The organism is Haladaptatus ordinarius, from assembly GCF_054177595.1.
Map to the genome: position 1 here is coordinate 1 of NZ_JBPEHH010000025.1, position 55295 is coordinate 55295.

Below are 55295 nucleotides of genomic sequence, written 5' to 3' on the forward strand. Positions count from 1 at the left end.
TGGTAGGTTCACCAGGTGCGTATCCGGACAGCGGATGAATCAGGTTCCTGATTCACCCGCTTCACTCAGGACTACGTATCAGCTGCTGGACTCCTGAGCCAGAGTGGACAACTAGCGAAAGTGGACGGAGACGTTCTCAGTGCCGCCCGAGAGGTTCGCTTGCTTTACGAAGCCACCGAGACCGGAAACGTCGAGTGCGAGTACGAACTGGTCGTCTTCCGCAATCGCCCCGTCCTCCGTCTCCGAGGCAGTCTTCAGCAGGTCGGCCGACGATTCGAACGCAGAAACGTCCGTGCTGTCCGGCAGAACGAGCGTCTTCGCGTCACCTGTCTCGCGTTCTTTCACCGTGAACGACCCGACGTCCTGCCTGATGCCATCGACCGTGACGTTCATATCGTACACGCCGCGCTGGAGCGGTCCGGTTTCAGCGAGGATTTTGGCGTCGGGTTTCCCTCGCATACCGCCTTCGACCCGCGTGACGGCACTCTCGTTGTCGTTGGCTCGATAGGTGTTGATAGCGAGCGTCGTTTTCCCTTTGGAGACGTTCACCTGCACCCAAAAGCCGTCCGCCGGTGACCCGACGTTCACCGTCGCCGCTTTGGATGCGTGGACGGTGACTTCGATAACGTCGCCGCGTTCGTCACTCACGGTCGTGTCTACGAAACTGGCTTGCTTCGCGTCCACGACACCGGACGTGGCGGACGACCCGACGAGGACGACCAGCCACGCCGAGGAAGTCGTGTCAGATTTCATCGATAGACACCTCTTCGATAAAATCGAAGACGATTTTTCTCAGACTCGCTTTTCCGACGTACGTGGGCGTCGATAGCCGATGGAGGTAGTGTCGTAATGTTTGGATACTAGATATGTTATGAACCGACTGTAATAAATCCGCCCGTTAAATACCGCGTGTGATAATCAGGTTTCGTGACGTCGGCGGTCGTCGGAATGGTGGTCTACAACCTGCGGAAGAAGAGACAGTAGTGGAATCAGCGGTCGTCCTGCAGTCGTTCGTAGGCGCGGTTGACCCGCTTGAACGATTCTTCGTTCCCGTTTTCTCGGTCGGGATGGACGCTCTTTACCTTCTTTCGGTACGCTTGCCGAACCGCGTCGTCGTCCGCATCCGGTGTGAGACCGAGGATTCTGTACGCCTCGACTTTGCTCGGGCCGGACGACCCGGCGACGGTCGCCCGCGTGCGTGCGCGGTCGTACGTTCGTCGGCGCGACCGACCGCCCTGTCGTGTCCGCTGGCGTGTGCGAGCGCGCGTCGCGCCCGACTCGAATCCGCGCCCGGCGTTTCGGTACGCGTCGCGTTCGACTTTCTTGGCGAGGCGGCCGGTGGCGTGGTACCAGAGAATGGCCGTCGTGATACCGAACGGTATCGCGAAGACGAGGAGAAACAGGTTGTACACGATGCCGAGGGTCCCCAGCGAAACCGTGATTCCGGCGAAGACGGCTGCGACACCGAGCAAGAGACGCGACCTGTGCACGGGTGCGCTACGTGGGGACGGGTGTTAAGCCTCTCGCCGCCCCCAGACTGATACCGCCTGGTCCCCAACGAGTAACTATGAGCGTCAGTGGCCTGTGTCAAATCTGCGAGGCGGCCGAAGCGACACACGACTGCAATCGCTGTGGCGCGCTCGTCTGTACCGAACACTGGAACCGGGAGAACGACCTCTGTGTCGAGTGTACGGCGGAAATCGGGGGAGGCGGCGGTCAGAAACGGAGTCCGAAGGGTCCGGGCAGCGAAGACATCACCCCACCCGACACCGACGACCGCACACACCAGCTCTGACGACACCGACCCGGCCGAGAGAGACGGAGACGAGCGACGTGACTCACCGATACCGGTTCAACTGTCTCTTGAGTCGCTTCGCCGCCTGCCCCGCCACCTTGTCGAAGTTCTTGCCCGCGTCTTCGCCCGCGAAAATGATACCCCGCGAGGAGTTGACCAACCCTGCCCCGTCCGCGAGAGCGTAGGTCGCCGCCGCCTCGGCGTCACCGCCCTGCGCACCGACGCCGGGGACGAGAAACGGGAGGTTCGGCACACGCTCGCGAATTTCCTCCAGTTCGTCCGGCGTCGTCGCCCCGACCACGAGCCCGACGTTTTCGTTCCCGTTCCAGAGGTCGGCGAGTGACGCCACCCACTCGTAAAGCGTCTCGCCGGACGCCAGTTCGAGGTCTTGAATGTCCGTTCCACCGGGGTTCGAGGTTCGACAAAGGACGAACACGCCCTTGTCTTCCCGCGAGAGAAACGGGTCGAGCGAGTCACGGCCCATGTAGGGATTGACGGTTATGGCGTCTGCCGTATCGAGCAGTTCAGAGTACTGTCGGGCGGTGTTACCGATGTCGGCCCGTTTCGCATCGAGTAACACCGGTACGTCTTTCCCGTGCGCGTACGCGATGGTTTCTTCGAGTGCGGCCCACCCGTCCGAGTCCTCGTAGAAGGCGACGTTCGGTTTGAAGGCCGCCGCGTGTTCGTGTGTCGCATCGATGATTCGGCGGTTGAACGCCCAGCGCGGTAGGTCGTACTCGTGGAGATGGTCCGGGATTCGGTCGATATCTGCGTCGAGCCCGACGGAGACGATGCTGTCGGTTGCCGCGATGCGGTCTGCGAGCCGGTCGAAGAAGTTCATAGTCCGAGATGTTCGTGGTGGGTCATGGTTGTATCGAACTGATAAAGAGTGTTCGCCCCCAAGGGAGTATCAATGCCCGTGACCGCTGTGGGTTTCGACCTCGACGCTACGCTCGCCGTGACCGACCGCCCACGGGACGCATTGCTCGCGGACGCCGTGAACGCGGTAGACGCACCCTCGCTCACCCGCGACGACTACCTCGACGCCCACAGTCGCCACCTCGCCAGCGAGACGCGACGCCCCATCTTCGACGACCTGCTTCCGGAGAAGAGCGACACCGCTCCCGACGAACTCACGGACGCCTACAGAACGGTGATTCTGGACGCACTCTCGCCGCTCGGTGGCGTCCCTGACATGCTCGATACGCTCCGCGATGCGTATCGCGTCGGCTTGCTCACGAACGGGCCGGTGGTCGCCCAGCGCGGGAAACTCGCCCAGCTCGGGTGGGAGACACACTTCGACACGACCATCGTCACTGGGGAACTCGACGCCGGAAAACCCGACGAACACGCGTTCGAAGTGCTCTGTGCCGAACTCGACGCACCACGGTGCGAGACGGTGTACGTCGGTGACGACCCGAAGATGGACGTTCGGGGCGCGAAAGACGCCGGGATGACCGCCGTGCAGGTGCTGTTTCCCGACGGACCGGAACCGGAACCGAGGGCAGACGCCTACGTTCACCGGGACGAACTCGTCGAGAAACTACCGGCGTTGCTCTCCGCGCTCTAACGAACCGCCGCAATCAGGGTGTCGACGGCGCGTTTGACCTCCGCACCGCTCTCGACGAAGACGAGGACGCGAGGGGGTTCGACCGCCTTCGGACGCACGCGCAAGCCGGCTTCGCGTGCCGTCTGTTCCGCCGATTCGATTCCATCGACGAGTTCGATACGGACGCGGTCGGGGTGGACGAACACGCTCGCGACGACCGTGTCGTCCTGCTGGATTTCGTAGGCCAACGCGCCGTCGTCGATCGGTTCTACGTCCCGGTCTGCGTTCACGATGGCGAGCGAATCGAGCGGTGGGTCCTCGCGGCCATCGACTTCCGACGAGAGAATTTGTGCGATTCGAACACCGTCGGTGATTCTATCCTCGACCATACGTCGCGTTGACGGAGCGAGACTTTACGCTTTGAGGTCCGTGAGCGCCTCCTCGGCCTCCGCGCTCACGTCGATTCCCTTGCGACGAGCGTAGACGATTGCCGCCGCTTCGACGGTGACGGCGGCGTTCTGCTGGAGTTCGTTGATTTCGGCGACGGCGGTCTGTTTCGTCGTTCCGCTGGAGACGACCTTGTCGAGCACCTTCTCGAACGTCGATTGTTCCTGCAAGAGCCGTTCGTCCGGAACGAACTCCTCGGGGATCTCGACGGTCGTCGGGTCGAACTGCACGACGAGTTCGTCGCCCTCGTGTTCGAGTAGTCCTTGACTGCTCGCGACGTCCACGAGTCGTTTCGCCTGGTCGGGCGAAAACCAGTCCCGGTCGAGCGACAACGCGACGACGAACTCGCTCTCTCGCATTCGTTCACGGCCGTTCTGCTGGAACGGTGCGGCGACGGTGGTCCGCAAACTCATCGTCCGGCGGAACAAAACGTGACGGCCTAAATCTGTCGATGTCGGACCGCGAATCGAGTCATTGAAGTATTTCGTGACCGATCCTCTCGATATGAAAGACCAGGGACGCTCCACGCGAAAGCGAACCGGTGGGCGACTGAAGCCCCTCCACAAGAAGAAAAAGCACGAACTCGGCCGTGAGCCGACCGAAACGCAGGTCGGCGAACCCAGGTTCCGGACCATCGACGCTCGCGGACGCAACACCAAGGTTCGCGCGCTCACGACCGACGTCGCCAACGTGACCACCGACGGCGAGACGGTCAACGCGACGATTCAGAACGTGGCAGAGAACGGCGCGAACCCGAACTACGCCCGACGGAACATCATCACGAAGGGTGCGATCATCACCACGAACGAAGGCAAAGCGCGCGTGACCTCCCGCCCCGGTCAGACCGGTCAGGTTAACGCAGTGTTGGTCGACGACGAGTAATCGAATCTCGGTCTTCTTCGATTCGCAGTTTTCGAGAGCGACGGCGTCGTTCGAATCGGAACTACAAAGGAGCGTTCAGGGTCGCGGTGCGGCCTTCTGTAGCGCCGTCTCCGCGATGTTACCGCCGTAGTCGGCACACCGCGACAGCGAGTCTACGACTAGGCCGAGCAGTTGTGCCTGCTGTGGGTCCTGTTCGCGGAGGAGTTTGTCGATGGAGCGGGTGTGTTCGTCGATGGAGAGAATCGACTGACGGGCCTCGTTCGCCAGTTCCGTCGCGTCGTCGCTCTCGTCCATGAAGAGGGCGTCCATCGCCTTGTCGATGACAGCCGTCGCGTCGTCGTGCAGTTCCTCGAGACCCTCGATGACCTCGTCGGGAACCGTCGACAACTGGAGCGTGAGCTGTCCGATTTTGGCGGCGTGGTCGGCGATGCGTTCCAGTTGGCGAGCACTGGAATGGTAGTCGAAACACAGTTCGCGCGACATCCCGAGTTCCTCGGACGCCTTGGCCGTGCGGAGCGTCGCCCGGAAGATGCGCGAGACGACGAACCAGAGGCGGTCTACGTCCTCGTCGCGTTCGATGACGTCCTGAGCGATGTCGTCGTCGTTCTCCGCGAGGGCGGTGATGGCGTCGTCCAGCATCGAGAGGGCGATGAGTCGCATGCGCGTGACGGCGTTATGAATCGACAGTTCAGAGGAGTCGAGGAGGTCCTGAATCACGACCTTGTTGCCCGTCTCCTCTAACACTTCGAGACCGACGAGACTCTGGGTCGCCTCGCTGATGGTGCGGCGTTGCTCGGTCGTGATTCGTCCCGCTTCGAGTTGGATGATGTCGAAGCCACTCACGTACATCGTAAACACCGCTCGTCGCAACTCTTCGTCCCGGAGGTTCGTGATGTCGAGCGACCCTTCGAGTCTGTCCCGGTCGTCTTTCGGAGCCAGCAACAGCGAGTCCGATTCGGGATAAAATTCGACGACGCTCCCCGCCTCGATACCGTTCTCCGTCGCCCACGACTTCGGAAGCGAAACGGTGTACGTCGAGCCACCAGTGACCTGGACTTTACGCGTCTCCATAGTTCACGTTGGGGGTAGCGACACCATAAATCCAACCATATCTATATACAAGTTCGAAATTGACGATAGGGACCTCAATAGTATAGCTCTACTTCGCCACAGTCTCCTTCGAACAAGAATTCCAACCATTAGATATGGAAATTATAAAAACGCTGCGGAGAAGATCCCCCCAAAATTCGGGTTCTATAGTGGTGAAAAGGCACGCTCCCGGAGAGAGCGATCTATCGAACGACGGTGCTACCTGTAGAACAATAGCATACAGAGAAATATATAGAAATAATAGCAACATATTATTACGCGCTGTTCTTGGCATTCAGTGATGTCAGGTAAGTCGTCAGACCCAGTTTCGCGCCGCAAGTTCATCGTCGGGGCCGGGGCGTCCGGTGCAATCGCACTCGCCGGCTGTACGAAGAATCCGGCGGCCGGTGATTCGGAAGACGACAACGGCGGACTGAGCGGTTCGATCAGCATCTCCGGCAGTTCGACGGTGTTCCCACTGGCGCAGGCAATGCGAGAAGAATTCCTGAAAGAACATTCTAACGTGAGTATCGACGTAAGTTCGACCGGAAGTGGTGGCGGTTTCGCGAACCACTTCTGTCCGGGGAAGACGGAGTTCAACAACGCTTCCCGGCCCATTAAGAAAGAGGAAGTCTCGCAGTGTAAAAAGAACGACATCAAGCCGGTCGAACTCAAAGTAGCGACGGACGCATTGACGGTCATCGTCAACCAGAAAAACGACTTCGTCGACTGCATGACCGTCGACGAGCTCAAACAGATCTGGCAGGGCGGAAACAACAAAGTGCAAAAGTGGAGCGACGTGAACTCCGACTGGCCGGACGAGAAGATCCAGCTCTACGGCCCCACCGAGGCGTCCGGTACCCTCGACTACATGCACGAGGCAGTCGTCGGCGAGGACAACGAACACCGGATGGATCACCAGGCGAGCGAGAACGACCAAAGTATCATCACCGGTGTCAAGAAAAGCAAGTACGCGCTCGGATATCTCGGGTTTTCGTACTACAGCGAAGCTAAAGATCAGGTGAAAGCACTCGGCATCGACAACGGAGATGGCTGTGTCAAACCCTCGCTCGAAACCGCGAAATCGGGTAAATACAAACCGCTCGCACGACCGCTGTTCACCTACCCGAAACAGTCGGCACTCGGTGAAGACCAGGTCGCCGCGTTCGCAAAGTTCTGGATCGAACACGCGACGAGTAAAGAGATCGTGGCAGACAGCGTCGGATACGTCCCACTCGACGACACCGAAAAGAAAGAGCAGATGAACACCCTCGAAAAAGCCATCGAGAAGGCGAACGGAAACTGAACATCCGAGTCGATAAGCGAAGCGCTTTTTCGAGCACAACCGGAGGATACGAACAATGAGTACTGATCGGATAACACAAAGCCTCACAAGACGAACAGGGAATTCGTCGCGGGAGTTGCTAGCGCGTCTCTTCTTCTTTACCTGCGCACTCCTGTCGATAATTACAACCGTCGGTATCGTTCTTTTGCTGGTTAACGAATCGATGAGATTCTTCAGCATAACTGCAGGATTATTAGGTGTTAGTGGAGAAACGACATCGATTCTCGGGTTTTTCACCGGGACGACGTGGCGACCCAGTAATGGTCAGTTCGGCGTCTTGGCACCTTTGACGGGGACTCTTATGGTGACTATCGGCTCTGCGATCATCGCACTACCGCTCGGCGTCGCAACGGCACTCTATCTGAGTGAATATGCGAGTAACCAAACACGGTCGGTTCTGAAGCCAGCACTCGAAATCCTCGCGGGAGTTCCGACCGTCGTCTACGGTTTCTTCGCACTCATCTACATCACACCGTTGCTGGAGCCGATCTTCCACGTAAAGTTCTTCAACATGATGTCTGCGAGCATCGTCGTCGGGATAATGATCATCCCCATGGTCGCCTCCATCAGCGAGGACGCGATGAGCGCAGTTCCTGACGATCTTCGGCAGGCCGGATATGGGATGGGTGCCACGAAACTCGACGTATCCATCGGGATCGTCATTCCCGCAGCTATCTCCGGTATCTTTTCTTCGTTCATCCTCGCACTGTCACGGGCCATCGGCGAGACGATGGCGGTGACCATCGCGGCAGGGAGCGTCTCGTTCTTCCGAAATCCGCTCAACCCGTTCGAGTACACCAATCCGAACATGCCCATGACAGCGGCGATCGTAAACTCGCTCACTGGTGACTTTGCCGGTGGTGGAATCGCGTATCGAAGTGCATTTGCTGTCGGACTAACCCTGTTCATCATTACGCTCGTGATGAACGTCGTCAGCGACCTCGTTGCGGAACACTACCGGGAGGAGTACTGAAATGGCAACAGAGACAGACGGATACGAGACGACAGAACGGTTCGCACAGGTCAGCCGAACTGGGGGAGCGATATTCAAGTACGCACTACTCGCGGCGACGCTCACCGGAATCGTCGCACTTGGTGTGTTGTTGGTTTACGTGACGAACGACGCCATCCAGCCGTTGACTGCCGACCCCGGTTGGTATCTCGTCTTCTTCGTCACCTTCATCGTCCCGACCGCCGCCGTCGGATGGTATCTGAATCGGGAAGATGGAGCCTCCCTCTCGACAGGGATAACCGCACTCGGGATACCACTCGTCGGGTCGGTGTTCGCGGCCGGGATATCGACCATATTCATCGACGTTGTGTATCCACTCCTATGGTTCGCATATTTCGTCGCGTTCGTCGTTCCTGCCGTCCTCGCTATCGGATTGAGCCGAAGTGATTTCGAGATACCGTTTCTGGCATGGCTGGGTCTTACGGCACTCGCATTCGCCGCGTCGTTCGTGCTCATTCCATACGGTATCCTTCGACTGCTCTACATCCCGACGAACGGCATGTCGATGGCACTCACATTCGGTTCGGTGGCGGCACTGGCCGCGAGAAGGTACGTCGATAAACGATGGGAGGGAGAGCGAACCGGTGATATCGCGGCAGGTATCGTCCTTCTCGCAACCATGCTCTCGTCACCGGTCGGTGGGTTCCTCGGGATCGGTTCCGTCCCTGCACCACTTCTCATGACCATGGCAGGCGTCCCGATCGGTCTGTACGCCGCTGAGACGGTTTCTCACCGACCCGAAAGTCGTATCGGGCTTGCCCTGCCCGCCGTCATCATCGTCGGTGCGCTCGTTGGGGCGTTGCTCGTCGATGTACTCGGGTTCGCTGGGCCACAATCGTGGCTCGATTGGGCATTCGTCACTGGGAACAGTTCGAGGAACGCCGCAGATGCAGGTCTGTATCCCGCAATCGTCGGTTCGGTGCTGTTGATGTTCGTCGTCGCCCTCGTTTCGTTTCCACTCGGCGTCGGTGCCGCGGTCTACCTCGAAGAGTACGCACCCAACAATCGACTGACGAGGATCATCAAAATCAACGTCTCGAATCTGGCAGGGGTTCCGAGCGTCGTGTATGGACTGCTTGCGGCAGGCGTCTTCGTCACGTACCTCGGCCCCGGTATTCCGGTGCTTCCACCGGCTATCGCGGAACCGCTCGGCCTGTCACCGATATACGTGGCCGGAAACTTGTTCGGTAGGGGTACGATCGTGGTAGGAGGACTGGCGCTCTCGCTACTCATCTTACCCATCATCATCATCTCGTCGCAGGAAGCGATTCGAGCGGTGCCGGACGACATGCGGCAAGCGTCGTACGGGATGGGTGCGACCCAATGGCAGACGGTGAAGAACGTCGTTCTACCCCGTGCATTCCCCGGCATCCTTACCGGAACGATTCTCGGATTGGGACGTGCAGTCGGCGAGACCGCACCGCTCATCATGATCGGCGCGGCGAACATCGCTGGCGTCCCTCGCACGTTCGATTCAGTCGTCGCTGCGATGCCGATGCAAATCTACGTCTGGGCGGGAACGTTCGCAACACCCGAGTTCTTCGATCGGGTCGTTCCGGCGGGCGTCATCGTCCTCCTCATCGCTATGTTGGCGATGAACTCCGTCGCCATCGCACTACGCAACAAGTTTCAGAGAGAGGGATAAACAATGAGTCAAGAGAACATGCCCACGAACGAGGAAGCGAGTGAGAGACAGCAGGCCGAATCGTCAGGCTCGATGGGCGACGAGATGCTCATCGAAACCGAAGTGGACTCCAGTGGAGTGCGGCGTGCGGATACGCCCCCGCTCATCGAGTCGAAAGACATCAGCGTGTGGTACGACGAGGACCAGGCGTTGCGTGGAATCGACATGGAGATTCCCGAAAAGCGTGTCACCGCGATGATCGGTCCCTCCGGCTGTGGTAAATCCACGTTCCTCCGGTGTATCAACCGGATGAACGACCTCATCGACTCGGCGCGCGTCGAAGGCGAACTCACCCTTCGGGGGAAGAACGTCTACGACGCCGACGTCGACCCCGTGGCGCTTCGGCGGCGCGTCGGGATGGTGTTCCAGAAACCCAACCCCTTCCCGAAGAGCATCTACGACAACGTCGCTTACGGGCTGAACATCCAGGACAAAGACGGCGACTACGACCAGATAGTCGAGGAGTCTCTGAAGCGCGCCGCGCTGTGGGACGAAGTGAAAGACAGACTCGACGAGTCCGGGCTCGAACTCTCGGGCGGGCAACAACAGCGCCTCTGTATCGCCCGGGCCATCGCGCCCGACCCGGAGGTTCTCCTGATGGACGAACCGGCGAGCGCGCTCGACCCCGTCGCGACCTCACAGATCGAAGACCTCATCGCCGAACTCGCCGAGGATTACACGGTCGTCATCGTCACCCACAACATGCAGCAGGCGGCCCGCATCAGCGACAAGACCGCCGTCTTCCTGACCGGCGGGGAACTCGTGGAGTTCGACGACACGCAGAAAATCTTCGAGAACCCTGAGAACGAACGCGTCGAAGATTACATCACCGGGAAGTTTGGGTAAGGCTCACGTTGGACGAACAGGGGAGTTCGGACAAGATTCATATCAAAGATACCCGAATCACAAATTATGGCACGAAAAAGTTATCAACAGCAGTTGACAGAGCTCCAAGAGAACGTCCTCTACATGAGCGAGGTGGTGATGGAGCGGCTCCGTCTCGGCCTCAACGCACTGGAGCAAAAAGACCGCGAACTCGCCCGAGAGGTCATCGAAGGCGACTACGAGGTGAACGAGCTCTATCTCGAACTCGAACAGGACTGTATCGACCTGCTCGCACTCCAGCAACCGGTCGCGAGCGACCTCCGGATGATCGCCGCGTCGTTCAAGATCATCACCGACCTCGAACGCATCGCCGACCTCGCAGTGAACCTCGGCGAGTACACCCTCTCCGCCGACCGCGACATGTTCCCCGAGGTCGACATCCAGGAACTCGGCAACGTCACTCTCGAGATGCTGGAGGCGACGATGGACGCCTACTCCGAAGACGACACGGAGGCCTGTTACGTCGTCGCCGACCGCGACGACGACTTAGACCAGCTCTGTGAGCGCGCGAGTCAACTCGTCGTCCGCGACCTCATCGAGACAGAACTGGAGGACGCCGAGAACACCGACGAGGAGATCGAACGCTTGCTCCAGGACGTGTCGCGTCTCCTGCTCACCATCCGCGACTTAGAGCGAATCGGCGACCACGCCGTCAACATCGCCGCGCGCACCTTCTACATGGTCGAAAACGACGACGAACTCATATACTAGCACCTTTTTCTGCGGTCGGGTGCCGAGACGAACGCCACGTGGCGTTCGTCTCGGCCTTCCTCCCTGAAAAATCTGCACCAAAAGCCTTCGTCACCCCACTCAGTCACGTCGGACGACTCGTGTTATTCGTCGTCCTCGTTCCTTCGAGGGTTCCTCGGCCCGGAAGATCGAAGATTTTCCGGTGAATGGGCTAGCCCCTGGCGGTTGTGTCACCGGCAGATTTCTGGCGGCTGATTGGCCTGCTGATTTTCATGATTGAGTCATCATTTGACAAACGAACCTCGAACTATTGGCACAAGAATATTCAGCGAACGACGTGAGCGATAGGTCGGTTAACTAACCACCGGAAATTTGCCGGTGACACAACCGCTAGAAATCACCGTAAATCACCGCGAACGAGGAGCGTAGCGACGAGAGAGCGGGCCGACGACTGAATGGGGCACGGATGACTCGCAGCGCGAGTCATCCGTGTGAAATGAAGGAGGAGTGCTTTTGATGAACCTTTTACAGGGAGACGGCCACTCCCTGCGCCGACGTGGCGCGGGGTGTGGCTCTCGACCGTCGTAAAAGGTTCTATTGGAAACCGATACGCCCGCCGGTCTGGCGCTGGGGTGCGGACGAACCGCCCTTGAAGTCCTGTTCCATCTGCTCGTAGTAGTCGAGCAGGTCTTCCGTGATGGTAGCACGAACGCTCTCCATCGCCTGACGGAAGTGGCGCATCTCGACTTCGTCGGCGTCGTCGTCCTCGCGAAGCGCCTCGATTGCGGCCTCCCGCGCGATGGATTCGAGGTCGCTGCCGACGTAACCGTCGGTCATCTCCGCGAGTTCGCGCAGGCTGACGTCGGGTGCCAGCGGCGTGTCGTCGGTGTGAATCTTGAGAATCTGCTCGCGGCCTTCGTCGTCGGGCTGGCCGATCATCACGAGACGGTCGAACCGCCCGGAGCGGATGAGCGCCGGGTCGATCATGTCGGGGCGGTTGGTCGCGCCGATGACCATCACGTCGCCCTTGTCTTCGAGGCCGTCGAGTTCCGTGAGCAACTGGTTCACCACGCGCTCGGAGACGTTGCTGCCGACCTCCTGACTGCGGCCGGGGGCGAGGCTGTCGAGTTCGTCGAAGAAGATGACGGTCGGGCTGACCTGCCGCGCCTTGCGGAACGTCTGTCTGATGGCCTTCTCTGACTCGCCGACCCACTTCGACAGCAGTTGCGGCCCGCGCACGCTGATGAAGTTGGCGTTCGTCTCGTTGGCGACGGCTTTCGCCATCAGCGTCTTTCCGGTGCCGGGCGGCCCGTAGAGCAGGACGCCCGACGGTGGGTCGATGCCCATCCGTTCGAACTTCTCAGGCGAAGAGAGCGGCCACTCGATGCTCTCTTTGACCTGACTCTTGGCGTCGTCGAGTCCGCCCACGTCGTCCCATGACACCTTGGGCAGTTCGACCAGCACCTCGCGCATCGCGGAGGGTTCGACCTCATTGAGTGCGCCACGGAAGTCCTCCCGTTTGACGATCATTCGGTCGATGAGCGACGGCGGAATGGACTCTTCGTCCAGGTCGATTTCCGGCAGGTAGCGCCGGAGCGCCTTCATCGCGGCCTCCTTCGTCAGGCTCTCGATGTCGGCTCCGACGAAGCCGTGGGTGTCGTTCGACAGGCCGGGGAGGTTCACGTCGTCGGAAAGCGGCATCCCGCGCGTGTGAATCTGGAGGATTTCAGTGCGGCCTTCCTCGTCCGGCACGCCGATCTCGATCTCACGGTCGAAGCGACCCGGTCGCCGAAGTGCGGGGTCGACCGAGTCGACGCGGTTGGTCGCCGCGATGACGATGACCTGGCCGCGCGCTTCGAGGCCGTCCATCATCGTCAGTAGCTGGGCGACGACGCGGCGTTCGACCTCGCCGGTCACGTCCTCGCGCTTCGGCGCGATGGAGTCGAGTTCGTCGATGAAGATGATAGAAGGAGCCTCCTCGGCGGCGTCCTCGAATATCTCCCGGAGCTGTTGTTCGGACTCGCCGTAGTACTTCGAGATAATCTCGGGGCCCGCGATGGAGAAGAAACTCGCGCTGGTTTCGTTGGCGACGGCTTTCGCCAGCAGGGTCTTCCCGGTGCCCGGCGGTCCGTGGAGGAGCACACCCTGCGGTGGCTCGATGCCGAGCTTCTGGAATATCTGCGGGTGTTTCATCGGGAGTTCGACCATCTCCCGCACGCGCTGGATTTCGTTCTGGAGGCCGCCGATGTCCTCGTAGGTGATGCCACCGCCGGTCTTCTCGAAGCCCGAAATCGGCTCCTCACGCAGTTCGACTTCGGTGTCTTCCGTGATGAGACAGACACCTTGCGGGTCGGTTTCGACGGCGATGAGCGGAATGGCCTGTCCGGGCGAGCGCATGAACGGGTGGTTCGTACTCGACATGACGGGCACGATGTCGCGCTCGACGACCGGGCGTTTCAGAATCTGGCGTTTGACCATTCCGGCGGCGTCGCTTCCGAACTGGACGCTCGCCTCTTCCGGCGGCGCGAGCACCAGTTTGTCGGCTTTCTCGGCCTCCGCCTTGCGGATTTCGACGCGTTCGCCGATACCGACGTCGGCGTTCTGGCGAGTGAAGCCGTCGATACGGACTGTGTCGGTGTTCCAGTCCTGCCGGTCGGCACGCCAGACCTTGGCTGCCGTCGTATCGCTTCCTTCGATCTCGATGATATCTCCGGGACTCAGCTTCAGATGTAAGAGGGTATCCGGGTCGAGACGGGCGATGCCGCGTCCCGAGTCGTTCGGATACGCTTTCGCCACCTCCAGTTGCACTTCGTTCATGATTATTAGTTGCGGGGGATGATTGTGGGTGATTGTTCGCGCGGCATAAGTCCTTTGTTAGCGGGACTCTCGGCACGCTCGTCGCCGATAGCTCGGACTTGCTCGCGTGCGATTGGTAGCCACTACGGGATGGCAGTACAAAGGGATAGTGGTGCCGACACGACCGATGGGGTTTTCGGCCTCCGAAACGGCCTGGGACGTATGAAGACACTTGCGTTCGACGGCCGAATGGGGGCCAGCGGCGACATGATTCTCGGAGCCTTGCTCGACGCCGGGTCGAACCCCGATTCACTCACACCAGTCGAAGATGCGCTGGACGTGGAGTATTCTGTCGAGAAGACCGTCAAAAACGGTATCGGGGCGACACGAGTCCGAGTGCTCTCGACCCACGAAGCGAGGGCGGACGACCACGACGACCACGAACACGACCATCACGACCATCACGACCACGAACACGAACACAGCCATACACACGAACACGCGGAAGGTGCAGGTCCGGCACGAACCTACCGGGAGGTCGTCGACCTCCTCGAATCGATGGGCCTCGATAGCGCCGTCGAAACGAACGCCAAAGCCGTCTTCCGGATTCTCGGCGAAGCCGAGGCGAGCGTCCACGACACCGACCTCGATTCGACGCACTTCCACGAAGTCGGCGCGGACGACGCCATCGCGGACGTGGTCGGCGCGGCGCTCCTGTTCGCCGACCTCGACCCGGAACGGGTGGTGACGACGCCCCTCGCCACCGGCGGCGGCGAAGTCGAGATGAGTCACGGGACGTACCCGATTCCTGCCCCCGCGGTGGTCGAAATCGCGGCGCGGGCAGACTGGTCGCTCTCGGGTGGTCCGGTCGAGGCGGAACTGCTCACGCCGACGGGGGCCGCCATTCTCGCCCACTTCGCCGATGGCGTCTCGACGCTTCCGACGCTGAACGTCGAGGCGTCCGGATACGGGGCGGGCGGATACGACTTCCCGGAGCATCCGAACGTCCTTCGGGTACTCGCCGGTGAGACGGCGGGCGAACTCGTCCGCGACGACGTCACCGTCCTCGAAACGAATCTGGACGACGCACCACCGGAGGTCCTCGGTGGGCTTCAGGCGACCCTCACGGACGCGGGCGCACGGGACGTATCAGTTCTCCCGACGACGATGAAGAAATCGCGTCCGGGCCACCTCGTGAAAGTTGTCGTCAAACCCGAGGATGCCGAGCGAGTCGCCCGAAAAATCGCCGAGGAGACGGGGACGCTCGGCGTTCGTGAAACCGGCGCGAGCCACCGATGGATTGCCCACCGGGAGTTCGAGACGGTGACACTGGAAGTCGACGACGGAACCGAGCAGACGAAGTTCGACGTGACCGTGAAGCTAGCGAGTGACGAATCCGGGTCAGTGTTCGACGTGAGCGCCGAGTTCGACGACGCGATGGCGGTTGCACGGGAGACAGGGCTCGCGGTGCGCGAGGTGATGCGGCGAGCGGAGGCAGCGGTTCACGAAAACATGTAAAAATCGATAGGTCGTAGTCGTCACATGGTTGTCGTTCGCGTCCAGTGTCCGTACGAGGGGTGTGACGGCATGGGAGAGTTCGAAACCGACCCCGGAAGCGAGGTCGTCGTCCGCGAGAAAGGACACGTCACCCTCGACAAGTTCCAGAAGGTCGGCAAGCAACTGCTCTCGGGCACCATCGTCAAAGAAGAGCATCTCCAGTGTCCGAACGACGAGACACACCAGTTCACGGTACTCGTGGAACTCTGAGTTGTCTCCGTCCGTCGCGGTCGGTCTGTTCCAGACCGTCTCTTCCGGTCGGTCGTGTTTCGAATCTCACTCCTCGCGGTGCTCGTTGAGTGCCTCTTCGATGGTCAACTCGCCCGCCGCGACCCGGCGTGCGAGTTCTTCGTCGATTTCGCGGTTGTCTTGCGAGCGTTCGCGCGACCGCCGTTTGATGACGCCCAGTTCTCCCTCCGTCGGTTCGATAGCACGTTCTTCGACGATTTCGCCCTCCAACCGTGCGATATTGACCGCCGCGAGCACGTCGCCCATGCCGCGCGCGCCAGTGCCGAGATACGGAGTCGTCCCGGTTTCGTCGACCAGTTCGACCTGGACGTCTTCGAGTTCGCGAACGAGTTGCGCACCTTGCAAGCGCGCGCCGTCGCCGATACGAACCACGGGGTCGATGGCGTCCGCGACCTCCTCTCGAACGACCTCGGGAGCGTCGGCGAGCGGGACGTGAAACGCCGCCGTCACCACGTCACCCGAGAGAACCGCGATACCGGGACGGATGCCTGGGTCGACCCCGACGACGGTTCTACCCGCCTCGTCTCGCAACAGGGCCAGTGCCCTCTCGACCGCTTTACGGGGACGGTCGGGGTCGGCGACGACCACCGGGAGGTCGGTATCGACGGCGTCGGTCTCGGCTCGAATACAGATTCGTGCTCCGTCGGGGAGGTCCTCGCCCGGTTCGACCGTCGTGAATCGGACGCCTCTCTCGCGCAGTTCGTTCACCACGTCGTGGTACACTTCGAAGTCCGCTGTCGCAACGACGACTGTCACTGACTGGTCTTCGCAGGGACGGAACAAAGTCGCCACGGTCAAAGCGAATCCGGAACCTTTTGCGTGAGAAGGGTCCATAGTCGGGTGTGACCGACGCCGAGAAACTGAGGACCGGGTGCCCGTCCGTAGACGAATTGCTCGGAGGCGGACTGGAGCGTGGAACCGTGACACAGGTGTACGGACCGCCCGCCGCAGGGAAGACGAACGTGGCGCTGGGGGCCGCCATCGAAACCGCGCGGAACGGCGGAACCGTCGTCTACATCGACACCGAGGGATTGTCTCTCGAACGCTTCGAACAGATAGCCGAAGAGCGCACCGACGACGTGGACGAAGTCGCCTCTCGAATCGTCATCAAGGAAGCCCTCGATTTCGAAGAACAGGAGCAGGCAGTAAGAGACGCGACGGAGTTCGCAGGACGGGCCGACCTCGTCGTTCTCGACAGCGCGACCGGGTTCTACCGCCTCGAACGGAGCGAAGACGAGAAGGGTGGTGAGGCACTCCGCAAGGTCGCGAGCCAGGTCACTCACTTGCTCTCGCTGGCGCGAAAACACGACCTCGCCGTGCTCCTGACAAATCAGGTGTACACCGACCCCGATTCCGACGGGACGCGACCCCTCGGTGGCCACACCCTCGAACACTGGACCGGCGTCGTCCTCCGAGTCGACCGTTTCCGCGGCGGAAATCGGCGCGCCACGCTCGAAAAACATCGGTCGAAACCCGCCGGCGGACGCGCACAGTTCCGCATCACCGACGCCGGTCTGGAGAGCACGGACGAGACGGTTTGAAGACGAGATATATTTGAGGACGAGACGAGATATTAACGACTAGAGAAGCGAGATGACGAAGAAACGAACGCGCGTCGTAACCGAAACGGACGCTTACAGTTCGTTGAGTTTTCGGAGCAGTTGGCCTTCGTACTCGCGGTCACTCTGAAGACCTTTTAGTTCGAGAACGTTGCGCTCTAACGTGTCGCGGGCGACGTTGAATGCCTGCTCTGCGCCGTACCCCTCGCCGGTACCGGCGACCTGTCCGCGGTTGGTGCGGAGACGAATCTTACACTGGATGAGCGGCGTCCCACGAAGCTTCTCCTTGTGCTCGTGGAATCGAACGTGAGCGTGGCGCACCTGCATCTCCTGGTACTTGTTGATAATCTCTTCGATGCTCTGGCGGATGTTCTGCCGGGTGATGGTATCGAGGAGATTGATGTTCGTAATCTGGACGTCCATGTGATCTTCCTCGGTGAACGTGAGCGCCCGGAGGACGTCCGTCTTGGTGAGGATTCCACCGACAACGCGGTCGTCGTCGGGTGTGACGACGAGTCCGGCGTAGTCCTTTTCGAACATCAGTTCGACCGCTTCGCGAACGGTCGCATCGAGCGAGATGGTCTCGACGGGACTGTTCATCACGTCGTAGACGGGCAGGTCGAGCATCCGGTTGCTGTCGCCGGTGCGCTCGCCTGTGGTCGGTTTGTCCATGTTGCGGGTGACGAAGTCCACGATGTCGTGGGTCGTGACCATGCCCGTGAGATACCCCTCGTCGTTCACGACGGGGAGACGCGAGATGCTGTGCTCGCGCATGTTGTTGATCACCCGACCGAGCGTCGCGTCCTCCGGTATCGTGATGGGATTTTCCGTGTAGATTTGCTCGACGGTGAGCGCGTCGAGGTTCTCGATGACGCCCTCGAGAATCATGTCCTCGTCGATGATTCCCCAGACGTTGTCCCCCTCAAAGATGGGTGCGACCTTGGTCCCACCTTCGACGAGGGCACGGGCGACCTCACGAACTCCGTCGTTCCAGTTGACCTTCGGAGCGGGTTTCGTGAGGGTCGCTACCTTCGTCTGGTCTTCGATGTGCGACTGGAGGAGTTGCTTTTGCGTGATGACGCCGTCGTACTCTCCTGCTTCGGTCACGACAATGCCTTTCGGGTTCTCTTCTTCGAATATCGAGCGTGCCTTCCCGAGTCGCTCCTCTGCTTCGATTTCGAAGTAGTCTGTGGTCGCAATGTCAGAGATATCCATCGTCGTCTTGAATATCGCACTCGGTGGTCTTGAACTTTGTCGCATGGCCCGCATTTCTGCGGGATTTTTGCGCTCGCAATCCGTACCTATCGGACGTGGTACCAGATATCGGCGCAGTCTTCGGCCAGTACACGTACCTCGCCAGTGAAATCGCCTTCGGCGCAGTCGCGCTCTGGTTGCTCGTTCGGGCAGACGCTCTCGTCCGGGCTGGAAAGACGATTCTCGTCCTGTACCCACTCGCTTACGTCTGGGACTGGTACACGCTCACCATCGGCGTGTTCTCGATTCCGCTTCGAACGGGCGTCGAACTCGCCGGGATTCCTCTCGAAGAACACGTCTTCATGTTCGTCGTGCCGGGACTCGTGCTCGGGGTGCACGAGAACCTGTCGAGCTGCCGAGAAAAAGGGCGCGAAACGACGAGTAATCGGTGATTACCACCAGATAGCGGAATGGTATGAAAGAACTGTCGACTTCCGTAACCAGTCGTTTACCTCCGGTAAATGGTGAATAACAAAGGCTAAACCCGGTAATGTTTGAATCCATGCTGGGTTACGAGCAAGGGGTGGCGTAGTAATGAGCACAATCGGTGACTCCTCTGGCACCGGGAGTAGCGATACCGATGATCAACCGAGTGAGTCAGACTCTACCGTCGCTGAACACGTTTCAGATATCCTCGAATCAAACAGGTCACAGGAGCAACGGGCAACGCCCCTCTCACGTGACATGGTTTTCGACGTGCTAAAGAATCAACGTCGTCGGTACGCGCTACACTATCTGAAACAGGCCGAAGAATCCGTCCAGTTGAGCGACCTTGCCGAGCAAGTCGCCGCGTGGGAAAACGACATCACCGTTGACGCAATCTCGGCTGCCGAGCGAAAACGAGTCTACACCGCGCTCTACCAATCCCACCTCCCGAAACTCGACGATGCAGGAATCGTAGATTACAACCAAAATCGAGGTATCGTCGAACTGGCGGCCGCTGCCGAACAGCTAGACCCGTATCTCGAAACGAACACCAGAGACGATATCTCGTGGTGCATGTGGTACCTCGGACTCGCCGCTACCGGCTTCGTGGTCCTCACCGCGGCGTGGCTGGAAGTCCCACCACTCGCCGGAGTCTCCGACATCGGCCTCGCCTTACTCGTGGTCCTCGCGTTCACAATCGTCGCCATCGCACACACGTACGATGCGCGACGCCCCTCCACGACCGGTGAGCACGCACCGGAGATTCTGGACGAGTAGTCTTACACACCCTACTTTTCGAACGCACGTCGGGACTGAAACAGCGTAGACGAGCAGCCGACGCTGCCTCGGTACCCCGACCAGCAGCGACGATTCGAGAGGTGACCAACGACGAATTACCGTCGAATCCACGCTGGAGAACTGGGTTACGATCTCGTTGGTAGCGGTTCCGGCGTCGTTTGTGGAGAACAGCGTCCGTTATGACGATACCTGAACCACGTTATCGACGGTCGTGGGGACGATTATACCGGTGTAGCCTGTGGTGGCCCGCTTCGTCCGCGAGTACGAACCGAACCGCAACGCGACACCAGCCAACCCGGTGACGGAGGTAAGAGACCGACGTGTCACTCACATGACTAACAGATGTTACCTGAAGTAGGATTTCAGCTATATTCTAATTGTGTTTAGTTCACAGGTATTATAGTCGAGCGGATGCGAACGAAACCATGGCGAAAATAGTCAAGGACGACGACGCTCGCTATCCTGGCCGCCGAAAGGGACTGCTCGGAATCCCCCCCTTCCTCGTCGGCTACCTCCTCACGTACGTCTGGACGAGTGGCCGGACCACCGCTGCACTCTCGGCTATCGAACTCGACGGACAATACAAGGGCTTCACACTCTCACAGTATCTGGCGAACAGCGACGTCACCGTTCCGACGTGGAAGAGCGTCGGGTGACTGTTCTACAACGCTCACTTCGTCGCGCTGGACGTTCCACGTTCGGACGGCCCACAGAACGTGATTCGAGCGGCGGGTGGCGATCTCGTCCTGCTCTTTCTCGTCCCACCGGTCGTGCTCGCGCTGGCGACCCGCGGCTCCTACGGCCGGAACGTCTGGTACTCGGGATACGCCGGTGCCCTGATATTCCTCGGTTACTTACCACTCGCCGTCGCCGGGACGCTGTTGCTCAGGACCTCTTTCCAGATATCGGCTCAACCCGTGTTCCTGGCCGGTATCGTGATTGTCGGAGTCATCTATCCCATCGTGTTCGGAGCCATCGGCGGAGGACTGGCCCACGAAGTTCACAAGTGGCGCGTGCGACAGCGAGCGGAGGTCGGTGGCAAGGCCGGGCACTGAAGACCGGAATTTCACTCCCGGCTCGAATCTTCCAAAGGAGATTTTTCGCGGAAAAGTTGACTCACTTCGCTCGTCGGAAGGTATCGCGGGAAAGTATGGGTTTGGGCAGATTTGAACTGCCGGCCTCCTCCATGTCAAGGAGGTGTCATAACCAACTAGACCACAAACCCAGTCGGCGCCGTTCGAACGCATTCTCTCGTTGGCCGCATGGGTAATTGAAGGTTTCGAAATCCCACGCCGTATCTGGGTTTCTCTCCCAACCCAGTGGACGACAGTTTTAAGTTGATGTACGGAATTGTACATCACAACACGATACAGTACATTGGTGTTCCAAAATGCAAGATTACATCGAACTCGTCACGGAGGGACACGACCTCACACTTACACAGGCACGGGAGGCGGCGAGCGCCGTCTTCGAAGGCGCGACCGAGGCCCAGATCGGCGCGCTCCTCTCCGGACTGCGTGCGAAAGGTGAAACGGAAACGGAAATCGCGGGGTTCGCCCAGGGGATGCGAGATGCCGCGCGGACGATTTCCCCCGACCGAACGCCGCTCGTCGACACCTGCGGGACCGGCGGTGACGACTACGACACCATCAACGTCTCCACGACCTCCGCCATCGTCGCCAGCGGCGCGGGCGTCCCGGTCGCGAAACACGGCAACTACTCCGTCTCGTCGTCCTCCGGGAGTGCCGACGTGCTCGAAGAGGTCGGCGTCGTTGTGGACTCCGAACCGCCCGCAGTCGAGCGCGCCATCGAACGACAGGGAATCGGATTCATGCTCGCGTCGGTGTTCCACCCCGCCATGAAGGCCGTCATCGGGCCGCGGCGCGAACTCGGGATGCGAACCATCTTCAACGTGCTCGGCCCGCTGACCAACCCCGCAGGGGCCGACGCGCAGGTTGTCGGCGTCTACGACCCCGACCTCGTGCCCGTGCTCGCCCGCGCGCTCTCGCACATGGACGTCTCACACGCCCTGGTCGTCCACGGGTCGGGGATGGACGAGATAGCCGTCCACGACGAAACGACGGTCGCTGAGGTGCGCGGCGAGACTATCGAAGAGTACACGCTCACCCCGGAAGCGCTCGGTGTGAGCCGTCACGACGTGTCCGCCGTCGCCGGTGGGTCGCCCGCAGCGAACGCCCGCGACCTCCGGGGTATCGTCGAGGGCCAAGTGAACGGCGCGAAGCGAGATATCGTGCTGGCGAACGCCGGTGCCGCGGTGTACGTCTCCGGACGAGCGACCTCGCTGGAAGACGGCGTCAAGCAGGCCCGGCAGGCAATCGATTCGGGACGCGCAGACGAACAACTCGCGGCGATGACCGGGGCAGTCTCCGCATGACACGGGTGAAAATCTGTGGTCTGACCAGCCAAAACGACCTCGAGACCGCCGTGTCGGCAGGCGCCGATGCGGTCGGCCTGCTCGTGGACGTTCCCGTCGACTCGCCGCGCGAGATAGACGTAGATCTGGCCGTCGAACTCGCCCGAGCGGTCCCACCGTTCGTGACGACGGTACTGGTGACGATGCCCAAGCGACCCGAGCGCGCGGTCGAACTCGCCCACCTCGTCGAACCGGACGCCGTGCAGGTTCACGGGACGAGCGTCGGCGACCTCGCCTACCTGGCTGCGAACGTCGATGCGAACGTCGTCCGGGCCGTCGACGTGACGACGGAACAGCCGGAACGCTACGACAGCATCGCCGACGCCCTCCTGCTTGACTCGGCGGACTCGGGCGGAACGGGCCGGACACACGACTGGCAACGCGCCCGCGAACTCGCACAGTCGCTCGACTCCCCGGTCGTCCTCGCGGGAGGGCTGACGTCGGAAAACGTCGCGGAAGCGGCCGAGACGGTCGAACCGTTCGCCGTCGACGTGGCGAGCGGCGTGGAATCGAGTGGCGGTGAGAAAGATGCCGACGCCGTCGAGTCGTTCGTCACGAACGCGAAAACGGCGAGGAAACCAGTCGTCCAACGATGAACCGCGAGGAATTCGAATCGCTCGCGGCGGGCGACGAGTCGGCCGTCGTCTACGTAGCGACCGACCTGGACGTGTCGGTCGACCCGCTCACGGCGTACTCGGTGCTCGGCGGGGGCGAGTACGACTTTCTCCTCGAGAGCGCCGAGAAGGTCGCCTCCAGCGACCCGGACGGTGCGTTCGGCTCGACGGAAACCGGCGACCGCAGGGCCCGCTACTCGTTCGTCGGGTACGACCCCAAGATAGTCGTTTCGGTTCGGCCGGACGAAACCGACGTCCGAGTACTCGACGAGCGCTGGACGGCCGAGTTGTCGCCCACGACACCGACGGCGAACGGCGACGTGCTCGACGAACTTCGAAACTCGTTGCCCGCCGTCGAGCGTCGCGGTTTCCCGGACGAGAGCGCGTTCACCGGTGGGTTGGTCGGATTCCTCGCCTACGACGCGGTGTACGACCTCTGGCTAGAAGAGCAGGGAATCGAACGCCCCGAGACCCGACTGCCCGACGCGCAGTTCGTCCTCAACACCAAGACGCTCGTCTTCGACCACGTCGCAGAAACGCTCTCGGTCGCGTTCACTCCCCTCGTCACGCCGGACGACGACCCCGGCGAGGTGTTCGACGAACTGACCAGAGAGGCAAACAGGGTCGCCGACGTGCTCGAATCGGCGGACGACCCCGAGCTGGGAGGGTACGTTCCGAAAGACGAGACGACAGCGCCACGGGAGACGTACGAAAACGCGGTCAGACGAGCGAAAGAACACGTCGAGGCGGGCGACATCTATCAGGGCGTCGTCTCGCGCGAACGAGAGATAGCGGCCGATATCGACCCACTCTCCCTGTACGCCGCCCTGCGCGAGGTGAACCCGTCACCGTACATGTATCTCCTGAGCTACGACGACCTGACCGTCGTCGGTGCGAGTCCGGAGACGCTGGTGTCGGTCCACGACGACGACATCGTCTCGAATCCCATCGCTGGAACCTGCCCGCGGGGTGAGAGTCCGATGGAAGACCGACGACTCGCGGGCGAACTGCTGGCCGACGAGAAAGAGCGGTCGGAACACGCGATGTTAGTCGATCTCGCCCGGAACGACGTGCGCCGGGTCGCGGAGTCGGGAAGCGTCCACGTCGAGGAGTTCATGAACGTCATCAAGTACAGTCACGTCCAGCACATAGAAAGCACCGTGACGGGGACGCTGGCCGAGGACAGCGACGCCTTCGACGCCGTGCGTGCGGCCTTTCCCGCCGGGACGCTGACCGGCGCACCGAAGATTCGCGCGATGGAAATCGTCCACGAACTCGAATCCGCTCCGCGTGGTGTCTACGGCGGTGGTGTCGGGTACGTCTCGTGGACGGGAGACGCCGACTTCGCCATCGTCATCAGAACGGCGACGGTCGAATCGGGCGACCCGGACGAGATTACGGTTCTGGCCGGAGCCGGAATCGTCGCGGACAGCGACCCGAGCGCCGAGTTCGAAGAGACCGAACAGAAGATGAGCGGCGTGCTGTCGGCGCTGGAGACGATGGAGCGCGAACTCGCGGAGATGCCTCGATGACTCGCGTGCTGTTCGTGGACAACTTCGACTCGTTCACGTACAACCTCGTGGAGTACACCGAAGAGGCACTTCGCGCGTCACGGCCCGATGTTGCTGTCGAATCGAAGGTCGTGAAGAACACGGCGTCGCTGGCCGACGTCCGCGACGCGGACCCGGACGCCATCGTTATCAGTCCCGGGCCGGGACATCCCGAAAACGAGCGAGACGTCGGCATCACGTCCGCAGTACTCCGAGAACTCTCGACAGAGATTCCGACGTTCGGCGTCTGTCTCGGGCTGGAAGCGGCGGTCCACGTCTACGGCGGTACCGTCGGTCGCGCGCCGGAACCGGTTCACGGGAAGGCGTTCCCGGTGGAACACGACAAAACTGGCGTGTTCGAGGGATTAGAGCAGGGATTCCGAGCGGGGCGATATCACTCGCTCGTCTCGACGCGCGTGCCCGACTGCTTCGACGTGAGCGCGACGACGACCCACGACGGTGAGACGCTCGTCATGGGCGTCCGCCACAGAGAGTATCCCATCGAGTGTGTCCAGTTCCACCCGGAGAGCGTGCTCACGGCACACGGACGGGACGTCATCGAGAACTTCCTCGCCTACTACACCAACACCCCCGCCGCGTAGAGGGCGGCGGCTATGAGGAGGACGAGGATGGCGATTCGCCAGATGACTCTGATGGCGAAACGAACGGCGACGACGAGCAACACGAGAGCGACGATGGCGACGACGACGCCGGCGGGTTCGATTGCGAGGGGAACCATAGAAGAAATGACTGGATACCGAATCGTAAACGTATCGGTGATGTCGATTCACTCTAGAGAGGAAGATCGGATGACTGCGTTCGGGTAACGAGTCGTTTCCGACCGAAACCTCTCCATTCCGGTCACTTTCGCTCCGGTCTGAACACTCTTATAGTCCCCGCCGTATTACTTTGTAGTAGGAAGAAAACAGTTTCCAGAGGCGTCACTGTGCAACTTCACTTGCGTTAAAGAAAGTAAGCTTAATTTGGGATGGGTTAGATGGATTCTTCGTCACGAATGAAACGGGTCTACACACGAATCGAACACCGAATCGCCACGCAGAGCACTGCTGCCCCGGTGGTGACGGTCGTATGAGCGGCGCGCACGAGACGGACGCCGACGACGTCACCCTTCCGGTCAAGCGCACCGAGGGAGATACCCTCGAAGACCGGATGACGGGTAACGCGTACCAGAACATCCTCCCGGCGCGCTATCTCCGGAAGGACGCCGACGGGAACCTCGTCGAGACACAGGAGGACCTGTTCCCGCGTGTCGCGAAGAACATCGCACTCGCGGAGGCCGTCTACGAAGCAGAACGGCAGGGCGTCGAAATCTCGGTCACGCCCGACCAGTTGAAACCCGACCACCCCCGGCGCGACGAACTCGCCGCGGAAGTGTTCGGGAAGGGCACCACGGCAGCGGACGAGGCAGAGACGGAACTCAGCGTCTACAACGTCAACAAGTTCGCCTACGACACCGTCGTGCCCGAACTCCCCGACGACATCCGCGAGCACGTCACGTCGGTTCGTGACGAGTTCGCCGATCTGATGGAACAGCTATCGTTCGTCCCGAACTCGCCGACGCTGATGAACGCGGGCGACGAACTCCAGCAGTTGTCGGCGTGTTTCGTCGACTCGCCCGACGACGACATCACGGACATCCACCAGACGGCCAAGGAAGCCGCCGAGGTGTTCCAGTCCGGCGGCGGGATGGGATACGCCTTCTGGCGACTCCGCCCCTATGGCGACGCCGTGGGTTCGACGGGTGGCATCGCGTCCGGCCCGATTACGTTCATGCGCACCTACGACCAGATGTGCGAAACCATCGCGCAGGGCGGGGCACGACGGGGAGCACAGATGGGAGTCATGCGCGTCTCGCATCCCGACGTCATCCAGTTCATCCACGCGAAGAACAAGGACGTCAGCCTCGCCAACACCCTCCGTCTGAACGACCCCGACGACTACACGCACACGTCGTTCAAAGAGGCGTTAGAGGAGGCCCGCGAACTCATCGACGACGAAGGTCGCGTTCCGAAACACCTCCGGAACGCCGCCGAGGGTCACCTCTCGAACTTCAACATCTCCGTCGGCGTCACGGACGACTTCATGGAGGCGTTGTACGACGGCGAGGAGTTCGTCTTCACGAACCCGCGCACGGAAGAACCACACGTCGCCACCGAACACACCGAAGAACTGTACGACATGTTCGGCCTCGGCGAGTACGTCGAAACGGGCGAGGTGCTCTCGATTCCGGCGCGCGTCATCTGGGACCGCATCGTCGAAGGTGCGTGGGAGAACGGCGAACCCGGCGTCATCTACCTCGAACGGGTAAACAAAGAACACTCCTTCGACGTGGAGAAACACCCCGACCACCGCATCCTCGCGACGAATCCCTGTGGCGAGCAGCCGTTAGAGGAGTACGAGGCGTGTAACCTCGGCCACATCAATCTCTCGACGGTCGCCGACCTGGACGCGCCGGACTGGCGCGTCTGGTACGAGGAGAACGGCGACAGCTACGGGTCGCTCTCGGAAGCCGTCGACGCCTTCCTCCGGGACGCCATCGACTGGGACGAGTTCGACTACCGCATCGAGTGGGGGACGCGATTCCTGGAGAACGTCGTCACGATGTCCGACTTCCCGGTCGAGAAAATCGAACAGAAGGTTCGGGACATGCGAAAGATCGGACTCGGCATCATGGGACTGGCCCAGTTGTACATCCAGCTCGGCGTCCGATACGGGAGCGACGAGGGCAACGAGATCGCCCAACAGCTGATGACCCACATCAACCATGAGTCGAAGTGGACGTCCCACGAACTCGCCGAGGAGCGCGGGTCGTTCAACGACTGGGATGACTCGAAGTACGCGAACCCCACCGACTATCCGCAGTGGTTCGAACACCAGACCGGCCTCGACCCCGAGAAATGGAAAGACGGCTTCTCGATACGGAACCACAACACGACGACCATCGCGCCGACGGGAACCACCTCGATGGTCGGCAACACCACGGGTGGCTGTGAGCCCATCTACAACGTCGCCTACTACAAGAACGTCTCCGACGACGTGCAGGGCAACGAGATGCTCGTGGAGTTCGACGACTACTTCCTCCGCGTGCTGGAGGCGAACGACGTCGACGTAGAGACGGTCAAAGCCGAGGCCCAAGAGCAGATGGCGGCGAACGAGTTCTCCGGCGTCGAAGGCTTAGAGAGCGTTCCGGACGCCATCGGCGAACTGTTCGTCGTGACGGGAGACCTCACCGGTAAACAACACGCCGCCGTGCAGTGTGCCTGCCAGCAGGGAGTCGATTCCGCCATCTCGAAGACGTGTAACTTCCCCAACTCCGCGAGCAAGGAGGACATGGACGAGGTGTACCGGTACATCTACGACCACGGCGGAAAGGGTGTCACCGTCTACCGCGACGGCACGCGCTCGAAACAGGTGCTCACGACGCGCGCGGACAACGCCGAGTTCGCCGACGAAGACGAGGCCGCAGCGACCATCGCGGAGCAAATCGAGGAGGTCTTCGGCGGCATCGACGGCTTCATCGAGAACGAAGCGGTGCAGGCCGCACTCGGTAACGAACTAGAAGACCTGCTCGACGACGGCGTGACCGGCGGGGCGTACGCTAAAGAGCGCCCCCGTCCGGACGTGCTCCACGGCGTGACCCAGCGCATCGACACCGGTTACGGAAAGATGTACGTCAACATCAACGAAGACGAGAACGGCGAACCGTTCGAACTGTTCGCCACCATCGGCAACTCCGGTGGCTTCACCAACTCCTTCACCGAGGCGCTGGCGAAGGTCATCAGCTACTCGCTTCGGTCGGGCGTCGACCCGCGGGAAATCGCCGCCGACTTGCAGGGTATCCGCAGTCCGAAAGTCGCGTGGGACAAAGGCGAGCAAATCAACTCCATTCCGGATGCCATCGGCGTGGCGATGCGACGCTACCTCGACGGCGAAATCGAGAAGGCCGCCTACCCCCAGCAGGCGACGCTGGAAGAGACGACGGACGAGAGGGAGACCGACGGCGGAGCGGTCGAAGCGAAAGACGCCTCCCAATCGCTCATCGATGCAGGTGAAAGCCCCGAGTGCCCCGAATGCGGATCGCTCTCGCTGTACTTCTCGGAGGGCTGTAAGACCTGCGAGTCCTGTGGCTGGAGCGAGTGCTCGTAGCGACATCGTAGGTGTCCCATTTTTCGTTCGAGACAGCCAGAACTGACAAGTAGGGAGACATCTTCTCAGAGAGAAGGGAATCGAAATCCGGGGGTAGTGGGTGTGAAATGGCCGAGTGACCAGACACGAGGGGTAGTCTTCGTTGCAGCGGGTATCCTGCTCGTCGGACTGACGTTCGGGGCGAGCTGGGCGTTCTCCCCGAACACAAACAAGATAACGTCCCGTGCGGACGCGAACACCACGACGCTGGTCGGTGTGCAAGGGCCGGGATGGGGTGGGAACGTGACCGCACTCGACAGCGACGGAAACGTGCTGTGGACCGTCGGGAACGCGATTAGCTATCAAGACGTCTCACTTCTCGATAACGGAAGCGTACTGGCGACCTACGCGGACGGCAACTTCAGGAACTGCGGCCAGATCGAACCACCCTGTAAGCGGACGGGAGTCAGGTTCATCGACCCGACGGCGGAGCCAGCCCCGAAGATAGTCGGACAGTGGAACTATCCGGTTCGAACCCGAAAGAACAGTGAGGTTCACGACGCCGAGTTGCTGCCCAGCGGAGAGTTGCTCGTCGCGGACATGGAGTACGAGAGTATCTACACCCTCAATCTGACCACCAAGGAGCAGACGTGGGTGTGGAACGCGAGTCAGTACTACGACGCGCCACCGGACCCGACGAAGACCGACTGGCTCCACATCAACGACGTCGACCGAATCGCACCGGGGAGATTTCTCGTCTCGGTTCGGAACACGAACCAACTCCTCGTCGTCCAGCGCGGAGAGGGCGTCGTCGAGGTGATAAACGAGAACCGCGACCCCACGGTCCTGAACAAACAGCACAACCCCCAGTGGCTCGACGAGGGGAGCGTCCTCGTCGCCGACTCCGAGAACCACCGGGTCGTCGAACTCCATCGAGACGAATCGACAGGAGAGTGGAACGTCATCTGGAGTGTCTACGAAGTACAAGGAATCCACCTCGACTGGCCGCGAGACGCCGACCGACTGCCGAACGGGAACACGCTCATCACGGACAGTCGAAACGACCGCGTGGTCGAGATAACCCCGAACGGGAGTCTGGTCGCCAGCTACCGGGTGAAGTCTCTCCCGTACGAGGCCGACCGAATCCCTGTAGGTGAGTCGCTCGGACGGGCCTACGAACCACGAGGTGGATACGCGGTGCTGGGCGACCGTCGACTGAGAGTACCGGTGTTGTCCTCGCTTCTCATCGGTATCCGACACGTCGTGACGCTTCCGTACTGGGTATCCGAACTGCACCTGCTCGTCTCGTTCGTCGGGGTCGTCCTCTGTGGCTGGGGAGGACTGCTAGTGTTGAGCGGACGATAGAAAACAATCAAGCGACTCGCGGTCGGTGAGAGTGATATGTCCGAAAAACCGGAGGGACGACCGTGTCCACTCTGCGGCGAGTCGATGAATCGCCGCCACTGCAAGTACATCTGTCCCCGACACGGCGTCGTCTACGACTGTTCGGACAACTTCTGGTGACTACGTCCCTCGTAGCGCCTCGCTTGCGGGTTTCGCGAGCAACAACAGCGCCACGAGTGCGGCGACGGCGACGAGCCACCAGTTCTTGCTCAGTTCGTCCACCGAGAGGACGTCGAGCGAACTACCGGCCAACACCGCCGCCGATATCCACGGAATCTCGCCGATCGCCGTGCCAAGGACGAACGCGCGCCACGGCACACCGGAGAGGCCTGCCGCCGCCGAGACGGGGTCGGAGGGAGCAGGTACGAGGCGAGAGGCGACCATCCCGCGCAGGTCGCCCGTCGCGTCGAAAAATCGCTCGCCGGAGTCACCGAGGCGACCGAACAGGCCTGCGTCGACCCGAAAGTACCGAGCGGCGACGAAGGGAATGCAGGCACTCGCCACCGTACCGGCGAGTGCGATGGGAAAGCCAGCGACCGGACCGAAGACGTAGCCGACCGCAACTGCGACCACAGTCGTCGGCCACGCGAACAGTGGACGAACGAGATAGACGAGCAAGAAGAGACCGGCGGCGAGGAGCGGATTCGCGGTCACGGTCTCGACCTGCCGGAAGACGAACTGTGGCGAGACGAGGACGCCAGCGACGACGACCAGCGCGACCAGCGAGAGACCAACGACTTGCCGCCGAATCTGCACACGCGCCATTCCTCAGGGGATAGCCGGGGAGGCGGCTAAGTTCTTTCCACCCGAGCGCGCAACGTTTAATCCGTTCCGGATGGGAGTCAAACCCGATGGACGTGGACGACGACCCCGTGGCGCTGGGGGTCGAGTTACTGAGCAAACTCGAACACGCCGAACTATCGGTCGCGGAGGCGGTAGACCGCATCGAAACCGTCACGACCGACCCGACGGTGACGAGAACCATCCTGGACGAGGCGGAAAAGCGAGGCGTCATCGAGCGGGAAAACGGCATCGTCCGACCGACGGGCGGTGGGTACGTCCGTTTCGAGAGCGAGGTCGTGACGAAAGAGGGAGATTTCACCTGTCGACGCTGTGGGACGGGGATTTCGACGGGTTACTTCATGAAACTCGACGCGGGCGAACACGGACCGTTCGGCTCGTCCTGCATTCGGAAGGTCACCGGGCGCGAGTGAGTTTCTCGACGAGACGCTCGATGGTGTGCTGTTGACGTTCGAGCAGTTCGTTCTGTCGCTCGACGGCCTCGGTGAGTGCCGCGAGTTGCGCGTCCGTCGGGTCGTCCAGGTTCTCGCTCGCGGACTCGAATCCGGAGTCGGCGAATCCGGCAGGGCCCGTCGGTTCAGACGACGCAGAGTCCGGTGCCACGGAGTCTCGTTTCTCGGAGTCCTCAGTCTCCGAATCCGGAATCTCGGAGTCCGACGGTTCGGGCTCTCCCATTCCGGATTCCTCTGCTTCAGCGGCCGAACTCCCTGTACCTGCCGTCTCATCGTCCGCATCGGCGGTCGTCGGTTCGGAGACGGGGTCGCTGTCGTCGAGTGGCGCGGCCGGCGGTTCCTCGATTACCGACCTGTCCTCGGCGAGTTCAGGTGGGTTCGCGTCGAGTGGGTCGACGGCGCCACCGAACACGTCGTCCTCGGTGAGAGAGACGTTCTCGTCGACTTCGGGTTCCCCTTCCTCGTCGGGGGTGACGGTCTGTTCGAACTCCGCGTAGCTCTCGACGTCGTGGTAGGACAGCCGTGCCTGTTCGATTCGTTCGCGAACCTCTCGCGTTTGGTCGCTCGGCGTTTTGATTCGCTGTGGCCGCCCATCCACTTCGATGATAATCTGTGAGGAGACGTTGCCTTCCTCCACGTCGAGACGGGTCACGTCGCCGTAGTGGAACTGCTCGAAATCTTCGTCCCAGATGGCCTCGCCGACGTGTTTGACGACGCGCGCGCTGGTGAGGACGAGCGTGAGTTCGCTGAACTGGTAGGTCTGGATGACCTGCTCGTTCGAGTCGGTGACTCCCGCCGCGTTCAGCACGTCCGCGATGACGGGGTAGAGGGCGTCGTGGGGGCGTTTCGTCGGAACTTTGAACTGGTCGGTTCCGTCGATGCCGTAATCGAGCGAGATGGTCGATTTTCGACGACCCTCAGACACCTCGATTCGCTCTGTGTCGTGTGGATACTCTTCGACTGACTCGTCGCTCAACAGACCGTCGGCGCAGTAGATGAGTGTCCGTGTCGGTGTCACGTAGAGGGCATCTTCACCGCCGAGGGGCACTGTCGCAGCGACGTGTTCGTCTCCAAGACTGGATTGTACGATTCCCGGAACGCTCATGCAGGGAATCGTCATGCACCTCTCGTGAACTATCCCACCCTGCTCGGCCTAACGGCCTCGCTGAGGACGGGGCTTCCTGCTTCTAAGACACACTTTGCAGACACAACAGTGTCCGTAGGGAGCGCAGTCTCCACAGGCATTGAATCAGAGTGAACCACTCCTACGTTCTTGAGACTACGGGCAAGGATGTTCCATGCCGCGTTCGCGTCTCTATCCGCTTCGAACCCACACGACGGACACGCGTGTTCACGGACCCACAGCGGCTTGTCCGTCTTCACACCACAGGACGCACATTCCTTCGTCGTGTTTCGTGGGTCGACGGCAACGAAGTGAGATCCTTCTCGTTCACATTTGTATTCGAGCATCCGGAGAAACGTACCCCATGCGGCGGATGCTCGGTTGCGTGAATTTGAATCGAACTGCATCATTCCGGCGACGTTCAGGTCTTCGACCGCCACGAGGTCGTACTCTTTCGCGTAGTAGTTCGACAGCTTGTGCAAGAAGTCCCGGCGTTTCTGTTTCAACTCCGCGTGACGACGCGCCACAACACACTGTTGCTTACGGTAGTTTGTCGACCCGTGTTATTTGCGTGAAAGGTCACGTTGGGAACGTTCCAGTCGCTCGCGTTCGTCCGAGAGGTTAAGCGATTCGACGGCTGTGCCGTCAGTGTCGTGGGCGTACGTGAGTATCCCGACGTCGATACCGACACACTTCTCGGGAGCATCCGGTTTCTCGGGCGTGTCTTCATCACCGTCGCGTGCGAACGTGGCAAACCAGTTGCCGGTCGGTTCTTGCTTGATCGTGACCTGTTTGATGCTCGTGTTCTCGGGGATATCTCGGTGGAGATGTATCGGTATCTCACCGAGTTTGCTCAACCACAATACTGGCCGACCGCTCGTATTCTTGAGCTTGAAGCCGGACTGGTTGTAGGTAAGCGAGTGGTAGTCCCGAGGTCGCTTCCACTTGAGTATCCCAACGGCGCGTCCGTTCTCTTTCTGCGCTTTCAGCGTCGAAAGGTTGTCGTAGACGCGTTTGACGACCATCTGTAACACCTTCGAGTGAACGGCTCGGAGGTCATCCCACCACGATTTGAGGTCGGGGAGCGTTCCCTGCACCTCGTATCGGGCAGGAATATCGTCGGATTCGTTGAGTTTGAACAAGCAGTGATTGTACAGTTACCCACAGATATCGACATGACGCAAAAGCTCCTCACGGATAGCGTCTGTCGGTTGGAGTCGATATTTGTAGGTGTGTACTGCATAGTCTATTCATCGGAATCGGGGGGAGAGACACGAACGACTTTCACGTCGGCTCCACGCCACCGTTTAGGAACGATGACGTGGGCGCTATTCCCGGACGGTTTTGCGGTGCCGTCAAGAACTTCGTGTCCTCAATTTCGAATCGATTCATCACTATTGTATAGATTATGGATAGACAGAAAGACACCGGTGGGCCTGTGGGCCTGCAAGAGAACAGTGTACGAACAGATGATGACGGCGCTGTATCCCCTCCCTACTCGCTCCCGTCGCTCGCTCCTTGAGGAAGGGGACTTAGCGCCTGTATTCATAAAACCGCCGGTGGAAAAGACACAACCAGGACTAATACGTTCAGTGACAGAAACGGGCACGAACGGCCTCGAGACTGCCCCGGAACGCCGATCGCCGACGTCGACTCCCAACGTGGCAGGAAGAGAGCAGTCGCCGAACCACTGGTGAAGATGGGAACTTTAAAGAGTGGCAGTTGCCTACCCGTAATCGAGCCCGGGTGGCTTAGCTGGACATAGCGCCGCACTCATAGGGTTCTGAGATTTGGCGCTCAGGCCTTGGAAACCTCCCATGCCCGTGAGGCCCGCCACGCCTCGAACCTGGGTCATGCGGAGATCGAGGGTTCGGAGCCCTCCCCGGGCATTCTTTCGAGACCGACGATTCAGTCGAGTGACGACGAAATAGTCTGGCAGAGCGAGTCCGTCGCCATGAACTTCCAGAAAATTGTCTTGGGGACCCATATTCCAGCAGGATAAAATTGTCTTCATCGTGAGTAGTGTCGAGTACATCAGTCAACACTCATCGAGCCTCCAAGTGGAGAAAAGACCTCAAAAGGCAGTATGAAACATCTAGCAGTTTCTGAGGCAGTTATGAAATGTCGATAACTGGCCACGCGTGAATGAAATGTCGTGAATTTCGCTGTGCACTCAATCCGTTATATGACCCTACCAGTCGTATAGATAAATACATTCGAGAGTAATCATGTCGAGCCCTCCGACGTTACAGAACGACCGCGCATCGAACTTCGAACTACTAATTCCACGTACGATCGCTCAGACCGCAGTCCGGAAGCTCTTTACCCCGGTTCAGTTCCTGAGTTTCTGGCTGGCCGTCGCGCTTCCGTTCGTCTATCTCCCGCTCCTCTACCACGAGCCACTGACGACGGGAATGTTCGGTATACTCCTCGTTCTCAACCTCGTCGCGGTAGTCGTCGGTCACGGCTACGGTCGTGACTGAGACACTCACCCATCACGCACGACAGAGACGACCGAAACGGGTTCGATAGCAGTCATAACTTCGTCCACCGCGTCACGAAGCGACCCGTCCATCGCGTCCCCTCCCGAATTCGCTACTGTGGCGCGTCAGAACTCACTACTATCGGATACGTCCGAACGTTACTCTCACGAGGACAGCCGCGTCGAACGAACTGGCCGGGGATACCGAATGTCTTCGGGAAAACATTTTTTCATTTCCACAAAATGATGCAGCCTACCACGATATCCGTTTTTAGGCTAGCCAAAAACGTAAGCCGAGTGATAAGTATTATCCGCGTCCGGTTCCAACTGCGAGTATGGACTTACTGGGTGATTTCACGCTGGTGTTCGTCGCGGGACTTATCACGGCACTCGCGACCGGTATCGGCGCGCTCCCCTTCTTTCTCGTCGAGGACGTGAGCGACCGGTGGAACGTCGCACTCTGGGGACTCGCCTCGGGAATCATGGTCTCTGCGTCCGTGTTCGGCCTGATATTCGAAGGACTGTCGAGTACGAACGGCGGGAGTCTCACCGGCGTCGTCGTCGGTCTCCTGGTCGGCGTCGGTCTCGTCGTCGTGAGCCATCGCATCATCTCCGGTGCGGAGGTCAACCCGAAGAGGTACGAGGAGGCCGACTTCAAGAAACTCGTGCTCATCCTCGGCATCCTCACCGTTCACAGTTTTCCGGAGGGAGTCGCTATCGGCGTCTCGTTCGCCGACCTGGGCTTCGAGGGAGGAACCCAGTTCGCAGGGTTCGTGATACCACTGCTGGCCATCTTCATGACCGTCGCAATCTCCATCCACAACATCCCCGAAGGCGTCGCGATCTCCATCCCACTCCACTCGATGGGCGTGAGCAAGTGGCGAATGGTCTGGTGGTCGGTGTTCTCCAGTCTGCCACAGCCCATCGGCGCGGTCATCGCGTACTACTTCGTGCGCACCGCGCGGGAGTTCCTGCCGATGGGATTTGGGTTCGCCGCAGGTGCGATGATTTACCTCGTGGCGTCGGAGTTCATCCCGGAAGCGCTCGAAGTAGGCGAAGACTTACCTGGGAAGGGACACCGTGAACTCCTCTCGGGACTCGCTGCTGGCGTCCTACTGATGCTCCCACTCGCGTTCATCTAAATATAATTCATAAAGTTACTACCTTCAATTTGTCCTGTATGCGTAGAACCTGTCGTAGTGAAACCCGCTCAAAAACTATTTTGAACCGTATCGGACGCTCCCCAGCGTCGAGGGCTGCACTTCCGTTACCGAATAAACGATGTGAACTCGACCCAACGCTCGGTCCGTTATAAGATCGGTCCTGTCTATCGTTCGACCGGGCACGGTGTGCTACTATGTCGGGAACGACCACCTACGAGAACGGCAGTGATTCCATCGCAAACCGAATCGCCGCCGGTCGCCAGAAACTCACAGCACTGCACGCAAGCTACAACGAGCATTCGCTCACGACGCCGATCCAGTTCGTCAGTTTCTGGTCGGCTGTCGCACTCCCATTTCTCTACGTTCCGCTCTTCCTGAACGGCCTCGCTGGCACCGAACTGACGGCCTTCCTCGTCCTGTTGGTGTGTAACGTCGTCGCCTTGTTCGCAGGCCACTCATACGGCCAAGAGTAATCCCCCGTCTTCAGTCGATTTAACCGTTCTCTCCCGAAATCGTCGAGACATGGGACTCGAAACCGTGTCGCTGGGGCGTACCGGCACCAAGGTGAGTGAAATCGCGTTCGGAACGTGGCGCTTCGGCCGCGAGAACGACGACGGAGCGGTGGAAATCGGCGAGAAGCGTGCCCACGAACTGCTAGACGCCTACGCCGACGCTGGTGGGAACTTCGTCGACACCGCCGACATGTACGGAAGCGGTGAGAGCGAACGATACATCGGCAACTGGCTCGCAGACCGCGACCGCGAGGATTTCGTCGTCGCCTCGAAGATATACTGGCCGACCCGGGAAGGCGACCCGAACGGACGCGGCCTCTCGCGCAAACACCTGCGCAGGCAGATGAACCGCATCCTCGACCGACTTGGCACGGATTACGTAGACCTCCTCTACATTCACCGCTGGGACGACGATACCCCCGCCGAGGAGTTCGTGCGCACCCTCGACAGGTTCGTCCGCGACGGGAAGGTGAACTACCTCGGCACGTCGACGCTCGAACCGAACGCGTGGAAGGTCGTGAAAGCGAACGAGATGGGGTACGAGTCGTTCAAGCTTGCTCAACCACGCTACAATCTCGTCAACAGGGAAATCGAACCGAACTACCTGCCGATGTGCCAGGACTACGACATCGGCCTCGTCCCGTGGTCGCCGCTCGCTGGCGGATTCCTGACCGGCAAATACTCGCGTGACGAAGCACCGCCGGAGGGTTCGCGCGGCGCGACCGACCAGCAGTTCCGCGACTCCTATCTCACTGACGAGAACTTCGACGTGCTGGAGGAAGTCGAGACGGTCGCACAGACCGTCGGTGCCTCCCCCGCGCAAGTGAGTCTGGCGTGGTTGCTCGAACACGACGCCGTCACCGCCCCTATCGTCGGCGCACGGACGGTCGAACAGCTAGAAGAGAACCTGGCTGCGACCGAGGTGTCGCTCAACGACGACCAGTTCGAGCGACTCACGGGCGCGAAGTCGGCCTGAAGACACCAGCGTCTCGTCTCCCGAGCCAAGCGTTTTTGACCGATACCGAACAACCTCAGACCATGGACGAGATCTCACTCGCCGTTCCGGAACCGATAGTCGAGTCGCTCCCAGAAGATGGCGATACCGCGGCCCGCGACATGCACGAAGCCGTCGCTGGGTGGGAAGCACGATTCAATCGCCTCGTCGAAGAGACCGACACCGACGACGAAGTAGCAAGCGCGGTCGTCGACGTGGTAGAGCGCTTCGAGACGCGCTGGGAACAGTACGACGACTTCGTCGCCGAACTGCGCGCGTGGGGACAATCACCCATCTACGCGATGGCGTGGCGCGACCTCCACGCGTCGCTCATCCAGCAGTTGTACGACCACGACGACCTCTCTTCCCACATCGACCGCGAGCGAAACGCACGCATCGTCAACGACGGCATCCGCTTCGGGAAATGACCGACGACGACCCACCACTTTCGCGCGTTCGGCGGGCGAAAAGTCACCAGTCGGCCACGCGACGCGTCGATGGCGGTGCGGTCGCGGTCGGCATGGTCGTCGCGCTCGGCGCACACCTCGTTCCGGCTAGCCTCTCGCTTCTCGATTCGTCCGGACTCCTCGTCCGTACGACTGCTCTCGCCAGCACGGGGGCACTCCCGGTGGGGTGTTACGTCACCGGTCGCTACGCGGGGGGAGACCGGGCTCGCGGGGGATTACACGGCGTGCTGACGGCGGCGGCGTCGCTCGCCCTCCTCGGTTTCGGTTCGGTCGTGCTCACCGGTTCCGACCGGGCGCTCGCCGAGTTCGGGCGCGTCCTCGGTGTCGGCGGGGAGACGACGCTACTCGCGGGCAGTGTCGTCTGTCTCCTGTTCGCCGGAATCGCCGCCGGCGCGTTCGGCGCGGACTGACTCTCGTGGGAAGGCGGGACACTCGAACGAGAGTACTCCACGAAGTGCTGGCCGGAGACTGTGTGTTTATTACTCGCGGCGTGCCTTCTTCGACCATGGAACTGACGCTCCGGTTTTTCGCCAACTTCCGCGAAGCCGTCGGCCAGAAGACGCTCGAACGGGAGTACCCGGACGACACGACGGTCGGAGAGGTACTCGAATCGCTGACCGAGGAATACGGTCTCGACCTGTTCGAAGACGGTGAGATGCGACCCCAGATATCCATCATGCGAAACGGAAAAGACGTCGTCCACATCGACGGTCGGGAGACGTCGCTTTCGGACGGCGACAGACTGAGCATCTTCCCGCCCGTCGCAGGAGGATAGATGCGGCGCGAGAAATCGTTTCGCGGCATCAGCGAGCGACTCGCGAGGAGATACCTCGAGAACCTCGGTGGGGAACTGGAAGACGACGGGGACGTCGTGGGTGACGACTGGACAGCCTCGCTCTCCTCGGAGAAGGTGAACATCGGCCCGACGGTCGAGTTGACGGAGGTGACGGTCGTGTTCGAAGGGAGCGAGGAGACGCTGGATTCGCTGGTCGAGGACTTCTCACAGAAAGCGATGCGGGCGGGAGGGTAGTCGAAGATGCCATCGAGAGACAGATGACGACCGACGAACCGACCCACCCCATCGAGGGCCAAATCGTCATGCTGGCGGGGACGAAAGCCAGCATCCCGCTTGAATGGCTCTCCGAACTCCTCGAAGCGACGCAGGCCGACCTCGGACCGCGACTGGCCGACTACCGACAGCGGTACGAGTGCGTCCACGAGTCGCCGGAGCGAAGCGTCTTCCTCGTGGAACAGAACCACTGGAAGACGGAAGGAAGGCGGCTCGGATTCGGACGACGCGAGTGGGATGGGGTGCGGCGGGCCCACGTCGAACAGTTCCAGCGAATCGGACGGCGCGAAAGGAGAGAAGAGGAGTTCGAGACGGCACTCGAGATTCGGACAGCGGTGCTGATTGCCCACTGAGAGAAGCGGGCGTGGATTCCTCCCGATCTCGGAGATTTGACGACGGTCACCCGGTAGATTGAATCGGTGCGAGTGAGACGGTTCGGCGTGTTCGCAATCGCACTCGCGGCGACCGCTCACGCTGGACTCGCGCTCGCCAGCTACGGTATCGTCAGAGCGGTCGCGGCGTACGTCACACGACGTGACGAGTCTCCCGAGCACACCGCGAAACGACTCCGAACGCTCCGTCACGTCGGCTATCTGCTCGGGGGAGCCGCCGCCGTGTTCGTCTCGCACGCGGTGGGTGTCACGGCGGCGGTCGCACGTGCTCTCGCGGCTACCGTGCCGGGAATCGCCGGAACGGGATACGGAACGGTGGTCGTCGCGAGCCTCGTCGTCGTCGGTCCCGTGTTCGTCGTCGGACTCGCCGTTCGGCTGGCGACGGTTCCGTACTGGCGACAGGTCCGCCCGTGGGACGTGACACATCGAGGAGCGATACGGTGGTTCGTCGCCCACCTCCCCGTCATCCCACTGGTGGTGGCGTGTGGGACGTTTCTCGTCTGGGCTGCACCCGCCGGGTGGGGTCGCGTGCTCGCAACGCTCGTCGTCGCACTCACCGGAAGTGCGGTGATGCCGTTCTTACTCGGCTACGTCCTCCGCGCCCGCCGACCATCGCAGCGCGAACGTGAACTGCTCGAACCGGTCTCAGGGGACGTGTCGGTCATGGTGGTGCCCGACGAGACGCGGATGGGTGCGGCGTTCGCCGCTGGAATCGTCCCCGGCACGCGCACCATCTTCCTCGCCGAATCGCTGTTCGACGTGTTGGAGAGAGACGAACTGCGAGCGGTCCTCGCACATGAACTCGCACACCACCGTCGAAACCACGTCCTCCTCCGCGTCGTACTCCCGGTCTGTCTCCTCCTGCCGTGGATCGCTGCCATCGAGTTCGGTGTGCGGCACGCGCTCGTCGGCGGGGCGGTCCTCTCGCTGCCCGCTGCGCTCTTTCTCTTCCGCGCGATTCGCTGGACGGAGTACGACGCCGACGACTGGGCGGCCGAACGAAAGGCGGGTGACGCCCTGGCGAGCGCGTTAGAACGACTCGCGGCACTTCGATTCGTCGTGATGGGAGTCGGGCGACTTGCGACGCCTTTCGCCGCCCATCCGCCGATAGAAAAACGAATCGCGCGGCTCAGTCCAGCGCCGCGAACGCCGAGTCGAGGTCGGCGATGAGGTCGCGCGGATGCTCCACGCCGACCGACACCCGGAGGAGCGAATCGGAGATTCCGATCTCCTCGCGCTCTTCGGGCGTCAGTGGCGAGTGGGTCATGCTGGCAGGATGTTCGATGAGCGATTCGACGCCGCCGAGGCTGACGGCGAGGGTAATCTCGTCGAGTTCGGCGACGAAACGTTCCACGTCTTCGAGTTCTCCGTCGATTTCGAACGAGACGACACCACCGCCGCCGTCCATCTGTCGCTGGGCGAGTTCGTACTGCGGGTGGGATTCGAGGCCGGGGTAGTAGACCGACGCGACCGACTCGTGTTCGTCCAGATACGCCGCGATTTCGGCGGCGTTCGTCTCGTGCTGGCGCATCCGCAGTGGAAGTGTCTTCAGTCCCCGGAGGGTGAGGAAGGCGTCGAAGGGTGCGAGCATGTTGCCCATACCGACCTGCTGGAGGAAGCCGATTTCACCGGCCAGTTCGTCGTCGCTGGTGACCGTGACACCGCCGATGGAGTCGCTGTGACCGTTCAGGTACTTCGTCGTGCTGTGGACGACCACGTCCGCACCGAGTTCGAGCGGGCGCTGGAAGTAAGGCGACATGAACGTGTTGTCTACGCCGAGGGTCGCGTCGACGGACTCCGCGATGGAAGCGATCGCTTCGATGTCACAGAGCCGGAGGAGTGGGTTCGTCGGCGTCTCCATCCAGATGAGAGCGGTGTCGTCGCGCACCGCGTCCGAGACGGCGTCGGTGTCACGGGCGTCGACGAAATCGACGGTCACGTCGAGTCGGTCGCGGAACAGTTCCTTGAGCATCGTCTTCGTCCCGCCGTAGAGGTCGTCGAACGCCACGACGTGGTCGCCGGGTGAGACAGACGCCGTGATGGTTGCGACGATGGCCGAGGTGCCGGACACGAAGGCCATACCGTAGTCGCCGCCTTCGAGGGCCGCCAGCCGCTTTTCCAGCGCGTGCCGGGTCGGGTTGGAGAGACGTGAGTAGAGATACTGGTTCTCGTCGGGGTCTAAATCTTCGAGGGAGATGTCGGGGTCGATACCGCCGACTTCGTACGTCGAGGAGAGGTGAATCGGCATCGTCACGTCGCCTGCTCGTTCGTCGTGCGACGGTTGTTCCGCGTGGGTCACCGCCATCGTTTCGAATTTCGGGGGGTCGCCAGACCTGTCTGTCATACCACCGTCCAGTTCGGCGACGATAAGTAGAACCTTTCGATGCGATAGGTGTTGCCATGCACTGAGAGAATGGCGCTCGTCAACAAATTATCGCCGAACATCCACGAGTAAATTTCCAAACCATATAAATATAAAAATATCAATGTGAGGAGAGTATTGTGCAGTTTTGAACTCGCGCGACAATCGTGTTCGGGTGGGCGTTCGTCGATGGGACACGGTCGGTGACTCCGACGCGCGTGAGGACGTCGTCGGCCGATCCGAAACCGTTCGGAAACTCACGTGGTCGAAGCGGCCGAAGAAAAGCCGTCGAAATCGACCGACTCAGTCGTCGCCGGAGGCCGCCGCACCGCCGCGACTGACGCCGGTTCCGGGGCCGACGTCGATGCCGAGTTCCTCCAGTTTTTCGTCCGGCACGACGCCGTCTTCCCAGCCACGGACGTCGTAGTACTCCGCTTTCAGTTCGTCCAGTTCGGCGAGTTCGCCCTCGGAACCACCCTTGCCCGGGACGGCGTCGGGGTGACCCTTCACGAACCGGGCCGGGAGGTCGTCGTCGTCGCCGTCGAAGCCGACGAGGTTGTTGTAGTAGCGTTCCATGTTGTAGATGCGCTCACCCGTCTCTAACAACTCGTCTTCGGTCACGTCGAGGCCAGTGATGCCGTTGTACTGCAAGACGTACTCTTCGATGCCTTCCGCGAAGGCGTTGAACTTGCAGATGTCGAACGAGTCGCTGATGGCGTGCATGTCCTGGAAGGTCGCACAGAGTTCGCCTTTGCCTTCCCACTCGGTCGGGTCGACTTTCTCCGGAATGCCGAGAATCTCGGCGGAAGGCGTGTAGCCGCGCAGGTGGCAGGCACCGCGGTTGCTGGTCGCGTAGCCGATAGCCATCCCTTTCATGCTCCGTGGGTCGTAGGCCGCCATCGTCTGGCCTTTCACGTCGAGTGCCATCTCGGGGTCGCCGAGTTCGGCGGCAGCACCCGCCGCACCCTTGGCGAGTAGTTCTGCGAGTTCGTCGTCGCGGTGGGCCACGCGGTCTATCATATCGACCATCGTGTCCACGTCGCCCCAGTCCAGCCCTTCGTCCAGTCGGCCTTCTTCGGTGGCTTCCATCGCCATCGCCATCGTGTTGCCCATCTCGATGGTGTCGATAGCCATGTCGTTACAGCGGTCTATCATCAGCGCGACCTTATCGCGGTCGTCGTTCATGGAGTTCGGGCCGAGCGCCCACGCCGATTCGTACTCGTAGGACTCCATCCGAACGTTCATGTCCTCGCCCTTGTGGTGGACCTGCACCTCGACTTCCTTCTTACAGGCGACCGGACAGGAGTGACAGGTCGGTTCGTCGACGAGGATGTTCTCGCGGACGTTCTCGCCCGAGACCCGTTCGGCGTCGATGTTCGGTTCGCGCGTGTCCGACTCGGCTTCGCTGTGCGTGCTGGTGTATTTCCCGTTCCGGGTCGGCAGGCCGTCCATCTCCTCGGTGACGTTCATCAGGACGTTCGTCCCGAACATCGACAGACCGCCCTCGTTCGGGGCGGTCACGTCGGATTCCTGAATCGCCTGCATGGCCTGCTGGTGACCCTTCTTGAACGTCTCGGGGTCGGCAGGTTTGGGCATCTTCGTGTTCGATTTGATGACGATGGCCTTGAGGTTCTTCGACCCCATCACGGCACCCGTGCCGCCGCGACCGCTCGCGCGGTCGTCCTCGTTGATGATGCAGGCAAATCGAACCTGGTTCTCACCGCCGGGGCCGATAGCCATGGCTGAGAGGTTCTTGCCGAACTCGCCTTCCACCTCGTCTTCGAGGTCGTCCAGGGTGTCGTGGACGCCCCAGCCCCAGAGGTGACTCGCGTCCCGAAGTTCGACCTCGCCGTCCTCGATGACGGCGAAGACGGGGTCTTCTGCTTTCCCTTCGAACAGCAAGCCGTCGAATCCGGCCCACTTCAATCGCGCACCGCTCCACCCGCCGTGGTGCGAGTCCGTGACGGTGTTCGTCAGCGGCGATTTCGTACAGACTGCGATTCGGCCGCTCATCACCGTCTGCGTTCCCGTGAGCGGGCCGTTCATGAACGCCAGGAGGTTGTCCGGGCCGAGCGGGTCGACGTCCGGTCCCTGGTCGAACACGTACTTTACTCCCAGTCCGCGCGCTCCAATGTACTTTTTCGCGTCGTCGTCGTCGATGCTCTCGTAGTTCACCGTTTCGTCGGAGAGGTCGACGCGGGCCACGTGGTCGTGAAAACCGCCTAAATCGGTCATGGTAATGTCCAGTGTTTATATTGGACTGCTATCGTGTTAGGCGTTGCCAGTGTAATGTAACCGAAAACGGTTACATCTTCGAGACCGGCTCGAAACGAGAAGCGCGATTCGGTCGGCGGCCAAGCGGTTCTCGACCGTGCTCCGATAGCGGCATGGCCGTGGACGACGACTTTTTCAGTGCACTCACCATTCGAACCGAACGTGTATCGAGTTCCGTCACGCGTTCGCTGGGTCGCCGTCTTCCTCGTCGCGAGCGTTATCTGCTACTTCTCGGTGGTCACTTCGCCCGCAGGCGGTGTCGGGTCGACCGGGCCACTCAGCCTCGTCGGGATGGACAAGTGGTATCACGCGATCGGCTACGGCGTGTTCGGAACGGTGCTCGCGTACGCCCTGGAGGGGAGACGCCGGGCGCTCGTGCTCGCGGTCGTGGGTGCGACCGGGTACGGCGTGGTGATGGAACTCGTACAGTTGCCGATGGCCCTCCGAGACGCCTCGGTCGGGGACGTCGTGGCCGACGCGGTGGGGACGGCGCTCGCAGTGATGGTGTGGTGGTTCGTCCGTCGCGCTCTGCGAGACGAAGCCGATTTACGCGCGTAGCCGCTTTCCCTCGATAATGAGCAAGCCGAGTCCCGAGGGGTACGAACAGGGCAAGGGCATGGACGCCCACAACGCCGTGATGCGCGATATTCGCGCTCGAAAGGAAAAACACTACGACCCACACGAGCCGACGCGGGTGTGGCTGGACGAGGACAACACGCCGGACGGAATCTACCAGAGTCTCACCATCATCCTCAACACGGGGGGCTGTCGCTGGGCGCGCGCCGGTGGCTGTACGATGTGCGGCTACGTCGCCGAATCCGTGGAGGGCGGGAGCGTCACCCACGAGGCGCTGATGGACCAGATCGACGTGTGTCTCGAACACGAACGCGAGGAGAGCGACGAGAAAAGCGGTCTCATCAAAATCTACACCTCGGGGTCGTTTCTGGACGAGCGTGAAGTCGGCGCGGAGACCCGACGGGCCATCGCGGAGACGTTCTCCGACCGCGACCGAATCGTGGTCGAGAGCCTGCCCGACTTCGTGGAGCGAGAGAAGTTAGAGGACTTTACGAGCGTCGGGTTGGAGACCGACGTGGCAATCGGACTGGAGACGGCGAACGACCGCGTGCGTCACGACTGCGTGAACAAGTACTTCCACTTCGAGCAGTTCGTCGAGGCGAGCGAACACGCCGAGTCGGTCGGGGCAGGCGTCAAAGCCTACCTGCTGATGAAACCACCGTTCCTCTCGGAGAGCGAGGCGATACGGGACATGAAAGAATCGGTCCGCAGATGTGCCGAGTACGCCCACACCGTCTCCATGAACCCGACCAACGTCCAGCGGTACACGATGGTCGACGAACTCTACTTCCGCGACGGCTACCGCCCGCCGTGGCTCTGGAGCGTCTGTGAGGTGCTCCGGGACACCGCCGACGCGCCCGCCATCGTCGTCTCCGACCCCGTTGGCCACGGGAGCGACCGCGGGCCGCACAACTGCGGCAAGTGCGACGACCTCGCACAGAAGGCCATCAAGGACTTCGACCTGCGACAGGACCCATCCGTCTTCGACGAAGTGACCTGCGAGTGCGAACGGACCTGGGAAGCGGTGGTCGAACGCGAGACGAGTTACAACCTCCCGCTGGCGCGGTAAGTGGACGATGAAAAGGGGAGTAGGGAAAGCCTACTCCCGCTACGGCGCGGATAACAAAGTGGTCGCCAATCGACCAACCAGGCAGGGTGAACGGACGACAGTCCCGGTCGATGGCAAACTCAGAGGGCGACTACGAAACGATATTCTGTACGAACGGCTGGGTAGAGATTCGGAACCCAGAGCAGTTAGAACAGTGGATAGCCACTGATTCACCGACCGAGGTACAGCGATGACGGTCGCCGGACCGATCGTCCTCTGGCCGCTTCTCGTTCTGTTCGTGTGGGGGATTCTCGTGGGCACGGTATGGACGCTTCTCGCCGCACACGGTCGGCGAGACGGGGAGTGAACACGCCGTCAACGAGACATTTCGAGGGCGAGAGACTCGGCGAATCCGTCCCCACCGTGCTCCGTCACAGTTTCCGGGCCATCATCACTTCGTCCACGAACTCTTCGCCGACGAGATAGTGGTCTGCTCGGACCGCTTCGGTCCCCCAACCGTGTTCTTTCAGCAGGTCGATAGCCGTCTCGTTCGTCGCCGGAACGCTCTGGTAAACTTTCTGATAGCCCGTCTCGTCCGCCCACTCCATCGCCCGCTCCAGCAGTCGGCCACCGATTCTGTGTTCGCGGTAGGGCTCTCGAACGCCGACTGTCAGTTCGGCGATGTGCCGTAGTTTGTCGAGTTCCGGTGCGTCCAGGTGGACCCACCCGACGACCTCGCCGTCCTCGCCTTCGGCACCGGCAGAATCGTTGCTCTCGTCGCGTTCGTCGCTCAGGGTCGCCACGTAGAACATCCGGGACCGGCGGTCGTTGTGGCGCAACAGCGCACCCTCGTCGTCGATGTCGGCCGCGACTCGCTCTGCCGAAATCGACGCGCCCTCGTCCGCGACCTCCCGAATCACGGTCTCGATGCCCTCCCAATCGGACTGGCGGGCGGGACGGATTCGATAGGAGAGGTCGCTTTGCTCGTGCTCTTCGACCCCTTCGTCCAGGACGAGGTGGAGGGTCTCGTCGCGCTCCACGAGGTGTCCGGCGTCCACCATCGTCGAGACGTGTTCGCGGAACTCCTCCGGCGGGATGCGAGTCTTCGGCTCCGTCGTTCCCGAACGCGCCGGCTTCGAGCCTGTCGGGGCGTCGATTCGTACTGCGTCACGGACTTCCTCGACGGTGGCGGCACCTCGCTTTTCGACCTGCTGGTAGATGCGTCGGTGAACGGTGTCCTCGAACTCGATGTCGGCAGGTGCTCCCATAATCGAGTGTACCGACGCGGAGACTGATAGTAGTTTTCGCTTCTCCGAGACCCCTCACGGTCGATGCGCCGTCGGCTCTATTCTTACTTCTCTTCGACGTGTCGGACCTCCACCGCGATACCGCGCGTCGATTCGGCCATCTCCGCCCCCGCCATCTCCGCACGGCCGATGGCGAACGCCTTCGGACCTTCGACGACCACTTCGTCGCCGACGCGGATGTCGCCGTCCGCGTCCACGACGCCCGGCGCGAGGACGCTTCCGTGAGGTGCGAACGCGTCGATTTCGACCCGCTTTTCGGGCACGTTGCTTTCGGCCCACGCCTTCGCTCCCGCGAGCGTGAACGAGAGGACGCCGTACTGTGGCACCATCGCCGCGAGTTGTTCGCCCTCGTCGTCGTGAACCCGGAGTTTGGGGTAGCGACTCTGGATGGTGATGTCCGAGAAGAGGTCCTCGCCCGCACCATCGCCGAACTGGTAATCCGCGATGGCTCGAACGGTGTTGTGCTGGCGCTCGCGCTTGCCGTATTTCAACTCGCCCGAGAGTTCGCTGGCGAGGTTGGCGAGCGATCCGGTGCTCGTCGGGTGGCCTTCGACGGTGTACTTGAACTCCAGGTCGAGTGCGTCTTCGACTCGTTCGCACACTTCGCGATACCCCTCGTCGGGGACGTGTGCGATTATCTTCGGATACTCGTTTCGCTCCAGATAGCGCCGCAGCACCTCCGCGACGAACTGCGTTTCGTCCTCGCTCCACCGCCCGGTCACCACCGAGTCATAGTGCTGGGCCGGGTAGGTTAGTTCAAGTTCCTGGGGGACGACGCCGATAGGACTCGTCATCGACACCTTGTGGGCCTTGAACTGGATGGCGTCGTGGTACTGGCCGTGGCTCTGTGACTCGCTGTATGGTTTCTTCGCCGAGCACGGCACGAGCACCAGCGGGTTCTGGAACCGGTTCCGGTAGCGCGTCGTCACGCGGTCGGCGAACCGCTGAATCTCGACCCGGCGCAACGAGTCTTCGGTCGCCGCGCTGAGTTCGGCGTTCCGGATGACGGGCGTCCGGCGTTCGAGGTAGTCCCACTGCTGGTCGAACTCCCGGAACGCGGCGGTGAGCCACTGGTCGTGGCGGGCCTGCCCTTCGACGTAATCACGGAGTCGCCCGTTCCGGATGCGCTGGCGAACCACCCCCAGTTCGGCCCGGAGCGCGGCGACGTTGTGCTCAACGCAGTGCTCGCGGGTGAACGCCGCCACCGGGCGCTGGCAGGCCGGGCAGGAACAGGGAAGTTCGCGCAACTCGTCCAGATAGTACTCTCCCTCCGTCGTCAGGTACTTGCCCTGGGTTCCCTTCACCACGGCCCGGTCCGTGTCGACGAGGTCGACCCCGGCATAGACCAGCGTGGCGACGTTCCGTGGCGTGGCGACCCCCGAGAGCAAGAGCGCGCTGTCGGACGGAATCGCCTCTCGCGTCTCGACAATGGCCTCTCTGAAACCCGCACCGTGGCCGACGAATCCGCGCGCTCCCGAGAGCACGTAGGCGTCGGTGTCGAAATTCGCCGCCGTCTCCGGTGCGATTACGGCCGCGCTCGGAAACTCGACGTCCGGGTAGTCCACCGCGAACGACTCCATCACTTCCTCGTCGGTGCCACTCGGAAACGCACGGTGGGGCAGGACGGTCAGTTTCGACTCGTCGCCCTCCGGCAGGTCTCGCTCCTGGAACCAGAGGCTCCCCGCGTCGTCCAGCACGTCGTCGACCAGTCCGGGCGTCGGCACGGACTCGGTGAGGCGGAGTTCCCCGATGCGGGCCGCCCCGTCCCTGTCGTGAACCTCGAAATAGTCGGTCATACCCGACTCTCGGGCGAGCGGCTTGAACTATCTTGCGTAACTGCGTGAGTTGTGCTCGGTTGGGCTTCGTCACGGGAGTTACGGAGAGAGGTCGATTTTGATATTGGGTTATCGCTGACGCTAGGTCTCAGTCATGCCAACGACGATGAAACCGACGAGACGCTAGCTGATGCTTGAACAAAGCCACGCCCTCGTTCAATCGGTCACTCGTGGCTCCCCCACTCGTTCCCTCTTTCACTCGCCCGTTGCCACCAGGCCGCCGGAGGCCGGGCGGGCTGCCCGCCCGGCCAAACCTAATTCGACCAGCCGCTTTCGGCGGTCGTTCGGCTAACGATAGCGGTGACAGGACGACCAGCCGTCACACTGTGGCAAGCGACACGAACGAGTCGGGCCGCGAGCGGCCCGACTCAGCTTTCGCGGCCTGGTGGCAACGGGCGAACGAGGGAGCGAGAGCAGACGCTTCGCGTCTGCGCGGGAGCGACCGAGTGAGGGCGTGAATAAGCTCTAGCATCTACGTTCGACTCGTTAGCACAATCAATTTCACTGTGAGAATCATCAGAATCTCTTTCACTGCAAGCAAAGAGCCTAACTCTACTCGAACGACGTCGAATACGGATCACCCCTGGTCGCTCAAGTCCACAACGCGGGCCGACTCGGGAACCAGCGCCAGCGCCGATGCGGGCCAGTCGTGGTGTGCCAGCGTGAACTCACACTCCGGGTTCAGTTCGACCAGTCGCGCCACCCCTCGGGCCGCCGACTCGTACCCGGCGCTGTCCATGCGCTCGGGAATCTCGGCGGTCAGGGGGTAGGTCTCGGAGAGCGCACGCGGGAACGGGCCGAAGGGTGGGACGACGTTCCACGACTCGTCGTAGTTCGTGCTCGGGTTGCCCTCCGTCAGGAGGACGCGTCCCTCGGGATTCAACCGCGACAGTCGTTCGTGATGACGGATGACTTCGGGCCGGTCGGCGCTCTCGCCCGAGAGGTAGAAGAAGGCCCCTTTCGAGGCGGGGTCGGCGCGTTCGAGCTGGTCGGCGTGCGACCCGAGTGCGCGATAGCCGTCGAGCATCGCGGGGTGGGCGCGGGCCCGATTCTCCACCAGTTCGAAGAGGTTGCCCGAGCGAATCGCCTGCTTGACGGTGCGAATCTCCTCGAACGTGACGTGGAGGTTGTGTTCGGCCAGCAGTTCCTCGCGCTCTCTGTCCTCGAACGTTCGCAGTTCGTCCGGCGTGTAGTTCGCGCAGATGGGACACGAACAGGGGAAATACTCCAGGTCGTCCAACTGCTCGGTGCCGCGGACCGTCAGATAGCGGTCGTCGCGGGCGTAGAGCGCGTAGGCCGCCGAGTCGAACAGGTCACAGCCCATGGCGACCGCCAGCGCGAACATCATCGGGTGGCCCGCGCCGAACAGGTGGACCGGCGCGTCCGCACCGAGTCCGCGCTTCGCGGCGGCGACCACGTCGACCATGTCGCCGTACCGGTACTCGTTCATCAGCGGGACGACCGCGCCGACGGGGAACACGTCGAGGGACGTGTCGTAGGCGTGCCGCCCGGCCCGCTCGCGGAGGTCGGTGTACGTCGAGCCCTGCACCGGCGCGTTGACGAGCATGTCGCCGACGTCGACGGTTTCCGCGAGTTCGAGGCGTTCCTGCGTCGTTTCGAGTTCGGATTCGGCCTGCTCGCGGTCGACGTCGGGCGGCGTCGGGATGTCCACCGGCGTTCCGATGTCGGAGCCGATGTCGTGTTGGAACTGCAGAATCTCCTCGGTCGTCACGCTGATTTCGCCGTATTCGGCGAGCTGGAACGACCCGGAGTCGGTCATAATTGCCCCGTCGAAATCGAGGAGGTCGTGCAAGCCGACGTCGAGCACTTCCTCGCGGAAGTCCTCGCTCTTGTAGAGGATGTAGGAGTTCGTGATGAGAATCTCCGCGCCGAACTCGAATTCGAGCCGGGACGGTTCGACGGTCACCACGTGGGGGTTGACGACCGGCAAGAGTGCCGGCGTCTCGACCGTCACGCCAGCCCGCGGGACGGTGAGTTCCCCGATGCGACCCCCACCGTCCTGTGCGCGGATTTCGAAGCTGTCTCGTTCCATTACCGCCGGATAGCCACGGTGGCGGTGTAAGAATTGCGCTACTCGTTCGACCCGAACGTCTCGTAGTAGAGCACGCCGAGCGCGGTTCGCCCGTCGAACACCCCGTCCGCCGCAATCTCCTCGCGCAGGACGTCCAGCGTGGTCGTCTCCGGGCGGATGCTCTCGTTGTGGTCGAGTTCCTGTTCGCCCGTCGGCGTGCAGTCGTGAGCCACGAAGTAGTGGAGGACGGAGTCCGCGATGCCGTTCGCCGGTTCGACGGTGGTGAGATGCCCCACCGAATCCGCTTCGTACCCCGTCTCCTCGGTGAGTTCGCGGTGGGCCGCCGCCTCGAGGTCGTCGTCCTCGGGTTCGACGCCGCCGACCGGCAGCCCTCGCGAGACGCGCGAGACCGCCTGTCGCCACTCTTCGATGATTACCACGTCGCCGTCCTCGGTGAAGGGGAGGACGACTACGCTCTCGGGTTCCGAGAGGTAGTCGAAGTCGGTCTCCGTTCCGTCGGGCAGGCGAACGTCCTCGTTTCGCACGTCGAAGCCGGGGCAGGTGTACGCCACGCCCGAATCGAGGGTCTCCCACGCGAGCGGGTGGTCTTCGTCGGTCATGCCCAAGTCTTCTCGGCGACGAAAAATAGACGCACCGGTCTTCCAACGACGGGATAAGCGAAGCCTACACGACTGGCGATGCCTAGAAAGCCGACGTTTCCTGTAGCTTCGTTGAAAAACGGTTCTCGTGATTTATCGTAACGACCGTTGAATCCACCGCAATCCACCTATGCAATTGAATCGCGTCAGCCGTCGTGGGATGCTCGCGACGACGGCGGGTCTGGTCGGCGTAGGAGGAATCGGCACCGACGGAAAATCCGAGACGAACCACATCGTCGTCGTCGGCGGGAGTCCGGACACCGTCGTCGAGTACGAACTCACGGTGAGCGGACGCCTGCGAAAGAGCGGGCGGAGCAGGGGCGCACCCATCGCCGACCGGCACGTCACCACGGACGGCGAGGACAGGATTTCGGGCGACGGTACCCATGCGAGTGGGGCAATCGCCGGGGGTGGCGACGCCTATCGGTACACCGGTCGTATCGTCCGGTTTCGAATCTCGCCCAACGGTCGCGGCGAGGCCAAGGTGTATCGCAACGGCCAGCGAATCCGACCGACCGAACTCGGCGACAATCCGGCCGCGGATACGCCCATCAAGTTCGTGAACTGCGATACTGCACGGGTGACCGGGAACTTCCAGAGCGTCCGGATGCACACGAGTTTCTGGGACGAGTCCGGCCTCGGAACGAACGTCCTGTTCGACGGGGCCGTCGAGGGAACGACCACCCTCAACCCGGTCGCCGCACACGATTCGTTCCCCTTCGCCATCGACACGGTGAGCGTCGACACTCGGGAACTGCAGACGCCGGGACAGCCCGCGAAGTTCACGGCGGACAATCCCTACGCTGGTCCGTGGTGCGAGGAGCGGGGCTTGCCGAACCACGTCGTCGTCGTCGGCGGGAGTCCCCAGAACGTCGTTCACTACCAGTTCGCTGTGAGTGGGAAGGTGCGAAAGAGCGGGGAGAACGGTGGCGCACCGATCGCCAATCGACACGTTACCATCGACGACGAGGATACTATCTCCGGCAGGCGCGTCCGCGGTGCGGTCGCGGGGGGTGGCGACGCCTACCGGTTCTCTGGAGAACTCACGCAGTTTCGGATGAACGGCGACGCGACCGTCTACCTGAACGGAAAACAGAAAAATATGAACGGTACCGAAGGAGGGAAGGACGACGAATCGGACGATGGAAAGAAACCGGCACAGCGAATCGAGTACCTCGACTGCGACCGAGCACGCGTGACGGGTGAGTTCGAGCGGGTCGCAATCAGCACGACATGGTACGCATCGGACGGGGTAGCGACCTCGTACAACGAGATTGGCCCGGTCGACGGACGGACGCGAATCGACGAGTCGAACGTAGGCGACGTCGGGGGCGTCGCTGGGTTCGTAATCACGAGCGTCGCGGCCTTCGAATCGGGAGCCACAGAGCCGACGATGTCGAAGCGAAATCCGGAGACGGAAGCCTGTATCGGCCGGGTTCGTCCGGCGAAGGTGACGGCGTCCGCAGATGACTGTACTGCGAGCGGCGGCGGCGAGGTGACCTTCGTCTACGAGAATTCGAACGACGAACCGCTACTGGTCCAGAGTGAACTCGTCGGAGCGAGTTCTAGCACACCCCCCGACAGGCTGAGTCCGGGACGACACTCGTTCACTGTACGCTGGAGTCCCGAGGACCCGGACGAACGACTTCGCTGGCGACTCGACATGCGCCCGTTCGGCTACGAGAAGCAGATTATTGCGAGCAGTCCGACTGCCGCTGAGTGTGGCCTGACAGGCACACCGACCCAGCAGACGGACGAACAATCGGCGACGGAGGAAGCGACGAAGGAAACGCCGGCAGACGAGACGACGGAGGAAACGAAGCGGTCGGAGCCGACGACTGACCCTCCCGAGTCGACCACTGAATCGGCGACGGAGAAATCCGAACCGACGACCGAGACGGCTCCGGAAACCGCAGAACCCACTGCCGAACCGAAGACGGACGCGGAGGAGGGCGACGCGAGTGGAACGACCGGTGGGAACGAGTCGGGATGAGCCGGCAACGACCGTAAATCGACGTCCTTCGATGGACCACACGAACGCCTCCGTATCGCCGAACTCGCTCAGAGTGTGACCTGCGAGAGGTCGGCTTCCAGGTCGTCTACGTGTTCGTTGAACGCCTCGACGAACCTCCTGAACTCCGGTGTGAGTTCGCGGATGTCGGGTGCCGACGGCGGTTCGTACTGCGAGACGAGATACGTTCCGCCCTGTCCGCCGACGCGGAGGTACGAGGCTCGCCCCTCCTCCCACTTCAACTCCCATCGCTTGCCGCCGACGCGCGTCGTGAACGTTCCGTAATCGACGCCGTCGTAGCGGTGTAGCTCCCCGGCGATTGCGTCGGCGACCTCACGAATCCGCCCGACCACGCGGGCACGTTCGGCGACGACGGTGTCGGTCGGGTCGACTGCGGGAAACTCGGTGGACACGTCGTCCAGTACGCCCTCTTTCGACTCGACGTGCTCGTTGTACGCCGAGACGAACGCCTCGTAGTCCGCCATCGCGTCGGCGAGGTCCTCCGGGTCCGGCGGTTGCTTGGAGGAGACGACGTACGTCTCGCGACCCGTCTTTCCCTCGAATCTGAGATACTGAAGGTCGCCGGCCTCGTACTTCAGCGTCCACTCCCCGGCGAGCGTGTCGAACGTCGCCTGGCCGTAATCCCCACCCTGCAAGAGTGCGAGTTCGCGTGCAATCTGCCCGGCGTGCTCTGTGACCGCCGCGACGACCTCGTCGCGCTCTGTGGCGGCGTCGTCTGTGTCGGAGACGTCGAGTTCGATTCCCTCGGTCATTACGTGGCCGGTATGGACGTAGCGGGGATAACGGTGGTGACTCGGGCCTGCAGGCCACCTCCTCGAGGGCGAGTGAGCGACCACCACCCCGGCAGGGACGATAGTCGTCTGCCTACGTCGACGAAACGTCCGACGCGGCGGAGGGTCCGAACGATTCTGGCTTCCAGAGCAGCCAGCCTCCCAAGACCACGAGTGGGATGGAAACGACGAGGCCGGTCGGAAACGGACCGAGCAGGAGGTTCGGTTCGTTCGTAGCGAAGAGCACTCCGAAGTCAGCGATGGCGTTGAACGCTCCGTGACCGAGCGCTGCAGGCCAGACGCTCCCCGAGCGCAAGGTCACCCACGCTAACACGCTTCCGAGGAAGATGCCACCCACACCATCGCCAGCATTCCTGCCCACGGTGCCTCCGGATGGGTGAGCCCGTAATTGTCGCCCATGGCGATGATGGGCCAGTGCCAGATACCCCAGACGACGCCAGTGAGGACGATTGCCCGACGTTGGCCGAGTACGAGGAGATGCTGGAGAAGGAAGCCACGCCAGCCGAACTCTTCCCCGAAGGCGACGAACGTATTGATCGCCGGTCCTATCGTGAGCGCGGCGAAAAGTTGCACCGCTGCTATCGTCATTGGGTTGCCGGCAGGTACTCCCGTATCACCCATCGCCGCTCGAATGCCCTCCATCGTCGGGTCGAAATGCCGGGGGAACAGCAAGTAATAGAGTACGACGCCCGTCAGCGTCGCGACCGCGGGAAACAGCCAGACGACTACGTACCAGCGAACCTGCTTTCGAAGGTGTGG

General features: G+C 61.5%; 59 protein-coding genes, 2 tRNA genes and 2 pseudogenes (1 of these 63 running past the window's edge). 39 read left to right on the top strand and 24 right to left on the bottom strand.

From position 1 onward, the window contains the following. Positions 1 to 111: 111 nt before the first annotated feature. Positions 112 to 753: a DUF7827 domain-containing protein gene (locus ACR3FF_RS10970; RefSeq protein ID WP_458188052.1), complete on the bottom strand. Its 642-nt coding sequence runs from the start codon at positions 751 to 753 to the stop codon at positions 112 to 114. Between the two features lie 236 nt (positions 754 to 989). Continuing rightward, complete coding sequence (locus tag ACR3FF_RS10975) at positions 990 to 1490, bottom strand: J domain-containing protein (RefSeq protein ID WP_458188053.1); 501 nt, start codon at positions 1488 to 1490, stop codon at positions 990 to 992. 77 nt (positions 1491 to 1567) lie between these two features. Here ACR3FF_RS10975 and ACR3FF_RS10980 point away from each other — a divergent pair, with 77 nt between their 5' ends. After that, a complete protein-coding gene (locus tag ACR3FF_RS10980) occupies positions 1568 to 1795 on the top strand; it encodes a hypothetical protein (protein WP_458188054.1) in 228 nt (75 codons plus the stop codon). Between the two features lie 43 nt (positions 1796 to 1838). Here the strand turns inward: ACR3FF_RS10980 and pyrF are convergent, their stop codons facing one another. Beyond that, positions 1839 to 2636 carry an orotidine-5'-phosphate decarboxylase gene (gene pyrF, locus ACR3FF_RS10985; protein WP_458188055.1) on the bottom strand — a complete coding sequence of 266 codons (798 nt, stop codon included), beginning with the start codon at positions 2634 to 2636 and terminating at the stop codon, positions 1839 to 1841. Positions 2637 to 2708: 72 nt separating this feature from the next. On the opposite strand from pyrF, the gene ACR3FF_RS10990 reads away from it, so the two are divergent. Further along, complete coding sequence (locus ACR3FF_RS10990; protein ID WP_458188056.1) at positions 2709 to 3365, top strand: HAD family hydrolase; 657 nt, start codon at positions 2709 to 2711, stop codon at positions 3363 to 3365. Here ACR3FF_RS10990 and ACR3FF_RS10995 read toward each other — a convergent pair. Continuing rightward, positions 3362 to 3733 (bottom strand): DUF7993 family protein, encoded by a 372-nt coding sequence (locus tag ACR3FF_RS10995; protein ID WP_458188057.1) that lies wholly within the window; start codon positions 3731 to 3733, stop codon positions 3362 to 3364. The two genes, ACR3FF_RS10990 and ACR3FF_RS10995, sit on opposite strands and share 4 nt — an antisense overlap. 24 nt (positions 3734 to 3757) lie before the next feature. Further along, positions 3758 to 4204: a DUF2240 family protein gene (locus tag ACR3FF_RS11000; RefSeq protein ID WP_458188058.1), complete on the bottom strand. Its 447-nt coding sequence runs from the start codon at positions 4202 to 4204 to the stop codon at positions 3758 to 3760. Positions 4205 to 4295: 91 nt separating this feature from the next. Here ACR3FF_RS11000 and ACR3FF_RS11005 point away from each other — a divergent pair, with 91 nt between their 5' ends. Further along, a complete protein-coding gene (locus tag ACR3FF_RS11005; protein ID WP_458188059.1) occupies positions 4296 to 4673 on the top strand; it encodes a 30S ribosomal protein S8e in 378 nt (125 codons plus the stop codon). Between the two features lie 75 nt (positions 4674 to 4748). Here ACR3FF_RS11005 and ACR3FF_RS11010 read toward each other — a convergent pair whose 3' ends face one another. Next, positions 4749 to 5744 carry a PhoU domain-containing protein gene (locus ACR3FF_RS11010; protein WP_458188060.1) on the bottom strand — a complete coding sequence of 332 codons (996 nt, stop codon included), beginning with the start codon at positions 5742 to 5744 and terminating at the stop codon, positions 4749 to 4751. 319 nt (positions 5745 to 6063) lie between these two features. Between ACR3FF_RS11010 and ACR3FF_RS11015 the strand changes: the two genes are divergently transcribed. The 5 genes from ACR3FF_RS11015 to phoU all read left to right on the top strand — a co-directional run bounded on the left by ACR3FF_RS11015 (position 6064) and on the right by phoU (position 11399). Next, a complete protein-coding gene (locus ACR3FF_RS11015; RefSeq protein WP_458188061.1) occupies positions 6064 to 7068 on the top strand; it encodes a PstS family phosphate ABC transporter substrate-binding protein in 1005 nt (334 codons plus the stop codon). Positions 7069 to 7123: 55 nt separating this feature from the next. After that, positions 7124 to 8080 (top strand): phosphate ABC transporter permease subunit PstC, encoded by a 957-nt coding sequence (pstC, locus tag ACR3FF_RS11020; protein WP_458188062.1) that lies wholly within the window; start codon positions 7124 to 7126, stop codon positions 8078 to 8080. Between the two features lies 1 nt (position 8081). Next, positions 8082 to 9764 (top strand): phosphate ABC transporter permease PstA, encoded by a 1683-nt coding sequence (gene pstA / locus ACR3FF_RS11025; protein WP_458188063.1) that lies wholly within the window; start codon positions 8082 to 8084, stop codon positions 9762 to 9764. 84 nt (positions 9765 to 9848) lie between these two features. After that, positions 9849 to 10649 (top strand): phosphate ABC transporter ATP-binding protein PstB, encoded by an 801-nt coding sequence (pstB, locus tag ACR3FF_RS11030; protein ID WP_458188118.1) that lies wholly within the window; start codon positions 9849 to 9851, stop codon positions 10647 to 10649. 66 nt (positions 10650 to 10715) lie between these two features. Further along, entirely contained in the window at positions 10716 to 11399 is a 684-nt protein-coding gene (gene phoU, locus ACR3FF_RS11035; protein WP_458188064.1) for a phosphate signaling complex protein PhoU, read from the top strand. 573 nt (positions 11400 to 11972) lie between these two features. Here the strand turns inward: phoU and ACR3FF_RS11040 are convergent. Beyond that, positions 11973 to 14195 carry a CDC48 family AAA ATPase gene (locus ACR3FF_RS11040; RefSeq protein ID WP_458188065.1) on the bottom strand — a complete coding sequence of 741 codons (2223 nt, stop codon included), beginning with the start codon at positions 14193 to 14195 and terminating at the stop codon, positions 11973 to 11975. 201 nt (positions 14196 to 14396) lie between these two features. Between ACR3FF_RS11040 and larC the strand changes: the two genes are divergently transcribed. Both larC and ACR3FF_RS11050 read left to right on the top strand, forming a co-directional pair. Then, the gene (gene larC / locus ACR3FF_RS11045; RefSeq protein WP_458188066.1) at positions 14397 to 15692 is read left to right on the top strand and encodes a nickel pincer cofactor biosynthesis protein LarC; all 1296 of its coding nucleotides are present in this window, start codon (positions 14397 to 14399) and stop codon (positions 15690 to 15692) included. A 24-nt stretch (positions 15693 to 15716) separates the two neighbouring features. Next, positions 15717 to 15941 (top strand): hypothetical protein, encoded by a 225-nt coding sequence (locus ACR3FF_RS11050; protein WP_458188067.1) that lies wholly within the window; start codon positions 15717 to 15719, stop codon positions 15939 to 15941. Between the two features lie 66 nt (positions 15942 to 16007). Here ACR3FF_RS11050 and ACR3FF_RS11055 read toward each other — a convergent pair whose 3' ends face one another. Further along, complete coding sequence (locus tag ACR3FF_RS11055) at positions 16008 to 16736, bottom strand: hypothetical protein (RefSeq protein ID WP_458188068.1); 729 nt, start codon at positions 16734 to 16736, stop codon at positions 16008 to 16010. 86 nt (positions 16737 to 16822) lie between these two features. Between ACR3FF_RS11055 and radB the strand changes: the two genes are divergently transcribed. Further along, complete coding sequence (radB, locus tag ACR3FF_RS11060; RefSeq protein WP_458188069.1) at positions 16823 to 17521, top strand: DNA repair and recombination protein RadB; 699 nt, start codon at positions 16823 to 16825, stop codon at positions 17519 to 17521. A gap of 93 nt (positions 17522 to 17614) precedes the next feature. Here the strand turns inward: radB and ACR3FF_RS11065 are convergent, their stop codons facing one another. Further along, positions 17615 to 18754 carry a CBS domain-containing protein gene (locus ACR3FF_RS11065; protein WP_458188070.1) on the bottom strand — a complete coding sequence of 380 codons (1140 nt, stop codon included), beginning with the start codon at positions 18752 to 18754 and terminating at the stop codon, positions 17615 to 17617. Positions 18755 to 18849: 95 nt separating this feature from the next. On the opposite strand from ACR3FF_RS11065, the gene ACR3FF_RS11070 reads away from it, so the two are divergent. From ACR3FF_RS11070 to ACR3FF_RS11085, 4 genes are all read left to right on the top strand, one after another. Further along, on the top strand, positions 18850 to 19185 hold the full coding sequence (locus ACR3FF_RS11070; protein ID WP_458188071.1) for a lycopene cyclase domain-containing protein: 336 nt from the start codon (positions 18850 to 18852) through the stop codon (positions 19183 to 19185). 142 nt (positions 19186 to 19327) lie between these two features. Next, entirely contained in the window at positions 19328 to 19996 is a 669-nt protein-coding gene (locus tag ACR3FF_RS11075; protein WP_458188072.1) for a DUF7344 domain-containing protein, read from the top strand. A 446-nt stretch (positions 19997 to 20442) separates the two neighbouring features. Continuing rightward, positions 20443 to 20673, top strand: coding sequence for a hypothetical protein (locus ACR3FF_RS11080; protein ID WP_458188073.1), 231 nt, complete (start codon positions 20443 to 20445; stop codon positions 20671 to 20673). Further along, positions 20674 to 21072, top strand: coding sequence for a DUF7978 family protein (locus ACR3FF_RS11085; protein ID WP_472850151.1), 399 nt, complete (start codon positions 20674 to 20676; stop codon positions 21070 to 21072). 96 nt (positions 21073 to 21168) lie between these two features. Here ACR3FF_RS11085 and ACR3FF_RS11090 read toward each other — a convergent pair. After that, positions 21169 to 21242, bottom strand: a tRNA-Val gene (locus tag ACR3FF_RS11090). A 165-nt stretch (positions 21243 to 21407) separates the two neighbouring features. Here ACR3FF_RS11090 and trpD point away from each other — a divergent pair. The 4 genes from trpD to trpG are packed head-to-tail and all read left to right on the top strand — an operon-like array spanning position 21408 to position 25217. Then, entirely contained in the window at positions 21408 to 22412 is a 1005-nt protein-coding gene (gene trpD / locus ACR3FF_RS11095) for an anthranilate phosphoribosyltransferase (RefSeq protein ID WP_458188075.1), read from the top strand. Beyond that, complete coding sequence (locus ACR3FF_RS11100) at positions 22409 to 23047, top strand: phosphoribosylanthranilate isomerase (protein WP_458188076.1); 639 nt, start codon at positions 22409 to 22411, stop codon at positions 23045 to 23047. The genes trpD and ACR3FF_RS11100 overlap by 4 nt, the downstream gene beginning before the upstream one ends. Continuing rightward, positions 23044 to 24597 (top strand): anthranilate synthase component I, encoded by a 1554-nt coding sequence (trpE, locus tag ACR3FF_RS11105; protein ID WP_458188077.1) that lies wholly within the window; start codon positions 23044 to 23046, stop codon positions 24595 to 24597. The genes ACR3FF_RS11100 and trpE overlap by 4 nt, the downstream gene beginning before the upstream one ends. Further along, positions 24594 to 25217, top strand: a complete 624-nt coding sequence (trpG, locus tag ACR3FF_RS11110; RefSeq protein ID WP_458188079.1) for an anthranilate synthase component II — start codon at positions 24594 to 24596, stop codon at positions 25215 to 25217. The genes trpE and trpG overlap by 4 nt, the downstream gene beginning before the upstream one ends. On the opposite strand, the gene ACR3FF_RS11115 is transcribed toward trpG, so the two are convergent. Then, on the bottom strand, positions 25193 to 25354 hold the full coding sequence (locus ACR3FF_RS11115; RefSeq protein ID WP_458188080.1) for a hypothetical protein: 162 nt from the start codon (positions 25352 to 25354) through the stop codon (positions 25193 to 25195). The genes trpG and ACR3FF_RS11115 overlap by 25 nt on opposite strands. Before the next feature lie 350 nt (positions 25355 to 25704). Here ACR3FF_RS11115 and ACR3FF_RS11120 point away from each other — a divergent pair, with 350 nt between their 5' ends. The 3 genes from ACR3FF_RS11120 to ACR3FF_RS11130 all read left to right on the top strand — a co-directional run bounded on the left by ACR3FF_RS11120 (position 25705) and on the right by ACR3FF_RS11130 (position 30285). After that, a complete protein-coding gene (locus ACR3FF_RS11120; protein ID WP_458188081.1) occupies positions 25705 to 28782 on the top strand; it encodes an adenosylcobalamin-dependent ribonucleoside-diphosphate reductase in 3078 nt (1025 codons plus the stop codon). Between the two features lie 102 nt (positions 28783 to 28884). After that, on the top strand, positions 28885 to 30126 hold the full coding sequence (locus tag ACR3FF_RS11125; protein ID WP_458188082.1) for a hypothetical protein: 1242 nt from the start codon (positions 28885 to 28887) through the stop codon (positions 30124 to 30126). Between the two features lie 36 nt (positions 30127 to 30162). Continuing rightward, positions 30163 to 30285: an HVO_2523 family zinc finger protein gene (locus ACR3FF_RS11130; protein ID WP_458188084.1), complete on the top strand. Its 123-nt coding sequence runs from the start codon at positions 30163 to 30165 to the stop codon at positions 30283 to 30285. On the opposite strand, the gene ACR3FF_RS11135 is transcribed toward ACR3FF_RS11130, so the two are convergent. Next, the gene (locus tag ACR3FF_RS11135) at positions 30286 to 30930 is read right to left on the bottom strand and encodes a TVP38/TMEM64 family protein (protein WP_458188085.1); all 645 of its coding nucleotides are present in this window, start codon (positions 30928 to 30930) and stop codon (positions 30286 to 30288) included. 86 nt (positions 30931 to 31016) lie between these two features. Here ACR3FF_RS11135 and ACR3FF_RS11140 point away from each other — a divergent pair, with 86 nt between their 5' ends. After that, positions 31017 to 31379: a DUF5830 family protein gene (locus ACR3FF_RS11140; protein WP_458188086.1), complete on the top strand. Its 363-nt coding sequence runs from the start codon at positions 31017 to 31019 to the stop codon at positions 31377 to 31379. On the opposite strand, the gene ACR3FF_RS11145 is transcribed toward ACR3FF_RS11140, so the two are convergent. The 3 genes and pseudogenes from ACR3FF_RS11145 to ACR3FF_RS11155 all read right to left on the bottom strand — a co-directional run bounded on the left by ACR3FF_RS11145 (position 31363) and on the right by ACR3FF_RS11155 (position 33933). After that, positions 31363 to 32538, bottom strand: a complete 1176-nt coding sequence (locus ACR3FF_RS11145; RefSeq protein ID WP_458188087.1) for a DUF7115 domain-containing protein — start codon at positions 32536 to 32538, stop codon at positions 31363 to 31365. The two genes, ACR3FF_RS11140 and ACR3FF_RS11145, sit on opposite strands and share 17 nt — an antisense overlap. A 14-nt stretch (positions 32539 to 32552) precedes the next feature. After that, positions 32553 to 33698, bottom strand: a pseudogene (locus ACR3FF_RS11150) (RNA-guided endonuclease InsQ/TnpB family protein). 89 nt (positions 33699 to 33787) lie between these two features. Next, positions 33788 to 33933: pseudogene (locus tag ACR3FF_RS11155) on the bottom strand (DUF2080 family transposase-associated protein). A gap of 348 nt (positions 33934 to 34281) precedes the next feature. On the opposite strand from ACR3FF_RS11155, the gene ACR3FF_RS11160 reads away from it, so the two are divergent. The 11 genes from ACR3FF_RS11160 (at position 34282) to ACR3FF_RS11210 (ending at position 40790) form a co-directional block, all read left to right on the top strand. Beyond that, positions 34282 to 34430, top strand: a tRNA-Met gene (locus ACR3FF_RS11160). A 339-nt stretch (positions 34431 to 34769) separates the two neighbouring features. Continuing rightward, entirely contained in the window at positions 34770 to 35024 is a 255-nt protein-coding gene (locus ACR3FF_RS11165) for a DUF8028 family protein (RefSeq protein ID WP_458188088.1), read from the top strand. Between the two features lie 334 nt (positions 35025 to 35358). Beyond that, positions 35359 to 36165: a ZIP family metal transporter gene (locus tag ACR3FF_RS11170; RefSeq protein ID WP_458188089.1), complete on the top strand. Its 807-nt coding sequence runs from the start codon at positions 35359 to 35361 to the stop codon at positions 36163 to 36165. A gap of 215 nt (positions 36166 to 36380) precedes the next feature. Then, positions 36381 to 36659: a DUF8028 family protein gene (locus ACR3FF_RS11175; RefSeq protein WP_458188090.1), complete on the top strand. Its 279-nt coding sequence runs from the start codon at positions 36381 to 36383 to the stop codon at positions 36657 to 36659. A 49-nt stretch (positions 36660 to 36708) separates the two neighbouring features. Beyond that, a complete protein-coding gene (locus ACR3FF_RS11180; RefSeq protein ID WP_458188091.1) occupies positions 36709 to 37674 on the top strand; it encodes an aldo/keto reductase in 966 nt (321 codons plus the stop codon). A gap of 62 nt (positions 37675 to 37736) precedes the next feature. Further along, positions 37737 to 38120: a DUF7971 family protein gene (locus tag ACR3FF_RS11185; RefSeq protein WP_458188092.1), complete on the top strand. Its 384-nt coding sequence runs from the start codon at positions 37737 to 37739 to the stop codon at positions 38118 to 38120. Then, a complete protein-coding gene (locus tag ACR3FF_RS11190; protein ID WP_458188093.1) occupies positions 38117 to 38569 on the top strand; it encodes a hypothetical protein in 453 nt (150 codons plus the stop codon). Before ACR3FF_RS11185 ends, ACR3FF_RS11190 begins: the two co-directional genes overlap by 4 nt. Before the next feature lie 95 nt (positions 38570 to 38664). After that, positions 38665 to 38934, top strand: coding sequence for a ubiquitin-like small modifier protein 1 (locus tag ACR3FF_RS11195; RefSeq protein ID WP_458188094.1), 270 nt, complete (start codon positions 38665 to 38667; stop codon positions 38932 to 38934). Further along, on the top strand, positions 38935 to 39189 hold the full coding sequence (locus ACR3FF_RS11200) for a MoaD-like domain-containing protein (protein WP_458188095.1): 255 nt from the start codon (positions 38935 to 38937) through the stop codon (positions 39187 to 39189). 23 nt (positions 39190 to 39212) lie between these two features. Continuing rightward, positions 39213 to 39581, top strand: a complete 369-nt coding sequence (locus tag ACR3FF_RS11205; RefSeq protein WP_458188096.1) for a DUF8048 family protein — start codon at positions 39213 to 39215, stop codon at positions 39579 to 39581. An 87-nt stretch (positions 39582 to 39668) separates the two neighbouring features. After that, positions 39669 to 40790, top strand: coding sequence for a M48 family metallopeptidase (locus ACR3FF_RS11210; protein ID WP_458188097.1), 1122 nt, complete (start codon positions 39669 to 39671; stop codon positions 40788 to 40790). Here ACR3FF_RS11210 and ACR3FF_RS11215 read toward each other — a convergent pair. Further along, positions 40750 to 41964, bottom strand: coding sequence for a trans-sulfuration enzyme family protein (locus tag ACR3FF_RS11215; protein ID WP_458188098.1), 1215 nt, complete (start codon positions 41962 to 41964; stop codon positions 40750 to 40752). The genes ACR3FF_RS11210 and ACR3FF_RS11215 overlap by 41 nt on opposite strands. A 321-nt stretch (positions 41965 to 42285) precedes the next feature. Further along, positions 42286 to 44217, bottom strand: coding sequence for an aldehyde ferredoxin oxidoreductase family protein (locus ACR3FF_RS11220; RefSeq protein ID WP_458188099.1), 1932 nt, complete (start codon positions 44215 to 44217; stop codon positions 42286 to 42288). 201 nt (positions 44218 to 44418) lie between these two features. Between ACR3FF_RS11220 and ACR3FF_RS11225 the strand changes: the two genes are divergently transcribed. From ACR3FF_RS11225 to ACR3FF_RS11235, 3 genes are all read left to right on the top strand, one after another. After that, the gene (locus ACR3FF_RS11225) at positions 44419 to 44814 is read left to right on the top strand and encodes a VanZ family protein (RefSeq protein ID WP_458188101.1); all 396 of its coding nucleotides are present in this window, start codon (positions 44419 to 44421) and stop codon (positions 44812 to 44814) included. A 16-nt stretch (positions 44815 to 44830) separates the two neighbouring features. Next, positions 44831 to 45901 (top strand): archaeosine biosynthesis radical SAM protein RaSEA, encoded by a 1071-nt coding sequence (locus tag ACR3FF_RS11230; protein ID WP_458188102.1) that lies wholly within the window; start codon positions 44831 to 44833, stop codon positions 45899 to 45901. A 110-nt stretch (positions 45902 to 46011) separates the two neighbouring features. Further along, a complete protein-coding gene (locus ACR3FF_RS11235) occupies positions 46012 to 46134 on the top strand; it encodes a hypothetical protein (protein ID WP_458188103.1) in 123 nt (40 codons plus the stop codon). A gap of 177 nt (positions 46135 to 46311) precedes the next feature. Here ACR3FF_RS11235 and ACR3FF_RS11240 read toward each other — a convergent pair whose 3' ends face one another. Continuing rightward, complete coding sequence (locus tag ACR3FF_RS11240; protein WP_458188104.1) at positions 46312 to 47148, bottom strand: GNAT family N-acetyltransferase; 837 nt, start codon at positions 47146 to 47148, stop codon at positions 46312 to 46314. An 83-nt stretch (positions 47149 to 47231) separates the two neighbouring features. Then, positions 47232 to 48983: an archaeosine synthase subunit alpha gene (gene arcS / locus ACR3FF_RS11245; RefSeq protein WP_458188106.1), complete on the bottom strand. Its 1752-nt coding sequence runs from the start codon at positions 48981 to 48983 to the stop codon at positions 47232 to 47234. A 339-nt stretch (positions 48984 to 49322) separates the two neighbouring features. Between arcS and ACR3FF_RS11250 the strand changes: the two genes are divergently transcribed. Beyond that, positions 49323 to 49472, top strand: a complete 150-nt coding sequence (locus tag ACR3FF_RS11250; RefSeq protein ID WP_458188107.1) for a hypothetical protein — start codon at positions 49323 to 49325, stop codon at positions 49470 to 49472. Between the two features lie 127 nt (positions 49473 to 49599). On the opposite strand, the gene tgtA is transcribed toward ACR3FF_RS11250, so the two are convergent. Then, complete coding sequence (gene tgtA / locus ACR3FF_RS11255) at positions 49600 to 51075, bottom strand: tRNA guanosine(15) transglycosylase TgtA (RefSeq protein ID WP_458188109.1); 1476 nt, start codon at positions 51073 to 51075, stop codon at positions 49600 to 49602. Between the two features lie 38 nt (positions 51076 to 51113). Next, a complete protein-coding gene (locus ACR3FF_RS11260) occupies positions 51114 to 51674 on the bottom strand; it encodes an NUDIX hydrolase (RefSeq protein ID WP_458188110.1) in 561 nt (186 codons plus the stop codon). 169 nt (positions 51675 to 51843) lie between these two features. Between ACR3FF_RS11260 and ACR3FF_RS11265 the strand changes: the two genes are divergently transcribed. Further along, positions 51844 to 53706: a hypothetical protein gene (locus tag ACR3FF_RS11265; protein ID WP_458188111.1), complete on the top strand. Its 1863-nt coding sequence runs from the start codon at positions 51844 to 51846 to the stop codon at positions 53704 to 53706. Between the two features lie 68 nt (positions 53707 to 53774). Here ACR3FF_RS11265 and ACR3FF_RS11270 read toward each other — a convergent pair whose 3' ends face one another. The 3 genes from ACR3FF_RS11270 to ACR3FF_RS11280 form a co-directional block, all read right to left on the bottom strand. Beyond that, on the bottom strand, positions 53775 to 54497 hold the full coding sequence (locus tag ACR3FF_RS11270) for a profilin-fold protein (RefSeq protein ID WP_458188112.1): 723 nt from the start codon (positions 54495 to 54497) through the stop codon (positions 53775 to 53777). Positions 54498 to 54609: 112 nt separating this feature from the next. After that, positions 54610 to 54873: a CPBP family glutamic-type intramembrane protease gene (locus ACR3FF_RS11275; RefSeq protein ID WP_458188113.1), complete on the bottom strand. Its 264-nt coding sequence runs from the start codon at positions 54871 to 54873 to the stop codon at positions 54610 to 54612. After that, positions 54843 to 55295, bottom strand: partial view of a CPBP family glutamic-type intramembrane protease gene (locus ACR3FF_RS11280; RefSeq protein WP_458188114.1) — the 3' portion only. It continues 81 nt past the right edge of the window; 453 of the gene's 534 nt are visible here — the last part of the coding sequence; its start codon lies off the right edge, out of view; it ends in the stop codon at positions 54843 to 54845. The genes ACR3FF_RS11275 and ACR3FF_RS11280 overlap by 31 nt, the downstream gene beginning before the upstream one ends.

What these genes read in the sequence shown, in the direction of transcription:
- ACR3FF_RS11010 (WP_458188060.1), bottom strand. Translation starts at nt 5,744, where the DNA reads ATGGAGACGCGTAAAGTCCAGGTCACTGGTGGCTCGACGTACACCGTT.
- ACR3FF_RS10970 (WP_458188052.1), bottom strand. Translation starts at nt 753, where the DNA reads ATGAAATCTGACACGACTTCCTCGGCGTGGCTGGTCGTCCTCGTCGGG.
- ACR3FF_RS11195 (WP_458188094.1), top strand. Translation starts at nt 38,665, where the DNA reads ATGGAACTGACGCTCCGGTTTTTCGCCAACTTCCGCGAAGCCGTCGGC.
- arcS (WP_458188106.1), bottom strand. Translation starts at nt 48,983, where the DNA reads ATGACCGACTATTTCGAGGTTCACGACAGGGACGGGGCGGCCCGCATC.
- ACR3FF_RS11170 (WP_458188089.1), top strand. Translation starts at nt 35,359, where the DNA reads ATGGACTTACTGGGTGATTTCACGCTGGTGTTCGTCGCGGGACTTATC.
- ACR3FF_RS11185 (WP_458188092.1), top strand. Translation starts at nt 37,737, where the DNA reads ATGGACGAGATCTCACTCGCCGTTCCGGAACCGATAGTCGAGTCGCTC.
- pstA (WP_458188063.1), top strand. Translation starts at nt 8,082, where the DNA reads ATGGCAACAGAGACAGACGGATACGAGACGACAGAACGGTTCGCACAG.
- ACR3FF_RS11135 (WP_458188085.1), bottom strand. Translation starts at nt 30,930, where the DNA reads ATGGCGCGTGTGCAGATTCGGCGGCAAGTCGTTGGTCTCTCGCTGGTC.
- larC (WP_458188066.1), top strand. Translation starts at nt 14,397, where the DNA reads ATGAAGACACTTGCGTTCGACGGCCGAATGGGGGCCAGCGGCGACATG.
- ACR3FF_RS11000 (WP_458188058.1), bottom strand. Translation starts at nt 4,204, where the DNA reads ATGAGTTTGCGGACCACCGTCGCCGCACCGTTCCAGCAGAACGGCCGT.
- ACR3FF_RS11235 (WP_458188103.1), top strand. Translation starts at nt 46,012, where the DNA reads ATGGCAAACTCAGAGGGCGACTACGAAACGATATTCTGTACGAACGGC.
- ACR3FF_RS11220 (WP_458188099.1), bottom strand. Translation starts at nt 44,217, where the DNA reads ATGACCGATTTAGGCGGTTTTCACGACCACGTGGCCCGCGTCGACCTC.
- pstC (WP_458188062.1), top strand. Translation starts at nt 7,124, where the DNA reads ATGAGTACTGATCGGATAACACAAAGCCTCACAAGACGAACAGGGAAT.
- trpG (WP_458188079.1), top strand. Translation starts at nt 24,594, where the DNA reads ATGACTCGCGTGCTGTTCGTGGACAACTTCGACTCGTTCACGTACAAC.
- ACR3FF_RS11065 (WP_458188070.1), bottom strand. Translation starts at nt 18,754, where the DNA reads ATGGATATCTCTGACATTGCGACCACAGACTACTTCGAAATCGAAGCA.
- ACR3FF_RS11140 (WP_458188086.1), top strand. Translation starts at nt 31,017, where the DNA reads ATGGACGTGGACGACGACCCCGTGGCGCTGGGGGTCGAGTTACTGAGC.
- ACR3FF_RS11260 (WP_458188110.1), bottom strand. Translation starts at nt 51,674, where the DNA reads ATGACCGACGAAGACCACCCGCTCGCGTGGGAGACCCTCGATTCGGGC.
- ACR3FF_RS10995 (WP_458188057.1), bottom strand. Translation starts at nt 3,733, where the DNA reads ATGGTCGAGGATAGAATCACCGACGGTGTTCGAATCGCACAAATTCTC.
- ACR3FF_RS11075 (WP_458188072.1), top strand. Translation starts at nt 19,328, where the DNA reads ATGAGCACAATCGGTGACTCCTCTGGCACCGGGAGTAGCGATACCGAT.
- ACR3FF_RS11230 (WP_458188102.1), top strand. Translation starts at nt 44,831, where the DNA reads ATGAGCAAGCCGAGTCCCGAGGGGTACGAACAGGGCAAGGGCATGGAC.
- ACR3FF_RS10980 (WP_458188054.1), top strand. Translation starts at nt 1,568, where the DNA reads ATGAGCGTCAGTGGCCTGTGTCAAATCTGCGAGGCGGCCGAAGCGACA.
- pyrF (WP_458188055.1), bottom strand. Translation starts at nt 2,636, where the DNA reads ATGAACTTCTTCGACCGGCTCGCAGACCGCATCGCGGCAACCGACAGC.
- ACR3FF_RS11200 (WP_458188095.1), top strand. Translation starts at nt 38,935, where the DNA reads ATGCGGCGCGAGAAATCGTTTCGCGGCATCAGCGAGCGACTCGCGAGG.
- ACR3FF_RS11130 (WP_458188084.1), top strand. Translation starts at nt 30,163, where the DNA reads ATGTCCGAAAAACCGGAGGGACGACCGTGTCCACTCTGCGGCGAGTCG.
- ACR3FF_RS11215 (WP_458188098.1), bottom strand. Translation starts at nt 41,964, where the DNA reads ATGACAGACAGGTCTGGCGACCCCCCGAAATTCGAAACGATGGCGGTG.
- phoU (WP_458188064.1), top strand. Translation starts at nt 10,716, where the DNA reads ATGGCACGAAAAAGTTATCAACAGCAGTTGACAGAGCTCCAAGAGAAC.
- ACR3FF_RS11240 (WP_458188104.1), bottom strand. Translation starts at nt 47,148, where the DNA reads ATGGGAGCACCTGCCGACATCGAGTTCGAGGACACCGTTCACCGACGC.
- ACR3FF_RS11270 (WP_458188112.1), bottom strand. Translation starts at nt 54,497, where the DNA reads ATGACCGAGGGAATCGAACTCGACGTCTCCGACACAGACGACGCCGCC.
- trpE (WP_458188077.1), top strand. Translation starts at nt 23,044, where the DNA reads ATGAACCGCGAGGAATTCGAATCGCTCGCGGCGGGCGACGAGTCGGCC.
- ACR3FF_RS11190 (WP_458188093.1), top strand. Translation starts at nt 38,117, where the DNA reads ATGACCGACGACGACCCACCACTTTCGCGCGTTCGGCGGGCGAAAAGT.
- ACR3FF_RS11165 (WP_458188088.1), top strand. Translation starts at nt 34,770, where the DNA reads ATGTCGAGCCCTCCGACGTTACAGAACGACCGCGCATCGAACTTCGAA.
- ACR3FF_RS11175 (WP_458188090.1), top strand. Translation starts at nt 36,381, where the DNA reads ATGTCGGGAACGACCACCTACGAGAACGGCAGTGATTCCATCGCAAAC.
- ACR3FF_RS11040 (WP_458188065.1), bottom strand. Translation starts at nt 14,195, where the DNA reads ATGAACGAAGTGCAACTGGAGGTGGCGAAAGCGTATCCGAACGACTCG.
- ACR3FF_RS11205 (WP_458188096.1), top strand. Translation starts at nt 39,213, where the DNA reads ATGACGACCGACGAACCGACCCACCCCATCGAGGGCCAAATCGTCATG.
- ACR3FF_RS11265 (WP_458188111.1), top strand. Translation starts at nt 51,844, where the DNA reads ATGCAATTGAATCGCGTCAGCCGTCGTGGGATGCTCGCGACGACGGCG.
- ACR3FF_RS11115 (WP_458188080.1), bottom strand. Translation starts at nt 25,354, where the DNA reads ATGGTTCCCCTCGCAATCGAACCCGCCGGCGTCGTCGTCGCCATCGTC.
- tgtA (WP_458188109.1), bottom strand. Translation starts at nt 51,075, where the DNA reads ATGGAACGAGACAGCTTCGAAATCCGCGCACAGGACGGTGGGGGTCGC.
- ACR3FF_RS11005 (WP_458188059.1), top strand. Translation starts at nt 4,296, where the DNA reads ATGAAAGACCAGGGACGCTCCACGCGAAAGCGAACCGGTGGGCGACTG.
- pstB (WP_458188118.1), top strand. Translation starts at nt 9,849, where the DNA reads ATGCTCATCGAAACCGAAGTGGACTCCAGTGGAGTGCGGCGTGCGGAT.
- ACR3FF_RS11100 (WP_458188076.1), top strand. Translation starts at nt 22,409, where the DNA reads ATGACACGGGTGAAAATCTGTGGTCTGACCAGCCAAAACGACCTCGAG.
- ACR3FF_RS11120 (WP_458188081.1), top strand. Translation starts at nt 25,705, where the DNA reads ATGAGCGGCGCGCACGAGACGGACGCCGACGACGTCACCCTTCCGGTC.
- ACR3FF_RS11180 (WP_458188091.1), top strand. Translation starts at nt 36,709, where the DNA reads ATGGGACTCGAAACCGTGTCGCTGGGGCGTACCGGCACCAAGGTGAGT.
- ACR3FF_RS11145 (WP_458188087.1), bottom strand. Translation starts at nt 32,538, where the DNA reads ATGACGATTCCCTGCATGAGCGTTCCGGGAATCGTACAATCCAGTCTT.
- ACR3FF_RS11080 (WP_458188073.1), top strand. Translation starts at nt 20,443, where the DNA reads ATGGCGAAAATAGTCAAGGACGACGACGCTCGCTATCCTGGCCGCCGA.
- ACR3FF_RS11050 (WP_458188067.1), top strand. Translation starts at nt 15,717, where the DNA reads ATGGTTGTCGTTCGCGTCCAGTGTCCGTACGAGGGGTGTGACGGCATG.
- ACR3FF_RS11015 (WP_458188061.1), top strand. Translation starts at nt 6,064, where the DNA reads ATGTCAGGTAAGTCGTCAGACCCAGTTTCGCGCCGCAAGTTCATCGTC.
- trpD (WP_458188075.1), top strand. Translation starts at nt 21,408, where the DNA reads ATGCAAGATTACATCGAACTCGTCACGGAGGGACACGACCTCACACTT.
- ACR3FF_RS10990 (WP_458188056.1), top strand. Translation starts at nt 2,709, where the DNA reads ATGCCCGTGACCGCTGTGGGTTTCGACCTCGACGCTACGCTCGCCGTG.